At 43.8% G+C, this 57,671-nt stretch carries 56 protein-coding genes (2 of these 56 cut by a window edge); 52 read left to right on the top strand and 4 right to left on the bottom strand.

All coding sequences use genetic code 11. The annotated features are described in order from the left end of the window. The 4 genes from ruvX to mltG form a co-directional block, all read left to right on the top strand. Window positions 1-86, top strand: the final stretch of a protein-coding gene (ruvX, locus tag BUB11_RS14040) for a Holliday junction resolvase RuvX (RefSeq protein ID WP_073030388.1). Its footprint begins 331 nt before the window's first position; only the last 86 of its 417 coding nucleotides appear in the window; its start codon lies beyond the left edge, outside the window; the stop codon is at window positions 84-86. A gap of 68 nt (window positions 87-154) precedes the next feature. Then, window positions 155-460 carry a DUF1292 domain-containing protein gene (locus tag BUB11_RS14035; RefSeq protein WP_073030387.1) on the top strand — a complete coding sequence of 102 codons (306 nt, stop codon included), beginning with the start codon at window positions 155-157 and terminating at the stop codon, window positions 458-460. A gap of 306 nt (window positions 461-766) precedes the next feature. Further along, a complete protein-coding gene (locus tag BUB11_RS14030; RefSeq protein ID WP_242947552.1) occupies window positions 767-2,044 on the top strand; it encodes a VanW family protein in 1,278 nt (425 codons plus the stop codon). Between the two features lie 40 nt (window positions 2,045-2,084). Further along, window positions 2,085-3,104, top strand: a complete 1,020-nt coding sequence (gene mltG / locus BUB11_RS14025) for an endolytic transglycosylase MltG (protein WP_073030385.1) — start codon at window positions 2,085-2,087, stop codon at window positions 3,102-3,104. Here mltG and trpB read toward each other — a convergent pair. Further along, window positions 3,098-4,267, bottom strand: coding sequence for a tryptophan synthase subunit beta (gene trpB / locus BUB11_RS14020; RefSeq protein ID WP_143187619.1), 1,170 nt, complete (start codon window positions 4,265-4,267; stop codon window positions 3,098-3,100). The genes mltG and trpB overlap by 7 nt on opposite strands. Window positions 4,268-4,720: 453 nt before the next feature. On the opposite strand from trpB, the gene BUB11_RS14015 reads away from it, so the two are divergent. From BUB11_RS14015 to BUB11_RS14005, 3 genes are read left to right on the top strand one after another with little or no spacing between them, the layout of a single operon-like run. After that, window positions 4,721-5,992, top strand: coding sequence for a peptidase U32 family protein (locus BUB11_RS14015; RefSeq protein ID WP_073030383.1), 1,272 nt, complete (start codon window positions 4,721-4,723; stop codon window positions 5,990-5,992). 20 nt (window positions 5,993-6,012) lie between these two features. Beyond that, complete coding sequence (locus tag BUB11_RS14010) at window positions 6,013-6,258, top strand: DUF4911 domain-containing protein (protein ID WP_073030382.1); 246 nt, start codon at window positions 6,013-6,015, stop codon at window positions 6,256-6,258. 47 nt (window positions 6,259-6,305) lie between these two features. Further along, window positions 6,306-6,545 (top strand): DUF4911 domain-containing protein, encoded by a 240-nt coding sequence (locus BUB11_RS14005; RefSeq protein WP_073030381.1) that lies wholly within the window; start codon window positions 6,306-6,308, stop codon window positions 6,543-6,545. A gap of 49 nt (window positions 6,546-6,594) precedes the next feature. Here BUB11_RS14005 and BUB11_RS14000 read toward each other — a convergent pair whose 3' ends face one another. Both BUB11_RS14000 and BUB11_RS13995 read right to left on the bottom strand, forming a co-directional pair. Beyond that, a complete protein-coding gene (locus BUB11_RS14000) occupies window positions 6,595-7,803 on the bottom strand; it encodes a vWA domain-containing protein (protein ID WP_073030380.1) in 1,209 nt (402 codons plus the stop codon). Between the two features lie 8 nt (window positions 7,804-7,811). Next, entirely contained in the window at window positions 7,812-8,675 is an 864-nt protein-coding gene (locus BUB11_RS13995) for an AAA family ATPase (protein ID WP_073030379.1), read from the bottom strand. A gap of 161 nt (window positions 8,676-8,836) precedes the next feature. Between BUB11_RS13995 and BUB11_RS13990 the strand changes: the two genes are divergently transcribed. The 28 genes from BUB11_RS13990 to BUB11_RS13860 all read left to right on the top strand — a co-directional run bounded on the left by BUB11_RS13990 (window position 8,837) and on the right by BUB11_RS13860 (window position 35,854). Continuing rightward, on the top strand, window positions 8,837-9,316 hold the full coding sequence (locus tag BUB11_RS13990; protein ID WP_073030378.1) for a type II secretion system protein: 480 nt from the start codon (window positions 8,837-8,839) through the stop codon (window positions 9,314-9,316). Between the two features lie 226 nt (window positions 9,317-9,542). After that, window positions 9,543-10,004, top strand: coding sequence for a type II secretion system protein (locus BUB11_RS13985; protein WP_073030377.1), 462 nt, complete (start codon window positions 9,543-9,545; stop codon window positions 10,002-10,004). A 159-nt stretch (window positions 10,005-10,163) separates the two neighbouring features. Next, a complete protein-coding gene (locus BUB11_RS13980) occupies window positions 10,164-10,703 on the top strand; it encodes a type II secretion system protein (RefSeq protein WP_073030376.1) in 540 nt (179 codons plus the stop codon). A 93-nt stretch (window positions 10,704-10,796) separates the two neighbouring features. Then, complete coding sequence (locus tag BUB11_RS13975) at window positions 10,797-12,509, top strand: GspE/PulE family protein (RefSeq protein WP_073030375.1); 1,713 nt, start codon at window positions 10,797-10,799, stop codon at window positions 12,507-12,509. Window positions 12,510-12,528: 19 nt separating this feature from the next. Then, window positions 12,529-13,746, top strand: coding sequence for a type II secretion system F family protein (locus BUB11_RS13970; RefSeq protein WP_073030374.1), 1,218 nt, complete (start codon window positions 12,529-12,531; stop codon window positions 13,744-13,746). Window positions 13,747-13,795: 49 nt separating this feature from the next. Further along, on the top strand, window positions 13,796-14,317 hold the full coding sequence (locus BUB11_RS13965) for a pilus assembly FimT family protein (protein ID WP_073030373.1): 522 nt from the start codon (window positions 13,796-13,798) through the stop codon (window positions 14,315-14,317). Between the two features lie 4 nt (window positions 14,318-14,321). After that, on the top strand, window positions 14,322-14,735 hold the full coding sequence (locus tag BUB11_RS13960; protein ID WP_084110292.1) for a type IV pilus modification PilV family protein: 414 nt from the start codon (window positions 14,322-14,324) through the stop codon (window positions 14,733-14,735). Continuing rightward, the gene (locus tag BUB11_RS13955) at window positions 14,732-15,286 is read left to right on the top strand and encodes a PulJ/GspJ family protein (RefSeq protein ID WP_073030372.1); all 555 of its coding nucleotides are present in this window, start codon (window positions 14,732-14,734) and stop codon (window positions 15,284-15,286) included. The genes BUB11_RS13960 and BUB11_RS13955 overlap by 4 nt, the downstream gene beginning before the upstream one ends. A gap of 16 nt (window positions 15,287-15,302) precedes the next feature. Further along, window positions 15,303-16,871: an Ig-like domain-containing protein gene (locus tag BUB11_RS13950; protein WP_073030371.1), complete on the top strand. Its 1,569-nt coding sequence runs from the start codon at window positions 15,303-15,305 to the stop codon at window positions 16,869-16,871. Between the two features lie 62 nt (window positions 16,872-16,933). Next, window positions 16,934-18,067: a pilus assembly protein PilM gene (gene pilM / locus BUB11_RS13945; RefSeq protein WP_073030370.1), complete on the top strand. Its 1,134-nt coding sequence runs from the start codon at window positions 16,934-16,936 to the stop codon at window positions 18,065-18,067. After that, window positions 18,068-18,610 carry a PilN domain-containing protein gene (locus BUB11_RS13940; protein WP_073030369.1) on the top strand — a complete coding sequence of 181 codons (543 nt, stop codon included), beginning with the start codon at window positions 18,068-18,070 and terminating at the stop codon, window positions 18,608-18,610. Window positions 18,611-18,658: 48 nt separating this feature from the next. Further along, entirely contained in the window at window positions 18,659-19,270 is a 612-nt protein-coding gene (gene pilO, locus BUB11_RS13935) for a type 4a pilus biogenesis protein PilO (RefSeq protein WP_073030368.1), read from the top strand. A gap of 110 nt (window positions 19,271-19,380) precedes the next feature. Then, window positions 19,381-20,124 (top strand): RNA polymerase sporulation sigma factor SigK, encoded by a 744-nt coding sequence (gene sigK, locus BUB11_RS13930; protein WP_073030367.1) that lies wholly within the window; start codon window positions 19,381-19,383, stop codon window positions 20,122-20,124. A gap of 68 nt (window positions 20,125-20,192) precedes the next feature. Further along, window positions 20,193-20,723 (top strand): YqeG family HAD IIIA-type phosphatase, encoded by a 531-nt coding sequence (locus BUB11_RS13925; protein ID WP_073030366.1) that lies wholly within the window; start codon window positions 20,193-20,195, stop codon window positions 20,721-20,723. 158 nt (window positions 20,724-20,881) lie between these two features. Beyond that, on the top strand, window positions 20,882-21,721 hold the full coding sequence (gene aroE, locus BUB11_RS13920) for a shikimate dehydrogenase (protein WP_073030365.1): 840 nt from the start codon (window positions 20,882-20,884) through the stop codon (window positions 21,719-21,721). An 18-nt stretch (window positions 21,722-21,739) separates the two neighbouring features. Next, complete coding sequence (locus BUB11_RS13915; protein WP_242947551.1) at window positions 21,740-22,291, top strand: prepilin-type cleavage/methylation domain-containing protein; 552 nt, start codon at window positions 21,740-21,742, stop codon at window positions 22,289-22,291. Next, window positions 22,206-23,354: a chorismate synthase gene (gene aroC, locus BUB11_RS13910; protein WP_073030364.1), complete on the top strand. Its 1,149-nt coding sequence runs from the start codon at window positions 22,206-22,208 to the stop codon at window positions 23,352-23,354. The genes BUB11_RS13915 and aroC overlap by 86 nt, the downstream gene beginning before the upstream one ends. A 104-nt stretch (window positions 23,355-23,458) precedes the next feature. After that, window positions 23,459-23,992: a shikimate kinase gene (locus BUB11_RS13905; protein WP_073030363.1), complete on the top strand. Its 534-nt coding sequence runs from the start codon at window positions 23,459-23,461 to the stop codon at window positions 23,990-23,992. Continuing rightward, window positions 23,964-25,055, top strand: coding sequence for a 3-dehydroquinate synthase (gene aroB / locus BUB11_RS13900; RefSeq protein WP_073030362.1), 1,092 nt, complete (start codon window positions 23,964-23,966; stop codon window positions 25,053-25,055). Before BUB11_RS13905 ends, aroB begins: the two co-directional genes overlap by 29 nt. A 572-nt stretch (window positions 25,056-25,627) precedes the next feature. Further along, window positions 25,628-28,003, top strand: coding sequence for a XylR N-terminal domain-containing protein (locus tag BUB11_RS13895; RefSeq protein ID WP_073030361.1), 2,376 nt, complete (start codon window positions 25,628-25,630; stop codon window positions 28,001-28,003). A gap of 108 nt (window positions 28,004-28,111) precedes the next feature. After that, entirely contained in the window at window positions 28,112-28,672 is a 561-nt protein-coding gene (locus BUB11_RS13890; RefSeq protein ID WP_242947550.1) for an HD domain-containing protein, read from the top strand. A 388-nt stretch (window positions 28,673-29,060) separates the two neighbouring features. Then, on the top strand, window positions 29,061-30,119 hold the full coding sequence (fni, locus tag BUB11_RS13885) for a type 2 isopentenyl-diphosphate Delta-isomerase (protein ID WP_073030359.1): 1,059 nt from the start codon (window positions 29,061-29,063) through the stop codon (window positions 30,117-30,119). A gap of 262 nt (window positions 30,120-30,381) precedes the next feature. Beyond that, window positions 30,382-30,897: a pyridoxamine 5'-phosphate oxidase family protein gene (locus BUB11_RS13880; protein ID WP_073030358.1), complete on the top strand. Its 516-nt coding sequence runs from the start codon at window positions 30,382-30,384 to the stop codon at window positions 30,895-30,897. A 391-nt stretch (window positions 30,898-31,288) separates the two neighbouring features. Continuing rightward, window positions 31,289-31,423 (top strand): hypothetical protein, encoded by a 135-nt coding sequence (locus BUB11_RS28795; RefSeq protein ID WP_282434002.1) that lies wholly within the window; start codon window positions 31,289-31,291, stop codon window positions 31,421-31,423. Window positions 31,424-31,531: 108 nt separating this feature from the next. Then, a complete protein-coding gene (locus tag BUB11_RS13875; protein WP_073030357.1) occupies window positions 31,532-32,644 on the top strand; it encodes a hypothetical protein in 1,113 nt (370 codons plus the stop codon). A gap of 415 nt (window positions 32,645-33,059) precedes the next feature. Continuing rightward, the gene (locus BUB11_RS13870) at window positions 33,060-34,826 is read left to right on the top strand and encodes a PEP-utilizing enzyme (protein ID WP_143187618.1); all 1,767 of its coding nucleotides are present in this window, start codon (window positions 33,060-33,062) and stop codon (window positions 34,824-34,826) included. 36 nt (window positions 34,827-34,862) lie between these two features. Next, entirely contained in the window at window positions 34,863-35,267 is a 405-nt protein-coding gene (locus BUB11_RS13865) for a DUF120 domain-containing protein (RefSeq protein ID WP_073030355.1), read from the top strand. A gap of 2 nt (window positions 35,268-35,269) precedes the next feature. Then, entirely contained in the window at window positions 35,270-35,854 is a 585-nt protein-coding gene (locus BUB11_RS13860) for a UbiX family flavin prenyltransferase (protein ID WP_073030354.1), read from the top strand. Between the two features lie 350 nt (window positions 35,855-36,204). Here the strand turns inward: BUB11_RS13860 and BUB11_RS13855 are convergent, their stop codons facing one another. After that, the gene (locus BUB11_RS13855; RefSeq protein ID WP_073030353.1) at window positions 36,205-37,449 is read right to left on the bottom strand and encodes a Tm-1-like ATP-binding domain-containing protein; all 1,245 of its coding nucleotides are present in this window, start codon (window positions 37,447-37,449) and stop codon (window positions 36,205-36,207) included. 366 nt (window positions 37,450-37,815) lie between these two features. On the opposite strand from BUB11_RS13855, the gene BUB11_RS13850 reads away from it, so the two are divergent. The 17 genes from BUB11_RS13850 to BUB11_RS13770 form a co-directional block, all read left to right on the top strand. After that, window positions 37,816-40,164: a XylR N-terminal domain-containing protein gene (locus BUB11_RS13850; RefSeq protein ID WP_073030352.1), complete on the top strand. Its 2,349-nt coding sequence runs from the start codon at window positions 37,816-37,818 to the stop codon at window positions 40,162-40,164. 234 nt (window positions 40,165-40,398) lie between these two features. Beyond that, complete coding sequence (locus BUB11_RS13845; protein WP_073030351.1) at window positions 40,399-41,667, top strand: Tm-1-like ATP-binding domain-containing protein; 1,269 nt, start codon at window positions 40,399-40,401, stop codon at window positions 41,665-41,667. After that, window positions 41,664-43,316 carry an AMP-binding protein gene (locus BUB11_RS13840; RefSeq protein ID WP_073030350.1) on the top strand — a complete coding sequence of 551 codons (1,653 nt, stop codon included), beginning with the start codon at window positions 41,664-41,666 and terminating at the stop codon, window positions 43,314-43,316. Before BUB11_RS13845 ends, BUB11_RS13840 begins: the two co-directional genes overlap by 4 nt. Window positions 43,317-43,451: 135 nt before the next feature. After that, on the top strand, window positions 43,452-44,888 hold the full coding sequence (gene ppcB, locus BUB11_RS13835) for a phenylphosphate carboxylase subunit beta (RefSeq protein WP_073030349.1): 1,437 nt from the start codon (window positions 43,452-43,454) through the stop codon (window positions 44,886-44,888). A gap of 337 nt (window positions 44,889-45,225) precedes the next feature. Further along, complete coding sequence (locus BUB11_RS13830; RefSeq protein ID WP_073030348.1) at window positions 45,226-45,579, top strand: competence type IV pilus major pilin ComGC; 354 nt, start codon at window positions 45,226-45,228, stop codon at window positions 45,577-45,579. A 65-nt stretch (window positions 45,580-45,644) separates the two neighbouring features. Then, on the top strand, window positions 45,645-46,067 hold the full coding sequence (locus BUB11_RS13825; RefSeq protein WP_242947549.1) for a hypothetical protein: 423 nt from the start codon (window positions 45,645-45,647) through the stop codon (window positions 46,065-46,067). After that, complete coding sequence (locus BUB11_RS13820; protein WP_073030347.1) at window positions 46,054-46,581, top strand: prepilin-type N-terminal cleavage/methylation domain-containing protein; 528 nt, start codon at window positions 46,054-46,056, stop codon at window positions 46,579-46,581. The genes BUB11_RS13825 and BUB11_RS13820 overlap by 14 nt, the downstream gene beginning before the upstream one ends. Continuing rightward, entirely contained in the window at window positions 46,578-46,988 is a 411-nt protein-coding gene (locus BUB11_RS13815; protein WP_242947548.1) for a hypothetical protein, read from the top strand. The genes BUB11_RS13820 and BUB11_RS13815 overlap by 4 nt, the downstream gene beginning before the upstream one ends. A 4-nt stretch (window positions 46,989-46,992) precedes the next feature. Continuing rightward, window positions 46,993-48,690: a GspE/PulE family protein gene (locus tag BUB11_RS13810; protein WP_084110295.1), complete on the top strand. Its 1,698-nt coding sequence runs from the start codon at window positions 46,993-46,995 to the stop codon at window positions 48,688-48,690. Window positions 48,691-48,705: 15 nt separating this feature from the next. Continuing rightward, on the top strand, window positions 48,706-49,752 hold the full coding sequence (locus BUB11_RS13805; protein ID WP_073030344.1) for a type IV pilus twitching motility protein PilT: 1,047 nt from the start codon (window positions 48,706-48,708) through the stop codon (window positions 49,750-49,752). Continuing rightward, window positions 49,749-50,954, top strand: a complete 1,206-nt coding sequence (locus tag BUB11_RS13800; protein WP_073030343.1) for a type II secretion system F family protein — start codon at window positions 49,749-49,751, stop codon at window positions 50,952-50,954. Before BUB11_RS13805 ends, BUB11_RS13800 begins: the two co-directional genes overlap by 4 nt. Before the next feature lie 236 nt (window positions 50,955-51,190). Beyond that, window positions 51,191-51,706 (top strand): type II secretion system protein, encoded by a 516-nt coding sequence (locus BUB11_RS13795; RefSeq protein WP_073030342.1) that lies wholly within the window; start codon window positions 51,191-51,193, stop codon window positions 51,704-51,706. Window positions 51,707-51,808: 102 nt separating this feature from the next. Then, complete coding sequence (locus BUB11_RS13790; protein WP_084110290.1) at window positions 51,809-52,597, top strand: prepilin peptidase; 789 nt, start codon at window positions 51,809-51,811, stop codon at window positions 52,595-52,597. A gap of 44 nt (window positions 52,598-52,641) precedes the next feature. After that, window positions 52,642-54,081 carry a type IV pilus biogenesis protein PilM gene (locus BUB11_RS13785; RefSeq protein ID WP_073030341.1) on the top strand — a complete coding sequence of 480 codons (1,440 nt, stop codon included), beginning with the start codon at window positions 52,642-52,644 and terminating at the stop codon, window positions 54,079-54,081. Next, window positions 54,074-54,592, top strand: coding sequence for a hypothetical protein (locus tag BUB11_RS13780; protein ID WP_073030340.1), 519 nt, complete (start codon window positions 54,074-54,076; stop codon window positions 54,590-54,592). Before BUB11_RS13785 ends, BUB11_RS13780 begins: the two co-directional genes overlap by 8 nt. A 93-nt stretch (window positions 54,593-54,685) precedes the next feature. Then, window positions 54,686-55,270, top strand: a complete 585-nt coding sequence (locus tag BUB11_RS13775; RefSeq protein ID WP_073030339.1) for a LysM peptidoglycan-binding domain-containing protein — start codon at window positions 54,686-54,688, stop codon at window positions 55,268-55,270. Window positions 55,271-55,574: 304 nt separating this feature from the next. Then, a protein-coding gene (locus BUB11_RS13770; RefSeq protein ID WP_073030338.1) for an RHS repeat-associated core domain-containing protein crosses the window boundary here: on the top strand, window positions 55,575-57,671 show its 5' end (the start). The gene runs 2,616 nt beyond the window's last position; only the first 2,097 of its 4,713 coding nucleotides appear in the window; the start codon lies at window positions 55,575-55,577; its stop codon lies off the right edge, out of view.

The following is a 57,671-nucleotide window of genomic DNA, read 5'->3' as shown; positions in this document are numbered from 1 at the left end:
CGAAGAGAAAACACGTTATAGACAAAATGGCGGCGGTATTTATCCTTCAGGGTTATCTGGACAGTCGGCAAAATAGAAATACTTAAGTGCAATATTTGACAATCATTACCTACAATAGTACAATGACAATATTCTTTGATAAGAGGTGAATCATATGACTGACCATGAACATAACCATGATGAGCATGACGCGGAAGAGTTTGATACTGTCATTCTCACAGATGATGAGGGAAAAGACCATGAGTTTCTTCATCTAGACACTTTGGAACTAGAAGGTTCTACATACTTTGTCTTGATGCCTATCTCTGAGGACGAATCAGAAGAGGATGAGGCTATTATCCTTAAACTCGGTAAAGATGCTGAAGGCGGCGAAATGTTGCTTGACATCGAAGACGATGAAGAATGGGAAAAAGTGGCTGATGCTTGGGAAAACCTGGTAGAATCCGAAGACGAAGAATAAGTTGGACTAATTTTATCCCGTGTATATTTGGGAATACTAAGAACTCGCTGAAATAAATTCGGCGAGTTCTTTTATTTTGCAGTCAGAAATGATTGCCTTCTATTCTGAGTTGGATATTGTGGCGGAAAATAGTGAGATTTTTCAACATCTTCATTCAAGGTGGATTTTGATGATGAATAAAATTAATGATTGAGATAAACAGCAACCTCTGCGGAAATACTAAAGTTGAGAAAAGAGGAGGTGTTGAAGATAAAGTATATAGAAAAAGTAAGAATACGGGGTCCTTTTTTTGCTGGAGTTCTTTTTTTGCTCATTTTAATAAACGGATGTAATTCTTCAAACCTTGTCCCTGATAAACTTTCTGAGGATGCACAAGATAGTAATCGAGTTGAAATAACTAATAGAATTATTTCCGATGGGACCAAAATTGACGATTTGGATTTAAGTGGCACTCCATTGCCTGAGGCATCCGTAAAGATAGAAAATTGGGCAAAGGACAAGCTGGAAGAAACCCGTGTACTGTTGTACAATGATACAGAGATTCCTGTAACTCTAAGTGACATAGGGATTGAGGTGGATACTCAGAAGATTATTGAGAAGACACAGATTAGTCCCGGAACTGCTCTGTCCAGTGTCTTAAAAGTGGATTCACTAATAGCAAGTCAAGAGCTTCGGGAGAAGCTTAAAAAGTTTAATAGACCAGCCAAAGATGCTTCTTATAAGATTGAAAAAGATGCAGTCGTCATTCAGCCGGGGGAAAGTGGGCGGACGGTCGATGTCGAAAGCTTGATTAATCAAATTCAAGAAGCTCCTCTAAGTGATGTGCCGGCACGGATCGTCATTCCCATGGTAGAAGTTCCGCCAGCTGTTACTACTGAGTCGGTTAAAGCCTTAGCATTCGATGCTGTCATCGGGGAGTTTTCCACTAATTTTTCAGTCAAAGAAAAGAATCGTTCTGCTAATTTGACGGCTGCCGCTAAAGCGCTGGATGGCAAAGCGCTTCTTCCCGGAGAAACTCTTTCTTTTAACGAGAAAGTAGGTCCGCGTGAGCCTGAGACAGGGTATAAAGAAGCTTATATAATTGTAAACGGGGAGTATGTGCAGGGAACCGGAGGGGGCGTGTGCCAGGTGTCTTCGACTCTGTACAATGCCGTATTATTAAGTGATTTAGAGATAGTGGAACGGAAGCCTCATGCTGTTGTCGTTAGTTATGTGCCATCCGGTCAAGATGCGACGGTTAATTATCCCAACATTGATTTCAAGTTTAAAAATAATACCGGCAGTTTAGTCTACTTGCGCACAGAAGTTAAACCAGGCGTTCTGACGGTTAGGATTATGGGTAAGAAAACGGATAAAACCGTCCGAATTGAACGGCAAGTGGAGAGAGAAATTCCCTATAAGACAGAAAGACGACTAGATTCCAAGTTGCGCAAAGGACAAGTCATTCGGGAACAAGCCGGTTCTAAAGGGATTATTGTCAATACGTGGCAAATTATTCGGGATGGGACCGGCAGTGAGACTAAGAAGTTTCTGGGTCGTGATTGGTATGCTCCGACAAATCGCATATTACGCGTAGGGACTTAAAAGAGGATCTCACTGGAATAACAGAAAGAGAGAGTGAGAAATGGCCAGAAAAAAGAAGACCATTGGCATATTTACGTGGATTGTTCTTCTTTCCTTGGTCGGGGGTTTCGGATTATTGTCTTGGTGGAATTGGGCTAACATGCCCTACTCCACGTCGGGAAACACAGAAAAGATCACGATTATTTCTGGAACAACCGCAGGGCAATTAGCCGAAGAGTTACAAGAGCGCCATCTAATACGCAGTGCGTGGGTGTTTAAGTTTTTAGCTCGTGAACGTCAAGAAGATTTCAAGTTGTATGTTGGGGATTATCAATTAGCCCCTGGAATGTCCCCGAGGGAAATGATAGATCGCTTAATTGGTCGCTCAGTTGCCTCAGATACTAACCTGGTGACCATCCCGGAAGGGTATACTACCAAACAAATTGTCGAACTCCTCGTCCAAAAAGGAATAGGCAGTAAAGAAGAGTATATGAAAGTTGTTACGGAAGATGAGTTTTCCTATTCATTCTTAAAGGATGCCCCTAAAGGGGTTCACCGCTTGGAAGGTTATTTATTTCCTAATACCTACGATATTCCTGTAACCACAACTCCTCATGCCGTCATTGATTTGCTTCTTCGACAATTTGAGAAAGAGCTGACGTCGGAAGTACAGAATCAACTCACTGCTATGAAGCTTACCGTTGCTCAGTGGGTTACCTTAGCCTCTCTCATTGAAAAAGAGGCAGTGAAAGAAGCTGATCGCCCATTGATCTCTTCAGTGTTAATGAATCGATTAAAGATTAATCAGCCCCTTCAAATAGATGCTACTATTCAATTCTTACTCGAAACTCCAAAAGCGAATCTTTCTTACGATGATCTGCAGATTCCCTCTCCCTATAATACTTACCTCCATTCCGGATTTCCACCGGGTCCGATTGCCAGTCCGGGACATGCTTCCTTGCAGGCGGTATTAAACCCGGCCCAAACGGAGTTCAGATACTATGTGGCCAAAAAGGACGGCTATCATGTATTCGCTAAAACCTATGCAGAGCATCTCAAAAATGTTAAAGAGTATCAGTGAGTTAATTGGTAGATTTGTTCCACGTCTTTGTCACCGCGGCCGGAAATATTGACGATGAGAATTTGCTCAGGACTCATTGTTGGGGCAAGCTTAAGTGCATAAGCTACGGCATGTGCGCTCTCCAGAGCCGGGATGATGCCTTCAGTTCGGGAAAGGCGATGGAAGGCATCCAGAGACTCATCATCTGTAATACTGACATATTCTGCACGGCCGATGTCCTTAAGATAGCTGTGCTCGGGTCCAACACCGGGATAGTCCAGACCGGCTGAAATGGAGTGGGTGGCAAGAGGCTCTCCGTTTTCGTCTGCCATGACGTAACATTTAAATCCGTGTACGATTCCGGGAGCTCCGGCGGTGAGGGGAGCAGCGTGTTTGCCAGTTTCCAGACCCAGACCCGCCGGCTCAACTCCTATGAGTTTAACAGAGGAATCATTGATAAAGTTCGCAAACATGCCGATGGCGTTGCTGCCGCCGCCAACACAGGCCATGACAGCATCAGGAAGTTTACCTTCAGCTTCGAGTATTTGCTGACGTGCCTCCCGGGAGATAATCGCTTGGAAGTGTTTTACAAGGGAGGGGAAGGGATGGGGACCGACAGCAGATCCCAGCATATAAAAAGTATTCTCATAGTTCACGGCGAAGTCCCCTAAGGCTGCATCCACAGCATCCTTCAGAGTACGCGTTCCAGATGTGACGGGGACTACTTTGGCTCCTAAGAGTTCCATGCGGAAGACATTAAGAGATTGGCGCTTTGTATCTTCTTCTCCCATATATATCACGCATTCCATGTCAAAGAGGGCACAGGCTGTTGCTGTGGCCACGCCGTGTTGTCCCGCTCCGGTTTCTGCTATGACCCGTCTGGCGCCCATGCGTTTAGCAAGTAATGCTTGGCCAAGGACGTTATTGATTTTGTGCGCACCGGTATGGTTGAGATCCTCACGTTTGAGGTAGACTTTAGCCCCTCCTAATTGATGGGAAAGTTTTTTTGCATAGTAGAGGGGATTGGGGCGGCCTACATATTGACGGAGATAATAGTCGAGTTCTTGATTGAAGTCAGGGTCATCTTTATACCTTTCGAAGGCGTCGTCTAGCTGATTCAAGGCATTTTCTAATTGAGGAGGGACAAAACTTCCGCCATATTCACCAAAATAACCTTTTTCCATAATAAATTCCTCCATCTCATAATTTTAATATTGGAAAACTAAAAAACTTTCCGCCCTTCAAAGGACAGAAAGTTAATTTCTATATGCCACCTTTTTGTATGGGATCTACATAGTAAAATACCCATATTCCAAGCTTAGATACGGAGCAGGATGCATTTCTCGGCAACAAATAAGCAGATGCGGAGAGTAGACCTCTCGATATCCGTGTCTCTGTAACGGGAAACCCCCGGTATCACCTACTGATGCAAAAGCATGTTCGGATTACGACTCTGAGATCCATTCGGTCTGCGGGAAGTGTATCAGACTCTCACCTTCTCTGACTCGCTAAAACATTCCTCAAAGACTTACTAATTCTCTTCATTGTCTTGCATGTTAATTTTCTGTATTGTAATATGGCAGAAGGCACTTCGTCAAGAGGTGCTATGGAAAAGATTTATAGTTAGGGGAATCTTCATGAGAAAACCGGAATTGTTAGCTCCTGCTGGAGATTGGGAAAAGTTAAGATACGCTCTGGCCTACGGAGCGGATGCTGTTTATATGGGAGGGCAGGCTTTTGGGCTGCGGGCTTACGCCGGGAATTTCGGTTTCCAGGAAATGGAGCAAGGGGTTCGCTGGACCCATGATTTAGGGAAGAAACTTTATATAACGGTAAATATCTTCGCCCATGAGCCCGATTTTGAAGAACTCCCGGCTTACCTCAAGCAGTTGGAAACCTTAGGTGTGGACGGAGCGATTGTCTCAGATCCGGGGGTTATTGCGCTAGCCCAGGAGGTGGCTCCTCGACTGCCTCTTCATTTAAGCACACAGGCCAATAACACAAATTCATATTCCGTTCGATTTTGGCTGAAGCAAGGGATTGAGCGGGTGGTTCTCGCTCGAGAACTGACGCTGGAAGAGATAAGAACGGTACGTACCAAAGTGGATGGGGGACTGGAAATCTTTATCCATGGAGCCATGTGCATGTCTTATTCCGGGAGATGCTTGCTGAGTAATTATTTAACAGGAAGAGATGCTAATCGGGGAGAGTGCACTCAGCCCTGTCGGTGGGGATACGCACTTGTGGAAGAAAAACGGCCGGGGGTAGTCTTTCCTATTGAGGAGGATGAACGCGGGACTTATGTGTTTAACTCACATGATTTATGCCTCTTGCCCCATCTGCCCCTGTTAAAGTCAATTGATATAGACAGCTATAAGATCGAAGGACGGATGAAAAGCGTTCAATATGTTGCCAGTACAGTTAAGGTTTACCGGGAAGCCATAGACACACTTTGGGATGAGGGGGAAGAAGCCTTTCAGGCCAAGCTCCCTCAGTGGTTAGAAGAGATGGACAAAGTCAGTCACCGGGATTATTCGGCAGGATTTCTCTTTGGTAAGCCGGGGGCGAGCTCGCATAATTTAGTTTCTTCTCATTATGTTCGGGATTATGACTTCGTAGGAGTTCGGTTGGATGAAGGGATCATAGATAACGAAGCCGCAGATGCCACAGAACCCACAGAGGAGAACACAGCCTGGATCGAGCAACGGAACAACTTTAAGCTGGGAGAGGTTTTAGAGGTTTTAACCCCCCAGGGCGACTGTTGGTCGTTTGAAGTTAAGGAAATGTGGGACGCTGAGGGAGAACCGTTAGAAGTGGCTCGTCATGCTCAGCAGAAGATTAGGATGACCGTCCCGAGAAAGATTCTTCCCTATAGTATTTTGAGGCGGGCGAAAAGCGAGAGAAAGTGAGCAGATAAGGAGACGAGCGGATGACTTATGATGGTTCAGAGCAATCAAGCCCTCTTTTTTGGGATGTTGATGTTATCGTTAAAGCGCGCTTAGCACGGGTAGAAATGCAAATGTTAGATAAACTTGTGGAGGGGTTAGGGCATTTAGGCATTGTAACAACAACGAACAAAGCTTTAGGAGAGGTTATGATTCAAACAACCAAGCATTGTTGGCCAGATTTAAAAAAGGCCATAGAACAGATGCCTTTTGAGATAGAGTTCATTTAAGAGACAAATATATTTAAGACAAATATGGAGAATTAGGGGATTAGCTGATGAATTTTTCAGACCAACCAGGGGCACACCCTTCGGATATTGACCTTATCATAAAAGCGCGCATAGATCGGTCACAGATCCAAATGCTTTGCAAACTTGTGGAGGGCTTAGGGCACCTTGGCATCGTAACAACTACGAACAAAGAATCAGGGGATGTCATGATCCAAACGACAAAGTATTGTTGGCCTGAGTTGAAAGAATTGGTATTAAAGATGCCGTTGGAGATCGAATTTATGTAAATAGCAGAAGTAACGCAAATAGCAGAAGGAACCCAAAGGGTTCCTTCTGCTATTTACGGACCATCAATTTTTTAATGGCTTGATCGAGCCCCTCTAGGGTTAGTTCATACATTGGAAAGACACTCTGTACCATTTTAATAGTGTGATACCCGTGAACTCGTTCCCAATATTTCTCGGGTATGGGATTAAGCCAAACATTATACGGAAAGGTCTTAGCTAAACGTTCCAACCAGGTGTATCCCGGCTCCTCATTGCCTAAATCCCAAAAGATGTTGCCATCGATCATCGTGAGTTCACTTGGGGCCATGGCTGCATCCCCTATGATAATGACTTTATAATCTTTGCTGAGTAAATGCATAGTATCAACAGTTTTGACTGCCCTGCGAGGACTGCAAGTAGCGTCTAAATACAGCTGATCATAAAAGCAGTTGTGAAAGTAAAAGAACTTTAGATCCTTGAAATGAGAAGACTTATGCACTGCAGAAAACAACTGACTGCAGATTTTGGCATAGGGAGCCATGGATCCCCCCGTATCCATGAGGACAACAAGCTTAACAGTGTTTTTGCGCGGCCTTGTCCATACAAGTTTCAATTTCCCGGCATTTTTACAGGTTTTATCAATAGTATCATCTAAATCAAGTTGGTCTTTAGCTCCGTCAAGACGTGTGCTGAACTGACGCAATTTACGCAAGGCGACTTCGAACTGACGCACTCCTAAGGTTTTGTCACTGCGGTACTCCCGGTAATTTCGCTCTGCGGCTACTTTCACCGCGGATTGCCCGTATGACTCGCCCCCTATGCGCACTCCCCCGGGATGAAAACCTGAGTGCCCGAAGGGGGAGGTCCCACCCGTTCCGACCCATTTATCTCCGCCGTGATGAGGACCATCCTGTGTACGCAGACGTTCATCTAAAGCCGATTTTAAACTCTCCCAATCGGGTAAACCTAGTTTATTCAAAAGTTCATTGCGTTCTTCTTCGGAAAACATCTTAGGTGGTAAAGGATTTTCCATCCATTTGGAAACCTGATCTAATAATTGTGCAGGGGTCTCTATCCCTCGAAAATAGTTCTGAAAAGCAAGGTCATATTGGTCAAAGTGACTTTCGCTTTTGACTAAGACAGCTCTGGCGAGATAGTAAAATCCTGATAGGCTTGATCCGGCCAAACCTCCGTTAAGTGCCTCCATCAAGGTCATCCATTCGGTGATAGAAACGGGAACCCCTTCGCGTCGTAATTGATAAAAAAAGTTAGTATACATAGTCTGCTCTACCAGCCGCGACTGTTGGCGCGTGACGAGCTGTCTGTCCCGCGCGAATGAAGTTGCCTTAAGGCCAAATCAAAATCTTGATTCTTCTTTAACAACGCACCTAAGAAAGGGATTTCCTTTGAAATTCTATCCGGTTCAATACCGCCAATGGTTAAGGCCTGCACCCAATCGAGAAGTTCGCTGGTACTGGGCTTTTTCTGTAAGCCTGCGACACTTCGCAACCAATAGAAAGATTTTAGTGCTTCCGCCAGCAGTTTAGATTCTAGCTCAGGAAAATGGACGTGAACAATCTCTTCCATCATTGCATGATCAGGAAAGTCAATATAATGGAAGATACATCTCCGCAAAAAAGCATCCGGCAGTTCTTTTTCCGCATTGCTGGTGATGATCACGATGGGTCGATGTTTGGTGGTGATGGTTTCCCCAGTTTCCGGGATGTAAAAGTTCATTACGTCTAATTCCCAGAGCAGATCATTGGGGAATTCTAAGTCCGCCTTATCGATTTCATCGATTAAAAGGACAACCCGCTCAGTAGATTCAAAGGCTTCCCCGAGTTTACCCAACTTAATATATCGTTTTATGTCCGAAACATTCTGTTCCCCGAATTGACTGTCATAGAGGCGTTGGACCGTGTCATAGACATAAAGACCATCCTGTGCTTTGGTGGTAGATTTAATATTCCAGATCAGTAATCGGAGTCCAAGAGAACGGGCAATGCTTTCCGCTAAGACGGTTTTGCCGGTACCGGGCTCCCCCTTGATTAGGAGCGGTCTCTTTAGGGCGACTGAGATATTAACACTGTTGCGAAGATCGTTCGAAACTATGTAATCGTCAGTTCCTTGATAGGATACATGATCGGTCATTTCTATAATCCTCCTTGTAGTAACTAAAACTATTTAATATAATAATACCACTATTCAGTTAATTTTGTATATTATTATTGTTATGTTTTGAAAACTGACCTTTATTATAGGTTATAACTCCTGCAAAATGGCAACATTTTATGTGGGAGGGATAGATTAGCATGATTAAATCCAGCAAAGAAGGCGGGTACACACTAACTGAGCTTATGATTGTCATTGCGATCGTGGGGGTTCTGGCATTTCCAGAGGTTGAGCAGGTTAGAACCGCTGCGAAACTTACAGGGGTGCAGGGTAATTTTAGATCAGTCATAACAACTATTTACGGATTGCAGAACTCGGATGATGTCGCCACAAAATTAACGTCGTATTTTGGCAATTCACTATATCCTGAAGTTGAGGATATGACAAATCCAATTACCAATAAGATGGGTGTGGCAACGGCGCTGGCGCCTGCCAAAGAATCGACCCCGGCAGTCTATGTATTAGACGGGACTCTGACTGCTGTACCCTCAGAAGTAAAGCAACCAGAATATAAAGGAGCAGTCGTAGCAATTATACACGCTGATAATATTATTACAGTCTATGGCTGTGACGAAACGGGGAGGCTAATGACAGGATTACAAAAGACTATACAATTATAATATTGAAACGGCTATATAAATATTTTTGTACAAATTTTTAAATGTTTCAGTATTATTAATGAGAGAAAGAGCTGAATCGACAAATTAAAATTAATACCGATCCTTCTTAGAGGTTTCTCCTCATTGACGATTGTTCAAATAGCAGATAGAATAAGACTATTAGGGCAAAAGTCCTAATAGTCTAGGACTAAAGGGAAGAATTCTCAAAAAGGAGAGATGAGTCGAGATGCCGGAACGAAGAAGGGATGATGGGTTTAGTCTAATTGAACTCATGATGGTTATTGCGATCATTGGGATTTTGGCGACTGCCTTGATACCACAGTTTGGCGAGATCAAGACATCGGCAAAGATTACCGGTGTTGAAACCAATATTAGATCTGTAGTTATTACCATTTCAGGAATGCCTTCTTCAGAAGATATTGAGGAGGCTTTAGATGATATAATGGATAATATGAGTAATCCTATTACAAATAAAACAGGAGTGGGGACAAGTCGACCTGACTCTAGAACGCTGACTCAAGCAGTTTATGTTTTTGATACTGAAGATGAAGCTTCATACTACGACACAGACATTAGATATAATGGGGCAGTTATTGTTTATGAGCATAATGATTTTAGTGCGGATGTTTTTGCTTGTAATGAGCATGGGGAAATAATTGATAGCCTTACTTCAGTAGTGGAACGATAAAATAATTTTTTCTGTATTTCTCGCAAATAATCTTAAATATTATATTTTTGGATATTTTAGCCTATTGACGATTCGTTCTAAAACAGATAACATAAATGTGTATAGGACAAAAGTCCTGAAGGACTAGGTAATTAGGGAAAAAGTACACAAAGGAGAGGGATGAATAAGTTGCATGAAATGATCAAGCGGAGAAAAGATCAGGGTTTTACGCTAATTGAACTTATGATTGTTATTGCGGTGATTGGGATTTTAGCGATTGTGTTGGTACCGAAGGTGGGGACGATTAAGACTCAGAGTAAGGGTACAGGTGTAGAAACTAATATGAGAGTAGTCCAAGGTTTTGTTGAAAGCAAAATAAACACTTGGGTGAATCAAAAAACCACTGCAACCACCGCAGCTGGAATTATCGACGCGGCTTTTACTGGAGAGAGTAATCAACTTACTAATCCATATACTTCACTTGCAGTCGATGCTGATTCAGGCGTGGATGCTGATCCTGTAAATGTTCCATTGTATATATTGACTACGACAACAGGGAATGATATAACGTCTGGTAATTCAGGCGTTGGAAAGACTACTGGAACTGTAGTTATTTCAATAGAAGGTGGTGAAAGTACCACGGAACCAATAACTGAAATAAATATTTACGCACATGATGACAAAGGTGCACTTTTAAAAACTGTAAAAGTTACTCCGTAGTTTTAAAAGAATTTGATTTTCAGATCCCAAAAGGGTGTTTACCAAAACACCCTTTTCCTATATCCTTAAGTAAACTGAGAGGAGGACACCCCATTGGCTCTACGTCAAGAACGTAAACGTCTCGGAGAAATTCTCATCGCTGGCGGGGTTATTTCTCTGACTCAATTGGAAGAGGCCTTGGCCTTACAAAAATCCCTGGGTCTTCGTCTCGGGGAAGTTTTAATTAAGCAAGGGATTGCCACAGAAGAGGACATTCTGCGGACAGTGCAAAGTCAGCTGGGACTGCCTTCCATCGATTTAAACCGGCTGGTTATTCCTGAACAAGTGCTTAAGTTGCTTCCGGAAGGCGTTGTGCGGAAATATACGGTTCTGCCCGTGGAAATGAGCAATGCTCAGCTTTTGGTGGCTATGAGTGATCCGACGGATTATTTTGCCATTGATGACTTGCGCCTGGCGGCAGGAATGATGGTTAAGCCTTGTTTGGCTAAAAAAGGAGATATTCTGCTAGCTATTGATCGCTTCTATGGCAGAAGCGGTGCGGAAAAGGCTGCTCGTGAATATGCCAAAAAAATGGGCGTGAACGCGGTTGCTATGACGTCCCAAATGACGACTCTTAACTCTGAAGGGGAAGTCGTCGATGAGGAGTCAACCCCGATCATTAAATTCTTAAACACGATTATCGAGAATGCCGTTAATAACCGGGCCAGTGATATTCACATTGAGCCCGTTGAAGAAGAGCTTCGGGTGCGCTTTAGGATTGATGGCGTGTTGCGAGAGATTATGCTTACTCCTATCAGTATGGCCAATCCGGTTGTGAGCCGGGTTAAAATTATGGCTGACCTAAATATTACGGAACGGCGTTTGCCCCAAGATGGTCGTATTTCTTATCTTGTCGGGGGGAAGATGATCGACCTGCGGGTGTCGACGACACCCACAATGTACGGGGAAAAAGTAGTCTTGCGTATTTTGGATAAATCCAGTGTTATACTAGAGAAGGAAGCTTTGGGGCTGGTTGGAAAAGATTTGCAACTATTTCAGGAATTAATCACTAAGCAGTATGGAATCGTTCTGGTTACCGGTCCAACGGGAAGCGGGAAGACGACCACCCTTTATACCGCACTCCAACAATTAAATGTTCCCGAAAAAAACATTGTGACCCTTGAAGACCCTGTTGAGTTTAACTTTAAAGGGGTCAATCAAATGCAGGTCAACCCTAAAGCAGGACTTACTTTTGCCACAGGACTGCGTTCTATCTTAAGGCAAGATCCGGACATTATCATGGTAGGTGAGATGCGGGATAATGAGACAGCTCAAATTGCTGTGCGCTCAGCCTTAACGGGGCATTTAGTGTTATCCACCATTCATACCAATGACGCAGCCAGTTCTATTATCCGGCTCATGGATATGGAGATTGAGCCTTTTTTGATTTCTGCTTCAATTTTAGGGATTATCTCCCAACGGCTTGTTCGGCGCATCTGTCCCCAATGCGCGCTCCAGTACGAGGCAGGTCCGATAGAGCATAAACTGCTTGAACTTCCCGAAGAAACTAACATTGTCCTAAAGAAGGGGCGCGGGTGCCCTTACTGTAATAAAAGCGGCTATAAAGGACGGATCGGCGTCTTTGAGATTATGCCTATAACGACGGGACACAGACAACTTATTGACCGAAGGGCAACGGCGGACGAATTAAGAAACTATGCGATTGCCCAAGGGATGTCAACCCTTAAGCAAGGGGCCATACGCTTGGTTTTAGAAGGGGTCACAACCGTAGATGAACTCCTGCGGATTACTTATGTAAATGAATAGGTTGAGGTGAACGGCAGGAATGCAATTTCGCTATAAAGTAATCAATGAAGAAATGCACGTGACAAGCGGGGTATTAGAAGCTGTTGATTTAGAGGCCGCGAGACGTCAAGCTGTCGAAAATAAATGGCAGATTATTTCCCTGGAGAAAGTATCGGGGCTCAGCAGTTTGCTTACTATGACCTTTAAAAACAAGGTTAAGTATGAATCGATTGCCGCTTTTTGCTCTCAAATGGCGATGATGATCCGATCCGGAGCTAATTTAGTGCGGGGACTGGAGATTCTTCAATCTCAAATGGAGGACAAGCGGCTGCAAGAAGTTGTTGGTATAATTCATCGCGGTGTAAGCCGTGGAGATTCTTTGTCCGTGGCTATGAGAGAATGCCAAGGGGCTTTGCCGGAGCTTTTAATTAACTTAGTGACTGTCGGGGAAGAAAGCGGAAATTTGGACTCTGTTTTGGTAAGTATGGCAGAGTATTATCAACGAGAGACTTTTATTCGCAAAAAAATCTCCAGTGCCGCCATATATCCCGTGGTTCTTACAGTTGTCATGATCGGACTTGTGGTTTTGTTTTTGAACTTTATTCTGCCGGAAATCACCGATCTGATGAAAGGGAACGGTCAGAATTTACCCGCTCCTACGCAGATGATCATTGATTCTGTTGATTATCTGCAGAGAAACGGACTTTATCTTATACTTAGTATCACCGCTCTAGTTAGTCTAATGGTGAGAATTTTTAAAATCCCCAAGTACCGCTATCACCTAGATGCGTTCCTGCTCCATATCCCCTTATTGGGAAAGAATATGAAAGATGTGGTTATTGCTCGTTTCGCCAGAACTTTGGCCTTGTTCTTACATTCCTCTTTACCCATCGTGCCGATCTTAAATTCCTTAGAGAACATTGTGGGTAACGAAGTTCCTCGTCTGGCGGTTGTCCGTGCAAAGGATCAGATTATCCGCGGGGAGACGATGGCCTTGGCTTTTGGAGGGGAACCTTTCTTTGATCCACTCGTCATCCAAATGATGTCCATTGGAGAAGAAACAGGTCGTATGGAGGAATTAATGGTGGAAGTCGCGAATCACTACGATAAACGAGTAGAGATTGGACTTGGACGGTTAGTGGCCTTGGTGGAACCCATCTTCACAGTCATTATCGGGGTTTTTGCCGGGGGGTTAATTATTGCAATAGCCTTGCCCATCTTCAACATGGCGAGTGGGGTTAGCGGCGGGGTAAAATGATTATAGGGTGCAGAGCATTACTTAATAAATCCAGATAGAGTGAGGTAGTATGAAACAAGCTCTTGCTAAAGAGTGCAACGATGGAAAACAGGGGTTTACCCTTATTGAACTAATGATAGTGATCGCAGTGATTAGTATCCTGGCTATAGTAAGCGTACCCAAATATCAAGCGATCACAGAGCATTATAAATTGGAGTCAACTGCCCAAATAGTTGTGGGGCAGTTGAGATATGCTAAACAACTGGCTATGGATCAACGAAAAGGAATTTATCTGGTCCTGGATACGAATACTGTTGAAGTGCTCGATGCTGGCAATAAGGAGTATGGAGGGTTACAAGCCTTTGAAAGCGGGATTATCTTTGATACTTCAAGCGCGGAGAACAACGGACTAATGATTGAATCGGGCAAAGCGAAAGGTTTGCCTCATGTGGTGTATGATCCCCGGGGGTTTATTGACAACTCTCCAGTCAACGGAGAGGCTGTAAATATTGTATTATCCGGTGTGAGATCAGGCAGTTCTGTTGTTATTGTTGTCGAACTGGAAACAGGAAACATAAGGTTAGAGTGGTGATGAGGTGTTTAAAGATGATAACAAGAATGAGGGACAAATTGGGCTGAGGCCTAAGCGCGATAGGGGGATGACCCTGCTCGAGGTTGTTTTTGCCATAAGCATTTTACTGATAGGAGTCACCTTTGTGGTTAAAAGCGATTCTTCGATGTACCATTATCGCTATCAAGGCGAGATCAGGCAACAGATGCTCTTTTACGCTGCAGGTCAACTTGAACGTGCTCTCCATAATCAACCTGTCATTCAAGGAAGTGCATCAGGAAACCCCCAATTTTCTAACTTTAATGTTGAGTTCACTGAATCTGATCTTGTCCCCAGTCGCAACCATTTGAAAGTACTTAGGGTTAATGTATCCGTTGTTCCTCTAACAACTAATTCACCGGATCCAGTAACTTTGTACACCTATAGGGTGAACCAATGATAGAAAACAAGCGATGTACTAAAAATAGCACCCAAGGATTTACCCTTATAGAAGTTATGATTGCCATATCAATTTTTGGGTTACTTTTGTTGTATGCTTCTCAATTTATGCGTTCAGAAATACGCGTTTATGAATCTGCTTCAGAGCAGAATGAAGTAGAGCAAAAAGCACGTGTTGCCATGATGCATATTTTAGATGAGGTCCGTTTAAATAATTTTACATTTTATAAATCGACTTCGAATGATCAGGGGATTTATCGTTATGCCAATGCGGCTGCGGCTGCCTTAAAGGACGAAACTAATTCGACATGTTTGATTTTTGTCAGTTTGGGATCAACTCCAGTTATACCGCCAGCCTCAGCACAGGTTTTCTTTGATAATAGGAAGGGCGAACTTTGGCACCTGAAAAATGGGTCTCGATATCTGATTGCAGATGAAATATCTCAGCTCAGTATCGATGAAGATTCGACCCTGGTGAAAATAGAAATTAGCATGGGAGAAAATGACGGGTCAAAACTCTTTGAGCTTCTGACTTGGGTACGCTTAAACTAGCAGGAGGAGAGCCGCTTTGAAAGAAAGAGGTTCAGCACTACTTACAGCTGTTATTATTGTTATGGTTTTACTTTCAATATCAGGGATCTTTTTTACAATGGTAATTTATCAGTCGAAAAATGAATCGTCTGAAGAAAAAGGGCTTAGGGCATATTATCTGGCTGAAGCAGGTGTTCAGTATGGAATAGCTGCAGGTATCGAGGCAATAATGGATGGGACTTTGGAAGAGGGAGATACTCTTTCCCCATCTCGAGTAAATGATCCTTTTGGGCAAGGTGGTTGGTTTAAGGTTACTGTGGCTAGGGAAGTTGGGGCAACTTCATTTACAGTGAAAAGTACGGGTGATTATTATGATGCCAGAAGGATCATAAAGGCTGAGTATGAGTTTGGTGAAGAAGATGATGGCAATGGAAATGGAGGTGGTGGCGACAATTGTGATGATGACCTTGTTCTTCCAAATTATCCGCCGTGGATTCATCAGGATTACCAAGCACATTCCTACGTCAGTTATGACGGGAGAGGGTTTTACTCTAGATATTATGCGAGTGCTAACCAGGTTCCAGGAATACCCGGTAACTATTGGCAAGAAATAACGAAGAAATGGACAAATTTTAATTCATATAATCAAAATGATATTGTATGTTACAACGGCAAAAAGTATAAAGCCAGGTACAATATGACGGATCAATTTGGTAAGGTTCCCGGAGAAGGAGGAAGCAACAACTTTTGGCAGGAGCTGACAAATCAGTGGAAGCATTACAATTCCTATAATCAAGGGGATTTTGTCTTCCATGAGGGCAAACTATTTCGAGCCAGATATAATATGACAGATCAAGTTGGCAAGGTTCCTGGAGAAGGGGGAAGCGGTAACTTTTGGCAAGAGTTGACGGATCAATGGACATATTACAATTCCTATAATCAAGGGGATATTGTGTACTATGATGACAAACTATTTCTGGCCAGATACAACATGACGGATCAAGTTGGCAAGGTTCCGGGAGAAGTTGACCATGGTAACTCTTGGCAGGAACTAACGAACGAATGGAGACCCTTCAATTATTATAATCAAGGGGATACCGTCTTGTATAATGGACAATGGTATAAAGCTACGAAAAACCTTAACCAAGTCCCCCAAGATCCTGAGAATAATTCCAAAGGTTGGGATCGAATTACTTCTCCAACAGCCCCGGTGCTAGTGGGAATCTTAGTGACACCAAAAAATCCTCCTCCTGCTAAATTAGTCGGACAAACTCAAACTTTCACAGCTACAGCAATTTATTCTAACGGTTCTACAGCGGATGTCAGTAATACAGCAAACTGGACTAGCTCAAATACAAGCATAGCGACCATGGCTGCTCGTGTTGCTACGGCTCGTGCTACAGGCATTGTCACTGGCTTCAACCCTATTCCTATTTCAACCCCCGTCTCCATCCCTGTCCCCATCACTATCCCGATCACTGCTACTTTCGAGGGTAAAGCAGGAACTGGATACTTAACGGTCACTGTCCCGACAAATTCTAATCCCGATCCCGATCCGGGGACTAATACTGGAGGGATTTTGTGGGAAAAAGAAGTTATAGAATAAGTATTTGACTATAAGTATAATTGACTTAGGATTAATGATTTGCATCAAGAAGGGGATAAACCGTGTTCAAACAAAAACAATGGCTAGCTGTAGTGCGGGGAAACCACTGGGTTGTTGCTAAAGTGGCCCGCCGTAAACTCAAACTGGATATTCTTCACTTGTCGGAATTTCGTATTGAACCAGAATCTGAAGTTGAATTAAACAGTCAAGAGCAACTGGGTGAGAAGGAACTCTCGACCAAAGAAAGCGGACAAGAAGAGCAGGGATTGAATAGTGGGAAAAAGTCCGACTCACTTAAAGCATGGTTACACAAGAACCACGTTCCTCTCAAAAACCTTCGGCTGGCAGTTTCTTGCCCGGGAGTGATCACTCGAATGATTACTCTTCCGCTTATGGCTTATCAAGATTTAAATAAACTTTTAACCGCACAGGTTGAACAATATTTTACCTTGAATATTTCGGATTATGTAGTGGATTACAGAGTATTGGATCGCTTCGTAGAAGGCGGGGACATACGTCAACGGGTTCTGCTGGCTGCTCTGCCAAAATATCAGTGGGAAAGGTTATGGTCGGAGTGGGAAGAGATCGGATTTAAACCTAAAGTGGTAGATTTAGCTGCCGATGGATTAGCTCGTTTATATTCCCAATTGACTTTAAAGGGTAAGAGTCATAAGAACACAGCTGACTTAGAGGCTCCTCTTGATATTGCGATTGTTGAATTGAGTGCAGACCGGGCGGAATTTATTCTTCTGGAGCAAGGTGTGTTTTTTTTGTATTCGGATTTAGAGGTTTCTTTGGAGTCATTGGACCAAGTTAGAGTAACCGTCAATGGCAAAGGACTTGGGAATGAACAATCGGAAGAATATGGGGATGCAGATCTGCAGACTGCAAAATTGCATGCTTGGGCTAAAACGGAGGTTGCAGCGACTTTGGAAAATGTCCTGCAGGCGCTTTCTGAATTCTTCGGTTTTTTTGCAGCCCGTCATTTTGGTAAATCCATTGATCGAATTTATATTACCGGGGACTATTCAGATCTTCCCTTTATACAAGAAATTTTCCAATCTAACTTAGAAGTATTTACCCAAGTGGGCTTTCCCAATGCCTGGCGTCCTCGTTTTAGCAAAAGTATCAGTATACTTCAGAAAAACGGAATGAAATATGGCAGCCTATATGGTTTAGCCTTGCGGGAGGGCTAAATGAGAGAAAAGAAGGAGTTTAATTTTGCCCAACGCTGGATTGACGAACTTTCCAGAGAGAATCAGAGCCCTTCAGTATTGAAAAGCCAAGTCTTCACTTGGATAATAGGAAGTCTATTATTGTTAGGAGTTGTTGGCAGCACTCCTTGGCTTTGGGAATATAAAGTGAGAAGAGACATCCGCTTGGTTGAAGATAAAATCTCCAATCTCAGAGAAATTGCCAATCAGGTTAACGAATTGAAGGCGCTGAAAACCAAAGCAGAGGGACAAGAACAGTTACAATCTCTCATGCAAAACAGCACCCATGATCCGGCGCCTATTTTAGATAAACTGAAAAGCATCCTGCCGGTGGGGTCGATTGTTAATTCCTTTTCTTTGCAGGAAAATACTGTGACCCTAAGTATAAGTGTGCCAACACCAGTGGATGTGGCGCGTTTATGGACTAGCTTGCGTGATTCCGGGATGTTTCAAATGGTTGATATGCCAACTGTTTTGTTACAAGATCAGGCACAGACTTTGAATTTTAATTTAACGTTAAAATAGATTTTCTTCTGCTAAATGCTTAAGCAGAAGAGCTAAGGAGCAGGAAGGATGAAAAAGGAAAAACGTCAAATGATCATACTTATCTTCACAATAATGTTTGGAATTAGTTTTGCTTATCTTAAATTCCTCTTTCTTCCTCAGCGAACGGTTATTCAAGCTGCTGCCAATCAACGGCTTTCTTTGGAAAGTCATTATCAGGAATTACTCTCCTACCAAAATAATCAAAGTGGGCTTCAAGAGGAAATTAAAACCTTAGAGGCTAAGGTCCTCCAATTGAATGCCCAGCTCCCGAACCGGATTGATAACCCCCAACTCATGGTCGGACTCTATACTTTGGCTAAACAACACTCGGTTATTCCTCAAACCTTAGCCTTTGAGCAGGCTCAAACTAAAGGTACCTATCAAGAGATGGGCATGAGCTTTAGCTGTTTAGGTAAAACGACGGACATACTCACCATGATTCATGATTTGCAATTCGGAGGGGGTCAACGACTGGCGATTAAATCCATAAGCCTTACTGGTACGCAACAGAACATGCGGGCGGACTTAAAGCTGACGGCTTATGCCAGTCTCGGAAGTTCCGGCGATTCAACTCAGAGACCAGCCTTTATGAATTCCTCCTTTGGCGTAGATTCTCCCGAGCAACTATTTCAGCCCTAAAAAATTCGCCTTCCGAGAAATCGGAAGGCGAATTTTATATTCAGTGGATAAGCAAAATCTCCGGCTTCTAAGCATAGGTATTAGAATACCATGCGAAAGGAGTGGAGAAGATGATCGCGGAACTCTTCTTTGTCAGTATTGCGCTCTCTGTTTTAAAGGGAGTCACTTTACTGGTCTCGTATATTAACAATAATGCCTTTCCTCAGCCTTTAAATGAACAGGAGGAAGCGCGTTATTTAAAAATCCTCAGCCAAAGTAAAACAGAACCTTTTACCTTAACCCGTGAAGTTGAGAATGCGCGCAATACCTTAGTGGAGCATAATTTGCGCTTAGTGGCCCATCTTGTCAAAAAGTTTGATGGTACCGGGGAAGATGGGGATGATCTGATCTCCATCGGGACGATCGGTTTAATCAAAGGGATTAATACCTTTGATCCGAACAAAGGGACTAAGCTTGCCACCTATGCAGCCCGTTGTATTGAAAACGAAATTTTAATGCATTTGCGGTCACTGAAAAAGTCCCGTGGTGAAGTCTCAATCTATGATCCGATTGGTATGGATAAAGAGGGTAATGAAATTTCGCTTATTGATGTGCTGGGTTCCAACGAAGAGGACATTTCCTTAAAGGTGGAAAATGAATCAGAGCAAAAGGCTTTGCTTGAACTTGTTAAAAAGCTTACCAAAAGGGAAAAACTAGTTCTTCAATTGCGCTATGGCTTAATGAACAGCCCCAAACGGACCCAACGTGAGATTGCCAAAGCCTTAGAAATTTCCCGATCCTATGTTTCGCGCATTGAGAAAAAAGCCATTCAAAAATTAATGGAAGAGATGGCAAAGATTGATTCAAATAGGTAGTCCATTACTTGCTCTCGTGGCATCCTCTAAGGTATAATGATATAAACTTATGCTTTTTGGAGGATTCTATGTTAGAGTATTTTCGACCTACACGTCAAGCTAATTCTCTCGATCTTATTTCGGTAGAACAGCTTCGTAAGGATGGGATTCGAGGGCTGATTATTGACTTAGATAATACTATGACCCCCTGGAATAATGTAGAAGTGGGCCCTAAAGTGGAAGCGTGGTTTAAAAAAGTTAAATCAGCTGAAATCCGGGCGTGTGTGGTGTCTAACAATAGTAAGCGTCAACGCGTAGCCGTGGTTGCCGACCGATTAGGGATTCCCTTTGTTTTTGGGGCCACAAAACCACGCCGCAGAGCGTTCCGGGCGGGTATGAACCTTTTGGAAACCGGACAAGAGGATACAGCTGTCATTGGAGATCAGTTGTTTACAGATATTTTAGGCGGAAACCGTCTGGGTCTATATACAATTTTGGTCACTCCCATCAATGATCATGAGTTTATCGGAACTCGGATTATGCGACGGATAGAGAAACTGCTCGTTTGGGTTATGAAGCATTTCGCTTCGGCCAAACCTTACAGTCCGAAAATTCATTAAGCATTCAGGAATGGCTTAGCCATTCCTTTTTCGCTATTTACCGATGACTATGCCCAGACAGGTTCAACTGTATTCAGTGGAGTTGATACTCCCTGAAGCAGTTTCTTATATTTTCTGTTCTGGTCTTACAAAAGGAATTATGTAAAGGAATGTTATAAGTGGAAAAACACTTTGCAGTCATAGGTGACCCAATTCAGCATTCACTCTCTCCTTGGATGCACAAGGCAGGGTATGAGGCACTGGGGCTTGACGCGGAATATCAACGCTTTCGAGTTGAAGCCAGCCATTTAGCGGAGGCGGTAAAAGGGCTTCGTGCCTTGGGGTTTTCCGGATGGAATGTAACACTCCCTCATAAGGAGGAGATTGTTTCTCTCCTCGATACTCTTACTCCCCAAGCTCAGCGCGCGGGGGCGGTTAATACCGTGAAAATTCATGAGGGACAACTTATTGGTCATAATACGGACGGGGATGGATTTGTTCGTTCTGTTGAAGAAGAACTCCATGGATTTGAAGGAAAAAAGGCAGTTCTACTGGGTGCAGGCGGTGCCAGTAAAGGGATAGCTCTGGCCTTAGCTGAGCAAGGGATGTGTTTACATATTCTCAATCGAACGCCTGAAAAGGCGAAGGGATTGGCTCAAGCCATAGAACGGGAGGGAGGCACAGCTTCTTCAGGGGAGTTTGCTCCGGGGGACTGGCTCAAAGATGCAGACCTATTAGTGCAAACGACTTCTGTAGGGCTGCATAGAGAGAACTTTCCATTCTCATTAGAAGGGATTTCTAAGCAGGCCCTTGTTGTAGATATAATTTTCAACCCTATGGAAACTGCTTTTTTGAAAGAAGCAAAGAAACTGGGGTGCCGAACACATAATGGTTTAGAAATGCTTCTATATCAAGGGGCTTTGGCCTGGGAGTTTTGGCTTGGTGGTCAAGCTCCTGTCAAGGAAATGCGCCAAGCCCTAAAGAATCAACTCTTCAAGGGAATGTTTAATAAAGGATAGAGGTAAAGGAAGAGTGAAATGAGCAAAGCAGGGGCCAACGATCTTGAGCGAGGATTTACGCTCTTAGAAATGTTACTTGTTTTCATTCTTTTAGCGGGCTCAGGTTTTTATCTGCTCATTAAGCTTCCTGTTAACTTTGAAAAGCAACGCTTAGCCTTTGAGTCCACTCAATTATTGGAAGACATTCGGGATGCTCGTCAGGCTGCCATGGCGGAAAATAATTGGTATGCGGTTAAATTTTATTATCAGACTGGGGATCACCATTACCAGATTTTTAGGCAAGGCAAAATGATAAAAAATGTGTATCTTAAAGACGGAATTAGGTTTTTTGGAAGCTCGGAAGATTTAACCTTTAACGCTTCAGGACGAAGTGGGGGGACGACGATTACTTTGACCAATTCATTGGGAGAGCGGAGAAGTGTTATTGTCGCTCCGGTAGGTATGCGCATTCGAGAAAAGCTGGATATAGAGGGGAAGACGGAAAGTGCGGTTTTTAACAGCGGGAGAATCACACGGTCAGAAATTGGTGGGAATTATCGAGGGACTTCCCTCGGGAATGAAGATTTCTAAGGATCAAGTCGATAAGGCGCTTAGAAAACGTCAAAAAGGCCCCGGACGAGGCGGAAGGATGGCCATTGAACAAGATGAGGTTCTGCTCGTTTCCGGAGTGCGAGGCGGATTAAGCACGGGGGCTCCAATCGCTTTGGAAATTCCTAACCGTGATTGGGAAAACTGGGAGAAAATCATGACTTGGAGAGAAGATGCTGATTTAGAGAGCCGAAAAGTGTTGACTCCTCGGCCAGGGCATGCGGATTTGACGGGAGCTCTTAAATATCGCACGGAAGTCCGGAATATCCTCGAGCGGGCGAGCGCCCGCGAAACTGCCATGAGGGTTGCAATTGGGAGTGTTGCCAGGCAAGTTCTGACCGCCTTAGGGGTAGAAATAAGGGGGCATGTCCTTGCGGTTGGCGGTGTTCACGCAGAGGGTGCTGATAATGAAGAGTATTGGCAACGTGTAGAACAATCAGAGTGGTCTGTAGGAGACCCGATTGCCGAACAACAGATGGGGGAACGGCTCATCTCAGCACGAGAACAAGGGGAATCCTTGGGTGGGATCGTAGAAGTGCAAGTGCATCATGTCCCCGCAGGATTGGGGTCCCATGTGCAGTGGGATCGGAAGTTAGATGGTAAATTAGCCCAGGCTGTCCTTTCAGTGCAAGCAATCAAAGGGGTCTCCTTTGGCTTAGGATTTGAGGCGGGGGACCGAATGGGGTCCAAGGTTCATGATCCGATTTGTTATGAAAAGGGCCAGGGCTTCGGCAGGGTTTCTAATCATGCCGGAGGAATCGAGGGGGGGATGAGTAACGGAGAACCAATCATTCTTCAAGCGGTTATGAAACCGATTCCGACCCTTTATCAACCTTTAGACACGGTGCATCTGGAGACTAAAGCAGTGGTTAAAGCTAGTGTAGAGCGGTCAGACATCTGTGCTGTACCGGCAGCTTTGGTAGTTTTGGAACATGTGGCAGCTTGGGTAATTGCCGAAGCGGTGCTTGAGAAATTTCCGGCGGATACTTTTATAGAATTACAAAATGCTTGGGAAGATTATAAAAGATACTTACTTCAGATATAGTTTTTATCTAAAGTAGCTGAGCGTGCGGTGACGATATTTCGAATAACAAATTTCGAACCTCGAACATCGAACCTCGAATATCGAATAGGAGAGGGAGGAGCTCCATGCGAAACATTGTTCTCATTGGATTTATGGGAACCGGCAAAAGCACAGTTGGAAAGCGCTTAGCTCAGTCGCTCGCTTGGGATTTTGTTGATACAGACTATGAAATTGGGGAAGTAACCAGCTTGAGTGTCAGTGAAATTTTCCGTCGGCATGGGGAGACCCGTTTCCGTTCAGAAGAAAGCATCGTGGTTGCAAGGCTTAGTCAGCAGGAGCGGCTCGTTATTGCAACCGGCGGAGGTACAGTGCTAAACCCTCTTAATTGGAATGCATTGGCTCAGAACGGGACGGTTATCGCTCTTCATGCCTCCCTGGAAACGATTCTCGCTCGGATAGGAAATAAAAATGACCGCCCACTTCTAAAGGCTCCAAGAGAAGCTATTGAGAAGTTGTGGTCTGAACGCCAGGAATGTTACTCTCAGGCTGATTTTATAGTCGATACGTCGCAAAAAAGCGTCGACGAAGTGGTAAAAGAGATTCTGATACAGCTAGAGAGGATGACGAAAAATGAGTTTAGCGAAGTGGCCAAAGATTGATGTAACAGCGGACCGTACCTACCCCGTGTTTTTGGGGTCGTCTCTCGAAGAGTTAGGAGAATACTTACATCTTCAATTTGAGGATGTGGAGCACATTCTTGTTATTTCCCATCAGATAGTAGCCGAATTGTACTCGGAACGTCTCAAGAAGGGACTTCTTAATTACCGAGTGAATTTGCTGACAGTCCCGGCCGGAGAAACGGAAAAATCCTTGGAACGTTTAGCCCAGCTAACGACAGCGGCGTTGCGTTGTGATGCGGACCGAAAAACTCTCGTAATTGCCCTCGGAGGAGGGGTTATCGGAGATTTGGCGGGCTTTTTTGCCAGTGTCTTCATGCGGGGAATTCGTTTGATTCAAGTCCCTACCACCTTATTGGCGCAAGTGGACAGCAGCATTGGTGGAAAAACAGCCGTGAATCATCCGGCGGGCAAGAATATCTTAGGCACCTTTTATCCGCCCTTGGCGGTTTGGACGGACTTTTCAACCCTCGAGAGTTTGCCTTGGGAAGAAGTTGAAAACGGCTTAGCTGAAAGTATTAAGCATGCCATAATTGCTGACCGATCCCTTTTTGAGTTTTTTGAGAATGAAGAAAAAAGTATCAAGCTCCGGGAAAAATCGATCTGGGGCGAAATGGTGACACGGTCTTCTGCTGTCAAAGTGAAAATCGTTTCCCAAGATGAACGAGAACAAGGAGTACGCGGCTTGCTGAATCTGGGTCATAGTTTCGGACATGCCCTCGAGACTGAGATGAATTATCGCGGAGTTACTCATGGGCAAGGGGTCAGCATTGGGATCATAGCCGCGACCCATCTCGCCTACGCAAAAGGGCTGATGACCAGCTCAGAGATAGATCGAGTTAAGCGGTTGCTAGATACCTATGGCTTGCCGACTGTGATCAAAGGACAAGACCCTGAGGCTTTGTTGCAACGCATGCAATCGGATAAGAAAAATCAAGGGGGACGAAAGATTCTAATCCTGCCCAAAGGAATTGGGCAAGCGATTGTTTCCAAGGAATGTACCGACCTCGAAATCTTAGCAGCTTGGAAACAAGTTATTTCTTAATATGAAGGATAAAATGAAAATCTGGCAGGGATCATGGAATCTTTGTCAGATTTTTACTATTGATAGACTGAAAAGTGCATATCGGAGTACTATTCTCAAATTTATAAGGAAGAGTGGCAAGTGAGCGTACATCTGAGAAAGATATGTCGAGGCAGAAGGATTTTTCAAGGGGATAGAGAAGCCAATAATATTTAGAATATTCAGTAATATATCTAAAAACTATTAACTTGTTGTCTCTGCCCTTGGAGTCGCCCAACCTCCGTAAAGCATATTTCGGCTCGCGAATTAAACGATTCGCACTAGATTGGGAATCACCTGTACTGCGACATGCATAAGGTAGGAATAGTCTTCCGAAATTAACCTATGTATACAAAATGGATCTTAAAAGGGTTGATTCACAGCTGGTTTATCTAAGTATTAAGGTATTATGAAAAGGGATTTTACCTAAAGTAGTTAATAGTTTTCAATAAACTTTAACGAAATCAGTAGTAGAAGCTAAATACTTATTATGATATTTTGGTTTTAAAGAGTTAGAATATTCTGATGATTGGTAATTAAGGGGGATAAGTGGGATGAGTATTGAAGGTCTGACTATGCCCGGCATTATCATGGATTCTGAAGAAGGCTTGATTTCTTTTTGTGGAGAAAGGATGTTGATGTTTCCTGCCGATGCCTTGAGACAGCTAAAGGTTGAATTGATCAAGACTTTGGGGTTCGACTTGGCAAGGGGAATATTGACCCGGTTGGGTTATCACTGTGGTTATAATGATGCCCAAAGCATTAAACCCCTTTTCAATTTGGATTTAGAAGCCGAGTGGATGTTAGCAGGACCGAAAATTCATACCTTAGAAGGCTTAATTAATGTTGACAATGAGATTCTGGATTATAATCGTGAGGCCGGACTTTTTTATATGCGGGGCAGATGGAAGAACTCCTACGAAGCGCAAGAGTACTTGATGTCCTTTGACTCTTCAAATGAGACAGTTTGTTGGACGCTTGCAGGTTATGCCAGCGGGTATTGCAGCAGATTTTTTGGCAGTGAAGTTGTATGTGTCGAAACAAAATGTGTCGCCAAAGGGGATCCTTATTGTCAATATGAAATCAAGGCAAAGGACAAGTGTGACGGGAAAGGGGATGGTCATTTACAGGATTTAGAACCCAATGAGATTGTCAAAGGTCTGCAACATATGTTGAACCAAGAAAAAGAGAGGCTTAGCCAATGGAAGGTTCTAAGTGAGATTGCTCTCTATTTGTCAAAGGATTTGGATTTTGATGAAAGGGCCAAGAATTTTTACCAGTATGTTTCTCAATTGGTTTCTGCAAAGAAGGTTTTTTTAATTATTAAGGAACCTGGCTCGAAATTGAATGATATTTATGGTTATGTCTTGGGTGCTGCTCAGGTAGTTAACAAACAGTTGGACACTGCCACGGGTATCTTAGCAAACCTTCTGGATAACGGGGCAACGTTAATTGCCCACGGGGAAAAATTGCCTAGGGATTTTATGTTTGTCAGCAGGATAAATGAATTTATTGGAGTTCCTCTGGTTTCGAAAGGTTCCCAGTTAGGATCTCTTATAGTTGCCAATAAATTAACAGATCATGGTTTTTCTGAGTATGACAGAAATATCTTGACCTTATTGGGAATCCAAATAGCCAAGGTTATAGAAAATAAAAGGCTGTTTATGGTGATATCCCAGGAATTAGAAAGAAAAAATGCAGAGTTGAATCGTGTTAATGAATTTTTGCGAGTGCAACAAAAATCCTCACAGAAATCGTTTAATCTTCATGACCATTTAGCTGGGCTGGTAATAGAAAACTCTGGATTGCAAAAAATTGTTACCATGATCGGGCAAGCTATAGGCTTACCTGTTTGGATTGAAGACGAGGGATTTGGCGTTTTGGCGAAAACGAGAGTCAGCGAAAAGATTCAGCAAATCTCCTCCAGAGAATTGTTTGCAGATTTCTTCGAAAATAGGTCGTTGGAAGGTTTTTATTCTAAAAAAGAAGTAACCGTATTTCAGACTGTCGATAAAAATGGGAATACGATTAAACGCGGAATTATGCCTATAATAGCCAGCAAGGAAATCTTGGGTTTTTTAACCGTTGATCTTACCTTGAATCAATTGTCCGAAGAGCAGAATCTCATTTTAAGGGACGCCAGTATTGTAATTGCCTTAGAGATATTAAAGCAAAAGGTCTTGATTGATAATAAAAAGCGCCTTAAGAAAAATCTTTTAGATGAATGGTTATTTAGTAAAACCATGAATGAAGAACAAGTGCAAGATTGGGTCTTTAAATTAGAATTGACGTTAGACTTTCCTTTAAATATATTGGTGCTTGAATTTGAGGGTACAGGAATTGGACAGATCAGTAAATGTGTTAACGAAATCATGAACGTTTTACCACCCAACGGAGTGCTGGGGTCACATGAAAATAAGCTGGTTGTTATTCTAGGCAAGGGAAGCGACAATTTGATTACCAGTATAAAAAATAAACTTATCTCCAGTTTGCACCAATATACTTACCTGAAGTGGTGGTTGACAATCGGAGCCAAAAGTAATTCTATCATGGAAACCAGACAAAAATATAACAATGCCTGTTCTGTCAACCAAATGATGAAGAACTTAAATAAAGATAATACGTGTTTTGATTATCGTGATCTTGGTATTTACGGAATGCTCGGAATTGAACCGGAGAGATTTACTTGGTTTGCCAGAAAGGTTTTGGGTCAAGTCATGGATTATGATAAAAAACACAATTCCGAACTTATTTCTACCCTGAGACTGTATTTTGAAAGCAACCAAAATATACAGGCTGCTTCGCGGCGGGGTTATGTAAATGATGGAACGATTAAATACAGATTAAAACGAATTCAGGAGATTTCAAATATGGATTTAACTAATCCGGAAATCACATTGCAGGTACAGTTAGCCTTGAAATTCATTTAAATGAAGGAGGCATAATTGGGATATTAAAGAATTATTTATCAACATTGGAGAGGCGAAGCAATTTTGTAAAGCGCCTGAATCGATTAAATAGCAGTAGGGGGTTTGATTTTGAATATTTATGACCATATTTACAGACTGGCTTTGCCATATCTACTTACAAGAAGTAATGAAATCCATATTCCTATTTCCAAAGGATTTGCGAAAACTATACTTTTGACTGAACAAGGTGATCCCGAGGTGGTTATACCAGCTATCATACTTCATGACGTAGGATGGAGTGCGTTAACTGATGAGATGCAACTTCAAGCATTTGGCGCAGGGGTTGTTGATAAGGATTTAAACAGGATGCATGAAGTTGAGGGGGTTAAAATAGCCGAACGTTTATTGGAAGAAGTCAACTACAATTCTCAAAAGGCACTGGAAATAATCAATATTATTGACAAACATGATTCAAGACTTAGCGCAATATCGGATAATGATCGGATTGTAAAAGATGCAGATAAACTATATCGCTTTACCTCAGAAGGATTAATCTTTTATCTGGACTGGTTTGAAGACGTTAGTTTTGAGGAGCGGATGGCTTGGTTGACTTCCAAGGTGGATAGCTGGTTTTTCACAGAAACTGCTAAAACCTTGGCCCTCAAAGAGTTGGAGGAAAGGCAGGCTTAAGAATCCTCAGCCTGGAAGCACTTCTGACTAAAGAGCAGTTACCACTAAAGCAGCTAATATCTGCAAAGGATTTTTAACTAATATAAGAATAGTTAAAGAATAACTTGTTTGCTATCATAATATTTAGGAATATTAAAATCACTTTATCAGAATCAGTGCGGAAGTGGTCAATGAAAAATGGAATGAGTATGGTTTTAAAAGGCCTTAATCAAAGATCTACAAGAAAAAAGTTATATTTTATGGTAAATTTAAAGGTAAATAGGTTAGAGTAAAGTTGGAGACTTGGTACAAGCCAAGCCTTCCTTATTAAAAAGACCGGAATCCAAGGTGGTACAGAGCTTTATTGAATAACGAGAATAACAAATTAAGGGCTTTGGGGGTATGAAAGATATCTAGGCAACATCGCAAGAAGGAACATATAGAATTTGCTCTAAATACCACGGACTACTCGGTAAAAAATGGTTTCTCTGATATTTATTTAGTTTATGAAGCACTGCCGGATTTAAACCTTGAGCAGATTGATACTTCTCTGGAGTTTTTGGGAAAGAGGTTGAAAGCTCCGCTTCTGATAAATGCAATGACCGGCGGCCATCCTGAGGTTGAGTATATTAACAAGAGTCTGGCAAGGGTAGCAGCACGGGCCGGCATTGGCATGGCAGTCGGCTCACAGACAGCCGGCTTGGAAGATCCCGGGGTGAGAAATACTTACAAGATAGCACGAGAAGAGAATCCTGAGGGGATTATACTGGCTAATGTTAATGCCTTAACCCCGCCGGCCCTGGTAAAAGAAGCAATCAACATGATTGGAGCGGATGGCGTTCAGTTGCATTTGAATGTTGCTCAGGAACTTGCGATGACTGAGGGGGATAGAAATTTTCGAGGGGTTTTGACCAACATCGAAAAAGTGGTAACCTTATCCAAGGTACCTGTTATTGTTAAAGAGGTTGGCTTTGGTCTGTCCCGAGAGACAGCTAAGAGAATTTATGATGTTGGAGTGCGTTATATTGACGTTAGTGGTAAAGGTGGAACGGATTTTATAAAAATAGAATTTGCTCGTTCTAGTCAGGACTGCTTAGGGAAATTCCAGAACATCGGTATTTCTACTGCTGCCAGTCTGATAGAAACTTTAAGTTTGGATTTGCCCTTTTCTGTTTTAGCTTCCGGCGGTTTTACGGGGGAAAGTGATGTAACTTGTGCTCTCGTTTTAGGATCTAAATTGGTGGGTATGGCGGGTCACTTCTTACGGGTTCTTCATAATAGCTCTGAAAAAGGCCTTAATGATCGAGTTGATAGAATCATAGAAGATTTGCGCCGGTCGATGTTAATGGTTGGGGCTGCTTCTTTGGAAGAATTGTCAAAAAAGCCAGTAGTTATAACGGGTATTACGGCAGAATGGCTTTTGCGAAGGGGCGTTGATATCAACAAATACTCACAGTTTAGAGAGTGAACTTGTTCAGCTAAAGCTGAACATCGAGACTTTGGTGAAGTCTACCTCCTTCGCGCCAAGTGTTCCTATTGGGAAAGGCGCTCGGTGATACTCTATCCTACGCCGGTAGGCATTTCTATTGGGACCACGGCTTCGGCGATACTCTCCACAGCAGACTATCGTCACCGAAGTAGAATAAGGAACACCCACTTGAGGAAGTGGGAGTCTCGGAATTGATGAAATTTGAAGTAAGGTTGCTTTATAAAATATTGAGGAGTTTATTATGACAGAGAAAGCTCAAAGAATGCTTAACTACTTAGCCAACCACAATACCATGATCCTTTCTACTTATGGGGAAGACGGACCTTGGGCTACCCCTGTTTTCTTTGTCAATCGTGGATTCTACATTTATTTTTTGTCAGAACTTACGTCGAAACACAGCAGTAACTTGCGAGAAAATCCCCTGACAGCGGCGGCAATTACTGAAGACCATCAGGATCCGAAGAGGATTCAAGGCCTTCAACTGAAAGGGAAGGCATACCTTGTGAAAAACCTCAAAGAGACAGCGGTCGTTTTGGCTTCTTATTACAAGAAGTATCCCTTTGCTCTGCAGATTTTACAAAATCCGAGTGCCTTTAAGGGAGTTTCCAAGGCCCGTTGGCATTGCATAATACCCCAGTTTCTGAAATTTACGGATAATACTATAAAATTTGGCGAACATATTGAGTTAGATTTAAAGGTTGATGAAACTAAAGATGGTTATGAGCTGTCCGAAGTCCAAGTGACTTTGGATACATAATGCTTAGTTTGAAACCATCAACACCATTTTTGTCAATAAAATATAGTGACATTCAATAATTTCTTTAGAGTGTCAAAATACATAATAGTGGGGCGACTGATTAGCCAGGTCAGCCCCACTATTATATTTTATGTCTCAATGTTTAAGTTTTATCTACTTAAAAGGAAGGCTTTGAGCGGGGATATCACAAAGTTGATAGTCCTAAATAACTAAATTAAAAAAAGCGAGGGCAGTTTGGTTAAATTTATATAAAGTTAAGTGCAATATTTCATCTTTTGTATAACCAAATGGTACTAAAGAAGGCTGTGATTTTTCAGCCAGTATGGGGAGTGTTGATTATAGGGTTGTGTGATAAAATTCAGATAATTCGGAATAATTATTACCCTTTGGTATGTTTGAATCTCGGAGGTTTGGGATAAGCTTGCTTGCTTTAGATTATAAGACGGGATTGTTGCTTCAGGAAAAGGACCCGCAAAGCAGAGGAGGTGATGGTAAAGGTACCCGTAAGGATGGAGGTGATGAATGAAATAAGAATATGTCTTGTATTGTCCTGTCTTGATTTAAACATACTTTGAGGAAAGCCATTATTTATTTAGAAATAATCCATTTATTATGAAATGGGGGCTAATTAATCATGAATAAGGCCTTTCGTGATAATCTGATCCTGTTTGTTTTAACCATGATTATCGGGTGGTTAATCATGTATCTCGTTCCTGCAAAAATGTTTTTCCTAACCTACGCTCCGGCTTCTTTTGTTTTACTGTTCTGGTTGCTTATTTTAGGAGTAAATGGCAGAGGCTGGCCGGTGACACCTCCGGAAGGATTCTGGAAGCCTGGAATGAATAAAGCAGGCACGGGATTGCTCATGACTGTTGTTTGGGTGGTTCTAGCGATTTTCCTGACCTTATTCTTCACCAATATCTGGCCGGCTTTTCCGTTATTTCCAGTAGGTATCTATTTTGGAGCCATGCTCTTTATGACCACGCTCTGGTACACGTTTATTTGGGGGGCCTATCCGGTTGCCCAAAAATCAGGGGCTGTCAACGTAGTGTTCGGTTTTATAATAGTCCTGGTTATCACTTCGATTCTCTGGTTAACGATGATTAATTTCCACGGAATGCCCTTTGACCAACCGTCTTTTCCTAAGGGTTTATTGGGGGCTGACTACCTCTTAGGGATGATGATATGGACTATCGCCTGGATTATGATCTTTGGCAACGGTCTCTCGATGCAGAGCTATCCTTTTTATAAGCTGGGCCAGCCATTGGGTCAAATCCTATTGACAGTGGCAGTTGTTATTTTAGGCTACCTCTCTTGGACAGTTACTCTTAATTTCCTAAGTCCAAGTTTTTCTTTTGGCGCGGTAGCAGGATCAATTATCGGCTGGGTATTGTTTCATTCGTTTATCTTTGGCTATCACCCCAATGCCAAATATATTCAACCCAAACGGGGTATTTACAATCTGATAATTGTCTTTATTGCGGTAGTTATCTGGATTCCTCTCCTTAAAGTTATCTTAGCGCCTATGGTAGCCAAGGTTATTGTTGCCGGGGTTCCCGTACCACCCTTTGACATCTCGGTTCTTTCTATGCTCTACACATTACATGTAGTCGCTATTTTAGCAGTAGGGCACAGCTTATTCTGGTTCAAGATGCCTTGTAGTCCACTTGGACCGCCTATCGGACCCGAAGAAATTCCTCCAATGGAAGAGACGATACTGGAGCCGGAGGTCAGGATTCAAGGTTAACTAGTAAAGAGGATAGCTTAACAATGAATTATATGCTCCTCCCCTGGCTGAATTTTAAAACCTACTGCCAGGGGGGAGCATTTTCAACGTAATTTAAGGATACTTCTTTTGTTTAACCGAATTGTATAAAAATGGGCAGCTCCTTTCAACTATCTTGGGAATAGTATTTTTTTCGGAGTCTATGGTAATATTTAAATAGTTCCGAATATTCAAATAACATTAAAGCAAACAATCTTGAGGGAGGGGATGTTAACGTTTAAGGTTAACGGCATAATTGTTGATGCAGTTGCCCGTCCCCGTTTAAGGGAAGTTAATCAAGTCCTAGGTGATCTGAGTGAATGAAATACCGTTTAAAGCGTAGCAAAGGAAGAATAGTATCACCTTGAAATAATCCTAAAAGAGAGTGGATTTAGAAATGACAAGTGAAAACCAAGTACATGCGGTCGAATGGCTGGTTAAGAAGGCTTACAGGAAGGATGATGAAGCCAGACTTTGGTTTCATGACGATGTACACAACAATCCTCCAAGTACCCCTATGGGTGCCTCGGTTCTTCACTGGCCCCGTGGCACTCAGGCAGCAGCAGAATGGATTGCTTATCCCTACTCTCGCGGATTTGACTATGTTTTATATGATGGGAGGATTTATCCTGGAGTCTTGCCTATATTAGACCCTGAAGAAATTAAGCCCAAGAAACCAATGTTTGAGCAGAAATTAAGGAAGGCCTTGGACACTTGGCCGGAGTTTTATGCAGAGGGAGTTAAAGAATGGACCAACATGTTAAGTTATCTCAGAGGCATCAATAAACGCTCCCTTCCTCTTGATAGATTGCTGTTGATACTTAGGGATGCCATAAAAATTTCTAAACGCAGTTGGGAACTTCATTTTATTTATTTGTACCCCTCGATTTTTGCCTATACGACTTTTGAAGGAATTTGCAAGGAATTTAATATCGAAGAGAAGGATATGCGCATTTTCCTGCAGGGCTTCGAGACAAAAATGTTTGAAATAGACCGCGCCATGTGGCGGCTGGCAGCCATAGCCCAGGAAATGAATCTAACGGATGTTTTCGATCAAGCGGAAAAAGTAAGTGGAGATCTCAAACGCTCTATAGATGAAGTTGAGCGTACAGAAAAATCCAATACAGTTAAACGGTTAATGACTGAGTTCGAATTAGGTAAAGTTTGGTGGGAACAGTTTGAGCATTTTTTAGAACAGTACGGAGGTCGTACCTCAGTTGCTATTTTTGATGTTTACTATCCTACTTGGAAGGAGGATCCTTATCCGGCTATTTCGACGATTAAAACCTATATTCAAAAAGGTGGCTTTGACTTCGAAGAGCATAACGCGAAAATCGTTGCCGAAAGGGACAAGTTTATTGAAGCTGCAGTTGCCAGAATTCCCGAAAATGATAAGGCACGTTTCTTAGGGGCTTTAAAACATGCTCAGTACACCTACCCTTTTAAGGAGGATCATCACTTTTATTTCGAACAGTGGACGTACTCAGAACTTCGTTATGTTATACAAGAATGCGGTTACCGGCTAATGAAGTTTGGGATGATAGACACGCCTGAAGACGTCTGTTTCCTAACTGTCACTGAGTTAGATGATGTGTTAGCTGATATTATTTTAAATAAATTTCTTGGCGTTCAGGAACATGGATTAAGGATTCCTGCTATGGTTCAGAATCGAAAACAGGTCTGGCAGGATCTTCATGAAGTGAAAAATCCAGCTTTTATAGGTACTATTCCGGTGGGGCGAGTAGATGACCCGCTATTAATCAAGATTTGGGGGTTAACCGATGAAGTAATTCGTGGTAATGCCAATACTAAAGACAGAGTAGCGGGGCGGTTTGAGGGATTCCCTGGTGCTACAGGGGTTGTCGAGGGCATTGCCAGAGTTATTATGGGTTATGAGGATTTCTCGGATGTACTGCAACCGGATGATGTGCTGGTGGCTCCTTTTACGACACCGGCCTGGACTCCACTCTTCTCCAAGATTAAGGGCGTTGTTACAGACAGTGGAGGTATGCTTGCTCATGCGGCTATTTGTGCAAGGGAGTATAATATTCCGGCGGTGGTAGGTACCATTACTCGGGGGGTTAGGGTTACTGAACACATTAGGACAGGTCAACGCATTCGAATTGATGGCACTAATGGGGTTGTCGAGGTAATTGAGGAATGAAGAGGGATACAACTCTAAATAGGCAGGTGTTCGGGAATGGAAATAAAGTTGCAGGGTACAGTTTCAAGTGGTTTTAAGGAAGGTAAATATTTTACCCAGCTTGATTGGGTGGTTGAGCAATTCTTAAATAAGCTGGGGTTTGTACCCTACCCCGGCACTTTAAATGTAGATATGATTGAACTTGATTGGGATAGTTTAGTGAGCTTTGGTCAGACTGGCGGGGTGTTCATCGAGCCGAGAAATAAAACGTCTTGCTCGGCCATCTGTTACGAGACCTTGATCAATGATCAACTTGTAGGTGCGGTTGTGATGCCAGGAAAAACCAAACACCCGATTGGAAGAATCGAAATAGTGGCGCCGGTATGCATTAAAGACACCTTAAACATTGTAGACGGGGATGTAGTTACTTTAACATTCAAGAAAAGTGAAGTGGAGGGATAAGAATGAAGTTGATTGTGGGTATATCCGGTGCCACCGGCGCCATCTACGGCATTCGAATGTTGCAGACTTTAGGGGCTTGCCAAATAGAATCCCATCTTGTTTTGACGGATAGCGCCAAAAGAACTATTGAAACGGAGACAAATTTTAGTGTGAAGGAAGTGGAGAACTTAGCGGACTATGTCTACGATAACAGGGACATAGGAGCTTCCATCTCCAGTGGTTCGTTTAAAACGGACGGAATGCTCATAGCACCCTGTGCCATTAAGAGCCTTTCAGCTTTAGCCAATTCCTATAACGACTCGCTTTTGGTACGAGCGGCTGATGTAGTGCTGAAGGAAAGAAGGAAACTGGTAGTTATCCCTCGTGAGACCCCTCTTCATATTGGACATCTTAAGTTACTGACGGCTGTGGCGGAAATGGGTGCAGTCATTCTCCCGCCTATGCCCGCCTATTACCACATGCCTAAGACAATCGATGATATCATCAATCAGACTGTGGGCAAGGCCCTGGACCAATTTGACGTCAGTCACCAATTGTTTAAACGCTGGGAGGGCGGAGGAACTCGGCAGAAACTGCGGACAATGTAAGAAGAACAACCCTTGAGAAAGGTTGTTCAGTTATATGGCAAGAGCCGCCCTGCGTTTCAATTGAACGTAAAGGCGGCTCTTGCCATATAAATTCACTCTCGAATAAATTTTAGCCAAATTGTACAAATTCTCGAATAGGTTTTTTAACTATTATGGGGATAGTAACCTTCTTTCAATATATGGTAAGGTTTTAGAAAGTTCTAAATATTCAAAAATAATAGCCCGGATTCTGAAAGGAGTGTCAAGGATGAATTACAAATTCCTGCCCAGACTGTCACAGAGCTTAAGCTTTGTAAAGCAGGAAAAGAGGAGGAAACCCTCCTCTTAGGAACCCTTGCTGTGGGATAACACTATCCGGCTGATCTAACGTCAATCGCAGCCATAGTGTCAACAATTTTAGCGTTTTCCAGGAATGAGTCCAAAGCTTCCTGAATGAATCTTTCTTCGAGAACATGAGCATCCACTCTCTTGACTTTGAGCATGGTATTGGCCTTACTCTCAATGCCCTTAGCAAACTCCAAAAGTGCCTCGGGTTCCCAGAGTGGACCGCCTTCTCGGTCGTGGACACTAAAGCCTCGCATTGGAATTACAACCGTAACCGGAGATTTGCTCCTACTCAGCTTCTGACCGATTTCCTCTCCCAACTGTTTCATTTCAACCGGGCTGGTTCGGTACAACATGATGGCCTGATTATGCATATGAGTTTTACGACCCTGGTACTTCTCCTTACCATGCCCCTCAACAATAAAATCAGTAGAACCGGGAACATATACCTGAGGTAGAGACATAAGGCCGGCGTTTTCGTATCGATCATCAGAAGCCTGGTATAGCCCCCCTGCTATCCGATCGATATATTCATGTAGAGAATACTCTATTACCCCTCCGTCAACCAATCCATCTATTATCGAGTGCTCCAGGCTTCGACCGCCAACACCTGTTGTGTGGAAAGTCACGGATTCATAACCGGCCAGCTCAAGCAGTGCCCTTGTTCTTTCGGCAGCATGTTCCGTAGTGCCAAGGGTTGAAACGGCAACCAGCCTTCTATTTTCAAGTTTATCAACACCGGCATTTGCCATGCCCACAACCGCTCCCGCTGCATTGGAGAAAATAGTTCGGGTCAACCGGTTCAGTCCGGCTACATCCGCCACCGAGTGAAACATGTTAATGTCCTTAGTTCCGACGAAGACTCCTACTAAATTACCGACCCCAGCCACAGTAGAAATCATAACTTTCGGAATTCCGATAGGAAAAGAGCTCATTACCGCTGTTCCCAGGCCGGTACCCATGGCCCCTCCTATACCCAGGATTCCATGTACCTTACCTTCACTGTGCAGTTTCTGTGCTATGCCAATAGCGCCTTTGATTTGAATATCCATGGCCTGGCCTTCGGAGGGGATTTTTCTGACCTTTTCCAGGGTCGTACCAGCCATTTCCGCTACATCCGCTCGTGTAAAATCCGGCGGAAAAAGGGGCTCTCCCAAGATTCCGGCATCGATGATAATTGTTTTGGCTCCGAAGGTTTCAATTCTTTCTTTTAAAAAAAGAACCTCTGTACTCTTGGTGTCCAGACAAGCTACGATCAAAATATTTTTCATGATAATTACTCCTTTTCTCAAGTTTTTTAATCTTTGCCCTCTATAAAAAGTGGCTTTTGACCTGAAGAGTGGTACATTTTAACTTAACAAGCCTGTATATTCTGAACTTTCAGACTATAATTAAATGTTAGCATGATTGGTTTTGCCTTACTATTCCTAAAGTGAGGAAAAACTCTTTGACAATTTTGTCAATTTCCCAAGGGGTGCCTTAGTATCCCTAAATTGGGGAAAATTTTAAAACAAATTCATTAATTTGTACAAACCCGCTTGAGGGGAACTGAGTCCAGAGTCCCACTCCACTCTCATTTGCGTTGGTTTATACGAATGGATGAGTTAAAAAAAGTAATTAATATTGGGGGGCCGCAAATGAAACCAGTGTTTGATTTTGAGAATTTTCTCACCCTCGACAGAGAGAGGGGAACAATGACCTTTCGGGGCAACCGAATGCTGTTGTTCAATGCAGACGCCCTTGGACAACTGCGACAGGAATTGATTGAGTCACTGGGGGAGGACAATGCCCGGGGGGTTCTTACCCGCTTTGGGTACCGTTGTGGTTATGCTGATGTCATGAGCGTAAAGAATATGTTCAATTTTGAGACTGATGCCGAGTGGATGTTGGCAGGGCCAATGATCCATACCATCGAGGGTTCGGCCCATGTCAAATGTGATCATTTAGAATTTAACCGCGCTGAGGGGACTTTCCTCATGCGAGGGGAATGGCATAATTCGAATGAAGTAGAGCAACATCTTAAACTTTATGGTCAAGCCACGGAAGCAGTCTGTTGGACGGTATCCGGATATGCCAGCGGTTATGCCAGTGGGTTTATGGGACGGGAAATTGTATCTGTGGAGACCATGTGCGGTGCCAAAGGAGACCAACACTGTAAATGGGAATTACGTCCGCTGGAAGCCTGGGGCAGAGAGGCGGCAAGGTATATTGAAGACTTGCGGCCTAGTTCAGTGCTTAAAAGCCTGCAAAAAATGGTGACCGAGGAAAGGGAGCGAGTTGTGCAGTGGAGAGGCTTAAACGAGGCTGCAGTAGAAATCACCACTAATTACGATTCGGATAAACTGCCAAGGAGGTTTATCCAGTACGCCGCGAAAATGTTCTTTGCACAGGCCTCTTGCATGGCCCTTGTTATGGAAGATGGCCAATTTCTCGTGTACAGGACCGAGGAAGCGGAAGTGTGGTCGGAGATTACAAATGATCCCGGCGAGCTTCTTACTCCTGTGCTCAAGACAGGACGGGCCATTGTGGTACAGGAAGATTCCCTCGGAGTACCTCTTTATTTCAAAGGGTCTATGATTGGTGCCATGGTAGTGGTTAAAAAACCGGGCAACCGGGTTTTCAACCATGAAGATCAGGAACTGTTGCAAATTCTTGGAGCACAAGCGGCGATAGCGATCCAAAATGCCCGTGTATATGAAAGAACAGACGAAGAACTACAGGAAAAAGTGCTTCAGCTTAACCAACTTAACAATGTCCTTACTGCTCAGCACGCTAAGCTCAAGAAGTCCAGCGATATTCACACCCAGTTAACCCAATTGGTCCTGGAGTGTCAGGGACTGGAGGCGATCGCCCGGACACTGGCAGAGTTAATCAACTGCCATGTGTGGGTGGAGGATGAAAATTTCAGACTGATTTCAGCATCCGGAGGGAATACCGAGCTGGAAAATGGATTTCTCTCAATTGGGCATCTGATGAAAGTCCCGCGGTATCGACAGGAAATGCAGGCCCTCGTGAATGATAAGCGTCTGGTTACTCTTGAGACAGACTCTGGGGGAAGGCGGCAGATAATCGTGCCCATTGTTGCCGGTAAGGAAGTTTTTGGGTATGTGTCAGCGCTGGAAAAGGAAAAAAGGCTGTTTGAGTTGGACTATATTGCCATGGAGCAGGCGGGAAGGGTCTTTGCTCTTGAATTACTGAAGCAAAAAGCAGCCTTGGCAGTGGAAATGCGCCAAAGAGAAGATTTCATTGAAGATTTGATAGCAGGCAACTACGAATCTGAAGAGGCAGCCTATCACCGCTCAGCCCAGTTGGGGTTTGTATTTGCAGATACCTATCAAGTGTTTATTATCGATGTGGAAAGCAGAGAAGCTTCATACCCAGGGTCGTCTGCCAAACGGCGCATTTATGAATTGGTGAAAGAGGCAGTCCAGCGGGAATCCCCCGGGAGTATTGTCATCAGCAACCGCTATATCCTTGTGTTAGCCGCTTTAAATGTGTGTGAGAAGAACAATCCCTTGGCCAAAGCAATTGAGAAAGAATTAAGCGAACAACCTGGTGAGACTGTCTGGTGGTTGGCCCTAGGTGGGAACTGCCATCGTTTTGACGAATTTAAGGAATCATACTGGCAAGCCACCAGTACTTTGGAGATCATGAAAAGCCTGAACCAGGAAAACCGGATGATGTCCTATGAGCGTCTGGGGGTGTTTGCGCTGTTGGAAATCAATAAGGAAAGGTTCGCAAGATTTGCAAACCGGGTACTCCGCCCCTTAATTGATTACGACCGGAAACATAATGCTCAGTTAGTAAGCATGTTGGAACTTTATTATCGAAATAATGGCAATATCTTAAAGGCCGCAAGAGAAGGTTTTCTCAATCACAGCACCATGAAATACCGTTTGAAGAGGATAGAGGAGATAGCGGGAATTGATATGGATGATCCCGATGTGGGGTTGCAGATACAGTTAGCCCTAAAACTTATCAATTGAGTGCAGCGCTGAATTTTGAACAATACAAACAGGGGTACAGAGCAGTACCCCTAAGAATAGACGCTAATTATTAAGAGGCGACCGCAGGATGAAAGGTACCAAGGGGTGAGCACGTACGACTAAAGTAGCTAAGATATTCGCAAGATTTTTACCCAATATGAGAATAGTTATAGAATTATTTGTCTGATAACATAAGATTTAGAATATTACAAAAACTGTTCAAAGGAGGATTTAATGAGCAAGACAATCGCTATCCTTTGTACCTTGGATACTAAGGCCGCCGAAACTAATTATCTAAAAAAGCAAATCGAAGCAAGAAATTGCCGAACAATTATTTTTGATTTAGGAACCAGAGGACAGCCGGGGATGCCGGCAGACGTTACACGTGAAGAAATTTTTGCCCTTGGCAATCCGGCTGAAACAGTCTTTTCCACAGAGAACCGCGTTCGACTTGCCGAAATCATTACTGCCGGTGCTTCTGCCAAGCTTAAAAGACTCTATGCTGAGGGGAAGATTCAGGGCGTCATTGGGATCGGCGGTGCCACGAACAGTCTCTTAGTCACGAACATAATGAGAACGTTACCTTTCGGTGTTCCTAAATCTATGGTTAGCAGTGTTGCCGCTTCACAGGGGTTAGCAAGCCGTTACTTTGGAACCTCTGATATTACTATCTTTCACTCGGTTATTGATTTTACAGGCTTAAACGACTTAATAAGAGATATCTTAGATCAGGCGGCAGGCGCAATTGTGGGTATGACCCAAAAATCGGAGAAGAAAGTACCGGGAAAAGAGGAAAGACCTAAGGATTATATAGCTATGACCCAACTGAGCTTATGTGAAGAAACTGCCAATTTTGTACGCAACCGTTTGGAGGTGGAAGGGTATCAGATTATCGGCTTTTCTGCAACCGGGGTAGCCGATAAGGCTATGGAGGAGATGATGAGTGGAGAGGGCATGTTCAAAGCTGTTATTGATTTGGCACCTGGCGGAGTAGGGGAGGAAATTTTTGGCGGAACCAGATCGGCAGGGAAAAAACGACTTGAAGCTGCCGGCAAAATCGGTATTCCCCAGATTATCGCGCCCTGTGCTGTAAATTTAATGACTCCTCCACGGAGTAAATATAAGCCTGATTATTACGAACGAAAAAAGTATGATCTCGATGCCTTGCGCACTTTCTTGCGTCTTAACTCGGATGAATTAAGAGTAGTAGCGCGGGCAATGGCCGAAAAACTAAATGCAGCCTGCGGTCCCGTAAAGTTCTTGATTCCGTTGAAAGGCTGGGCCTCTTTCGATAAAGCAGGTACTGCTATCTTTGAACCGGAAAGTGATTTGATTTTTGTAAAAGTTTTCAAAGAGCTGGCTGCTGAGCATATCGAAGTGATTGAGGTTGACGCTAATATTGATGAACCGGAGTTTGGGGAGGCCGTTATTAAGGCGTTTAAGGACTTGGTAAAACCTGTTTTTGAAGCAGAACCTATTTATGAAGGAGGAATTAATCAATGATTCCTGTTAGGTACAGCAAAGCAGAAGTAGAGGAATTTACTGCCAAAGGGTATTGGACGAATGAAGTTTTTTCGGATTTCTGGGATAGAAACGCTAAGGAGTTTCCCAATAAAGAGGCTTTGGTTGATTCCAAAGGAACTCGTTTAACCTGGCTTCAAGCAAAAAAGCAAAGCGATCGGCTTGCTTTAGCTTTTATCGAATTAGGTATTCCTCAAGATGCCAGGGTAGTGGTTCATTTGCCCAATTGTGTAGAAGGGTTTATCGCCAGGGTTGCTTGTGAAAAAGCGGGAATTGTTTCAATGACCTTAATGCACACCTTGCGTCACAAAGAATGTCAAGAAATAATTTCCTTGATTGAAGCAACGACTGTCATTATCTCCCGCTCGTATAGAAACTTTGACTATTATGAAATGTATCAAGAACTAAAGGAACAACTGCCACTACTTAAAAATATCATCGTAATCGGTGAGGATGTTCCTAAAGGGGTAATTTCCTTTGAAGATATTGTAAATGATCCTTTAGAAGAAAAATATCCTGTGGACTACCTGACTAAGAGACGATTTGATCCGACCCATGTGGGCTTCTTAAGCACTACTACCGGAACGACCGGGGTGCCTAAAGTTGTTGAATATTCCATAGCTGCACGCCTTTGGAGTTCTAAAACTCATGTAAGGAACTGGAAACTGAGCCCTAAGGATGTGCTCTGTGCCGTTGCCCCGGCGGCTGGCGCTGCCGGTGGTACTCCAACTTACTTCTGTGCTCCCCAAGCAGCTGCCAAGATAGTATTGCTCTATGACTACAGTGCCCAAAATGCCCTGGAGTTTTTTGAGAAGGAAAAAGTAACAATTCCCTGCGTAGTACCTGCTCAGTTGGCCATGATTATGCAAGAATCATTAGAGAAATATGACTTAAGCTCAATTCGGGCTATACGCAGCGCGGGAGGTTATCTTTCCCCTACACTTGCGGAAGAAGTAGAACAGCGATTCAATGGCCCAATAATAAGTACCTATGGTTCTCAAGATACGGGTTCTGTTACGGGGATTAATATCAATGATTCTGCTGAAAAGCGCCGCACCACCGTCGGGAAACCCTTGCCGGGCAATCAAATAAGAATCGTCGATGATGATGGCAATGTATTACCACAGGGTGAAGTTGGACAATTGTATTTCCGTGGTGCCCAGAATTCGGGCGGTTACTACCGTGACCCGGTAAAAACCTTTGCCGAGGCTTATGACAGCGAGGGTTGGGCCTCTCCCGGAGATTTAGCTAAAATAGACGACGACGGATTTATTATGATCGTTGGCCGAAAGAAAGATATCATTATCCGCGGGGGGCAAAATATTTATCCCGGCGAAATAGAAAACATTTTGATGGCCCATTCAAAGGTATCTAATGTAGCGATCGTTGCTATGCCCGATAAGATTATGGGTGAAAAGGCTTGCGCCTTTGTTATCCCTAATAATAAGGAGGGGGTATTGACTTTTGAGGAAATGGTCAATTTCCTCAATGAAAAGAAACTTGCTAAATACAAACTTCCTGAGCACTTAGAGATCGTGGATACTTTCCCACTTGCTTCCGATTCTAAAGTCAACAAAAGCAGGTTGCGGGAAATTATTACAGCAAAGATGGAAGAAGAAAAGATAAGTTAGAAAGGGAGGTGAAGTGAATCAAAGGAGATTTAAGGGGAACCCGTCCAAAGAGAGGTTTTAAAGGGAAAGGGTAAAGCAGGGTCAAATTGCGGTAACGAAGAGTCTTCTTATTAAGAATTAAAAGGGGGATATAGTATGCCAAATGAGAACTTGCGGGATTTTATCAGTGAACTAGAAAAAAACGGGGAACTGTTGCGGATTAAAAATGAGGTCGATTGGAATCTCGAACTATCCCATATTGCCAAAGTTAATGAAGAGAAAACAGGTCCGGCCTTACTTTTTGAAAATGTTAAAGACTATAAAGGCGGCAAAGTATTTGTCGGTGCCTTATCCAGCACTAAACGTTTAGCAATTGCTATGAATATGCCTATAGAGACGACCCAAACTCAAATGGCCAGAGCATGGGTAGACAGATGCAAGACCCTGATTCCCCCGGTGTATGTTGCAACCGGAGCAGTTAAGGAAAATATCGATATAGGGGACGACGTTGATTTATTTAAATTCCCGGTTCCTAAATTTTATGAAAGGGACGGCGGCAGATATATTGGGACCTTTGCCACTTGTATCACTAAAGACCCTGAGACAGGATGGATCAACCTGGGTACTTACCGGATGCAAATGCTTGATAAAAATACCGTTGGAGTCATGTTCATCAAAGGAAAACATGGCGACTTACACCGGAAGAAATATATCGGACTCAATAAACCTATGCAAGTAGCTGTCGTTATAGGGTATGATCCCTTAATGTTCCTGGCTTCCAGTACGACAATTAGTGCGGGAGAAGATGAGTATAATTACATTGGAGCTCTGCGTGGTTCTGCTGTAGAAGTGGTAAAAGGAGAATATGTCGATTTACCCATCCCAGCGAATGCAGAAATGGTTCTTGAGGGTGAGTTATGGCCGGAAGAATTACGAGCAGAAGGACCCTTCGGAGAATATACGGGCTACTATTCGGGCGTAGGGACTACTCCCAGACACTATATTAATGTCAAAGCCGTCACTTATCGTAATGATATGATCTTCCATTCTACAACGGTAGGAAGACCTGTGACAGATACCCACATGATTCAGGCGATGAACCGCACTGCGACATTGTGGTCTGACTTAGAACAAATGAAAGTTCCCGGTATCCAATCAGTCTATGTACCGCCAGAGTCATCCGGAAGATATATGGCCGTCGTCTCGGTAAAATGTATGTATCCCGGTCATTCAGATCACGTTGGCAATGCGGTTATTGCTACGACGACAGGATCCTACGGATTTAAAGTAATTGTCGTAGTCGATGAGGATATTCCAGCTGATGATATGGGTCGTGTCCTTTGGGCAATGACGACTAGAATGAATCCTTTGCGTGGCTGCCAAATTATCTCAAGGGCTCGTTCAACCCCCTTGGATCCCTCTTTGCCCATCGGAGCCAGGGACATTACCTCCAGGATTATCATGGATTGCACTATTCCCTATGAATGGAAAGAAAAACCCACCAATATCACTTTATCAGAACCAGTGCTGGAAGTGGTCAAAGAAAAATGGAATGAGTATGGGTTTAAGGATGCATTTAGTTATAAGGCCTAAAATAAGATCAATAGTTTGCTGAGTTCTTATAGACAGACTTGGGTGAGAATCAGGTTATTGCTTAAAACCAAGAAGTATACAAAATCTGACAAGGATTAAAGAATCTTTGTCAGATTTTCCTTATTGCAATTGCAAAAGTACATATCGATGTAATGCTATGGAATTAATAGGGGAAAATGGTAACTAAAAGTATTTTCGAGAAAGATATGTCGAGTCAGGAAGGGATTTCTTAATGGACAGAGAAAGAAGAAGAATTGTGTGTTAGGAATCTTGTATTGAGTTGAAAGTTGTGAGTTTAGAATTGAGAAGCGTGAATTATCCGAGAAGAATTTCCTTGATGAGAAATAACAAGTCACGACTATCAGGTTTCACCTTATGGGAAGTTCTGGTTGTCCTTTTCCTTATGGGAGTTCTACTAACCTCATTTACCCCTTATTACGGTTCAGCCTCCAAACATGTTCGCTTGCAAATGAATCGGGCCAACATCCAAAGAATCGAAGGAGCCGCCCAGCTTTACAAGATTGATGTCGGTACTTATCCGCACAGTGTAACTGATTTGGTATATTCTCAGAAGGGCATGAGTGATTGGCAAGGTCCCTACCTTAATGAAATTCCAAGCAATCCTTTTAACTCTGAGCAGAGTTACCAGCTTGATTCGTCGGGGCGAGTCAACAACTCCTCGGCTAATTAATGGTCTAACCTTCGTTCACTTAAAGAGATGACATGGTTTTTTATTGGGAAATGGATATAACGTGAGTGAAACCATGGAGGGGGGAAGGGAGCATCCCAAAAAGCAATAACTTCGACACTGCGAAGGGATATGTTTTATTTGATGTATTATTTGCCCTGTTTCTTTTCTCTTTAGGATTTGGTGTTCTTTTCGAATTGACAGTTGAGGCGCTTTCAGAATCTCGCCGGGCCACAACTCTTATGGAGGGTGCTAATCTGGCTCAAGCAACAATGGATCATTTGGCAGCTCATAAGTGGAGAGATAATATCGCTGACCGAAATTGTATCCCAGGTGGAGCGATAGAAGGAACAGATGGGAAATTCCGTTGGATAATATGTTCAGAATGGCATGACACCCCCCAACTATTAAAAGTAAGTGTAGAAGTCATTTGGACGGAACGGGGAAACCCTTATCAATATAAGTTGGAGAGCCTTTATGCGGTTGAATAGGAGGACGGATCATTCAGAACGAGGCTTAACCCTTTTAGAAGTGTTGGTTGCTTTATTGATTTCCGGCATTTTCTTGCTGATGGCGATGCGGCTGTTTACGGATCAATGGCGTGGAGCACGTGCTCTCAAGAATCACTTGGAAGCACATTATGCCGTCATGACGGCTGGAAAGACGGTCTCTGATGCAATTCGCATGTCCGAAACTGCAAGCTGGACAGATCCCGGTGTATTGAAGGTGTTACCCTTAGCAGATGATTCTAACCCTCTGCCAAGGCTTGATTCCTATTTTATCGATGATTTAGATCATGATGGACAGAAAGATCTTTATTGGAGACATGCAGAAGTGCCCCAACCGGTGGCGAGCTGTATGATTGGATGGAAATGTGCGGAGGTGGAGCCGGGATTGTGGGAAATCTTCTTACAGGCAAACGTGGATGGGCAAATTGTCACTTGGCAAACGCTTATCAGACCACGGGTATATTCACTTGCACCACAAATGCCCTCCGTACTTTGATTAATAGAAGGGTTCCCAAAACAATGGTGCAAAATCAATCGGGTTATTTGAGCCTTCTCCTTCTCTTGCTTTTAACCTTGTTTTCGGGACTGGGGATGGAGGTCTATCTAAAGGCCAATGCAGAGAACCGCATGGTAAAACGTGAAACTCAAAGCAGACAAGCCCTCTACATTGCTGAGGGAGGGATTGAGTGGGCTAAAGCCCATTTGCTGGTTAATCCGGAACTGCGGCAAGGGAGTTTGTCATTTGATACTGGGCAGGTCGATATCCTAATTGAGTTTAGTGGAGGGGAGTATAAAGTGACGTCTAAAGGACTTTCCGGATTAGCTGTTCGAAGAATTGAGGAGCGGTTAGAGTTAGTTAATGGAACTTGGGTCATTAAGGGTTATCAGGAATTGCATTGGTGAGGGCATGAAAAACAATCATGAATTTGGTCAGTTTCTACTAGCTAATGGCTTTCTTGATAAAGTTGGATTATCTGCCGGGTTAGAATTAGCCTTGCAGGCCGGAGAACCAATTGGGGATACGCTTGTGCGTATGGGTGCGTTGAACCAAGCTGGCTTATCGGAGGCTGTAAGACAATATCTGGGGATCCCGGAAGTAAAATTGACCAGGGTCGCAATTGACCCTGCTGTAGCAGGTCTAATTTCTGAAGAAATGGCTCGCCGTTACACCCTTATCCCCTTTGAACGGTATTCCGGGGTTTTGAGAGTCGCCATGTTAGATCCCACCCATGAACGGGCCCTCCGGGATGTCAGAATGTTTACAGGGCTGGAAATTGAGCCTGTATTTGCTATGAAGGAAGAAATTGAGGCTGCAATTCGACAGTGTTTAACGGTAGAACAATCCGTCGCCCGTCTGGCAAACCTTGCAGAGGATGTTTTGCAAAATCAAGGCGTTTGGTCGGTCGAGTTTTCCGAGACTGCTGAGTTAGATTCCCAAGAGGATGAGGCACCAACCCTTAAATTCGTTCATTCCGTGTTACACGAGGCTGTCGTGCAGGGAGTCAGCGACATTCATTGGGAACCCCGGAAAAGTGCTTTTGTGGTGCGCTACCGAATTGACGGTAAACTTATTAGAAAACATGATCTCTCGGCCAAGGCCGCTCGGAGTATTGTCTCCAGCCTGAAAGTGATGGCTCAAATGGATGTGGCTGAACGGCGATTTCCTCAAGATGGCCGAATGACGTTTAACGCAGGTCCTCGGCGCGTTGACCTGCGAATGTCCTCGATGCCTACTGTGTATGGGGAAAAAATAGTTGTGCGAATTTTAGACCCGGAGATGGCTCAGCGTCCGCTTAATGATCTGGGAATGCGCTTAGAGGTTGAGGCAGGAGTACAAGCCTTATTGAAACGTCCCAATGGTTTGATACTGGTCGTGGGTCCAACGGGAAGCGGCAAGACCACTACCCTCTATGCCCTGCTCAGAGAATTAAACGCTGAGGAGCAAAATATTATTTCAATTGAAGAACCTGTCGAATATCAATTGTCTGGGGTGAATCAGGTACAAGTTAACCTTCCCGCAGGGCTCAGCTTTCCGGTGGGGTTAAAACATATCTTGCGTCAAGATCCGGATGTGATCATGATTGGAGAAATCCGTGATGAAGAAACAGCGAGAATCGCCATCACCGCTTCCCTTACCGGACATTTAGTGTTATCAACGTTACATACTAATACGGCAGCAGAGGCCTTAGCTCGGCTCATCGATATGGGGGTAGAACCCTATCTCTTAGCCTCAGCGGTCAGTGGGGTATTATCTCAACGCCTGGTGCGCCGGTTGTGTGAAGATTGTAAGATTAAGTATAAGGTTTCTGAGGCGGAGAAAAGGGTACTCCGTTTACCGGGGTCAGTCGACCAACTGCATCGTGCCGCAGGATGCCCGGATTGTCTGGGAACTGGATTTCGTGGCAGGATTGGGGTACATGAATTTTTGCTGTATAATCAGGAGATTAAAGAACTCGTCCTATCTATGCAAAATGCCAGAGACATTGAACAACAAGCGATGGTTTCCGGGATGCTTACGGTTTTTGAAGATGGGATGTTTAAAGTGATCCAAGGACTTACGACCGTGGAGGAAGTATTACGTGTCACATCCGGAATACAAGGATAAGAGGAGACGGAAGAAATGTTTTCATTAAAAGAGCTTTTGCTTTTGGCTGGAGAGAATAAGGCGTCAGACATTCATTTGACAGTGGAGAGCCCGCCGGTTTTACGTATTAATGGTTCACTGGTTCAAAATCAGATGGAAAAACTTTCGCAGGCTGATTTAAATAATTTTGCCCAATCTCTGATGGATGAAAAGCAAGCCAAACGGTTTGCTGAATATGGAGAATTAGACCTATCCTATAGTTTGGCAGGGGTTGGACGTTATCGGGTTAATATATTTCGTCAGAGAGGATCTATCGGAATAGTTATTCGCTTGATTCCTTTTGTCATTCCCAGTCCGGAAGAGTTAGGACTTCCGCCAGTAAGTATTGAACTGGCTAAACTGCATAAAGGATTAGTCCTGGTGACCGGCCCAACCGGAAGTGGTAAATCAACTACTTTAGCATCCCTCGTTGACTATATCAATCGAACACGGGCTTGCCACATCGTGACTATTGAAGATCCGATCGAATATTTGCACAGACATAAACTGAGTTTAGTCAATCAACGGGAGGTTGGTAACGATACCCATTCATTTACGAATGCCCTGCGAGCTGTTTTGCGTCAAGATCCGGATGTGATTTTGGTTGGAGAAATGCGGGATTTAGAAACTATCGCTACCGCTGTTACAGCCGCAGAAACTGGGCACTTGGTTTTTAGCACCCTTCATACAAATGACGCCACCCAGTCGGTGGACCGGATGATTGATGTTTTTCCCCCTCACCAACAGCAGCAAATTCGGGTGCAACTGGCGGCAGTATTACAGGGGATTATGTCTCAACAATTGTTTCCTAGAGCAGATCAGCAAGGAAGAGTGGCCGCTATCGAGGTTATGATGGCTACGCCAGCGGTTCGCAGCCTTATAAGGGAAGGCAAAACTCATCAGCTTCCAACGGTTATCCAAACGAATGCCAAGTTAGGAATGCAAACTATGGATAAGGCAATTATGGATTTAGTGCAAAGGGGTCTGGTGTCTTACGAGGTGGCTCAGGAAAAGATGCAGAGCCCTGACTGCATGAGGAGATGAGCAGGCAGTATTTTCTATGGAAAGCTGTCGACTTAAATGGAAAAATACGGCACGGAGCATGGGCAGGTGATGAGAGTACTGAGGTTCAAACCCGCTTAAGGAAGGCAGGATACTTCCCCGTATGGGTTCGAGCAACCCTGAATTGGAAGAACGTATTATTACCGGCCAGAGCTGATTTAAAGTGGAGCAGTTTCGCTCGTCGGTTAGCTACCTTATTGGAAGCGGGAATTCCCATACTTCAGGCTTTGGAAATGATGATCTCCCCTGAAGAGAAAAGATCTTTTGAGCAGGAACAATGGAAAAGCGTTAAGGAGCGAGTGGAATCAGGCAGTGACTTATCAGAAGCTTTAGCCCTTGTGAATCCTTCCCCTAACGCATTTGTACTCTCCATGATTAAAGCGGGGGAATACACGGGAACTGTCGGAAAGGTTCTCAGTGAAGTGGCAGATGAGTTAGATCAGGAACAGGTTTATCAGCAAAAGGTTAAGGCTGCTCTGGCCTATCCAATGCTATTGTTTACTGCTGTTATCCTGGTACTTTATGTTCTTTCCGTGTGGGTTCTTCCTATGTATGAAAAACTGTTTTTAAGTGTAGGTGCCACTGAATTACCCTTTTTGACGAGAGTCATTTTTGCCGGCAGTCAAAAACTTCCCCTTTTCTTAGGGGGGGTTGTTGGATTAGTAGGCGGTAGTCTGCTGGTTCTGAAATTTACGAGCCCGGATCACTGGAAAATTCGTTTAGACGATTTGCTGGGTCGCGCTCCACTCATCGGAAAGGTCTATCGTCTTAGGGATTTAGTTCAGTTCAGCAGAATGTTGGCTCGCTTATTAGGTGCTGGAATTCCCTTGTTGGAAGCTCTGCGTCTCACAGCAGGATCGTTGCGCAGTCCGGAGATGCTGGCGTTGACAAACCATCTCGTACTAAATGTTCGTCAGGGAAAGAGAATGGCACCTTTGCTGCGTTCGAGTGGAATCTTTCCCAAGGAAGGGGCTGAAATGATAGGAATTGCCGAGGAAGCGGGTCAACTGGATCAGATGCTGCATTATGTCACACGGATTTTTCGCCGTGAACTCGAGGAACACCTAGATCGTTTAATGCGTATGCTTGGACCTGTTTTGATTCTTGCTTTAGCTGGGCTGATCAGCCTTGTTGCAGGCGGGGTCATGCTTCCTGTCTTTGATCTCAGTTCACATCTTGAATAACAGACCGGAAATCAGAAGGCAGAAGGCGGAAGTCAGAGGCCTGAGGTCAGAAAAATATCCTGGAGTTTAGTATGTTTGGGCAATCCCGACAAGGGTGGGAGCCTTCTCCTCGACTTGCCCCAGAATCGCGCGTTTGATTCTGGGGCAAGAACGGTCGGGTCTGATGTTACCTATTTGGTTTACGCCAAATTGCAAACCCTGCTTAAGATTATCTGATGAAGAGGGGGTTATTTAAGATGAAGGAGGAGAAAAGTGTGAATTATCTCAAACGGGACAAAGGATTTACCCTAATCGAAGTGTTAGCCGTGATCATTATCATTGCCGGGCTGGCAGCTATAGCGATCCCAAAATTAGTGTCAAGTACAACAAACGCACGGCAAAAAGCAGATGTGGCAACAGCACATCAAGTTAAAGCTGCCTTAGATCGGTATCAAGTTGAAAATGGAACATATCCCGAAAACATGAAGGACGATGATGGTGTGGTAACTGCTGCTGGATTTATTCCTAATTACATAAGTAAGTTGGACACAACCACAACACAACAGGTAGCAGAGGGTAAAGAAGGTTTTGGAGTTGAAACCCTTAAAGCGGATGATACAGATAAAACTGATGAAACGGTGCTTGTCATTCCAGAGACTTTACAGCCCACCAATATAATCATGATCTATCTGGCCAGCAACGGTTTGGCCGCAGAAGTTCGAGCGTATGATGCGGAGTTAAAAGAAATCCTATGGACCTCTTCTGTTGATTAGTAATTTAATTAATAGGCAAGTAAATTCCCATATTTAGCACGAGTGCGTTTGATATTTATAGCTGGATGGAAGCAGAAGTGCAACCAGAAAGGATGATACTTCATGATGAGTATGACGACAGGGCTTGCAGAACTCTCAATACTCTCAATGTTGCTGGGACTCATAATCGGAAGTTTTCTGAATGTAGTCATTTATCGTGTCCCCCGTGGGGAATCTATCGTATCCCCAGGCTCTCATTGTCCTGCTTGCGGACATGCATTACGGGCTTGGGAACTCATTCCTGTGCTTAGCTTTCTAATTCAAAAAGGGCAATGTCGTGAATGTCAGGCAAGTATTTCTTGGCGTTATCCGGCCATTGAACTCCTAACAGGAATTCTTTTCTTTTTGACCGCCTACATTAGTATTGATTCAGGGGTCCACCCAGCCCGAATGGTCTTAAACCTTGCTTTCGTAGCGGTGCTGATTGCTTTATCCTTTATTGATTTAGATACCTTTCGTCTGCCGGATGTTCTTACCCTTCCCCTCTTAGGGTTTGGAATATTAGGAGCTTTTCTTATACCGGGAAGCCCTGGCGGCTGGGAGAGTGTGCTTAGTTCTTTGGGCGCAGGGGGGGTGTTCCTGTTGATTGCGCTGGCCTATCCGCAAGGAATGGGTCTGGGAGATGTCAAGTTGGTGGCGGCCTTGGGCGCCTTCTTAGGGTTTCCTGCAATTTTTCTGTCAGTCTTTAGCGGAAGTTTTATTGGAGCATTAGCAGGAATTTTCCTCCTGATCACAGGTCAAAAGCGCTTTCGGCAGCAGATTCCCTTTGGGCCCTATCTGGCCTTAGGGGCAATATTTACATTATTATGGGGAACCCAAATCTTTGACTGGTACTGGACTTGGATAAGATAATATTTATGCACCATAATCGAACCTCATTTTAAGGGGGTGCTTAAATGCGAAAAAGTTCCATGGTCTTTGAAGTAACTGATGGAGAGATTCGAGGGTTTTGTTTTTCCATCCCTCCGTTTAGAAAACTGGTTCATAATTCTTCAGCGGTCAAATTTGACCGCATTCCAATTCCGACCGGAATTATTGAGCAGGGAATTGTACGGGACGAAAACTCCCTAATAGGTATTTTGTCGACTTATCGGTTACAACATCCAGGCAACTGCCAGAAGGTATACTTGGCTGTTTCTCTGCAACAAGGATTCATAGGGTCTTATACCCTGCCTTGGCTTTCTAAATACGATCGAAAATCAGCAATACCTCTCTTAGTTGATGAAGAAATATCAATTCCAAGATCAGATTTACTCTATGATTTCCTTGTTATTTCTGATGAAAAGCATAAGGGCCTACAGGTTTTATTAGGCGCAACACGTCGAAGCATACTGGAACAGTATGCCTTTATTTTTGGACAAGCGGGCTTTAGCGTTAGTGGAGCAGATTTTGCGTATTCTGTCTTAGGTCAAGCCTTGGGATTTGAAGCAGACAAAGATGTGCTATACCTGCAGGGAGATTCAGGGAGTCTACACATGGCCTTATTTCGAGGAGTGGTCCCAAAAAGTGTACGGTCGTTACCTTCTCTTCTATCTAAAGATGCAAGTGCGAATGAGGGTCGCGAGCAAGGGCGGATAGATGAATGGAAAAACGAAGTTGGGCGCTTTCTTTTATACCACCGGACCCAGCAACCAGACTATAATTTAAAACGTTTGGTCTGGAGTGGAGGACCCGAAATTGCCCAACTCGCTCAGGCGTTAGCCGCTTCAAACCATAACTTAATGGTTGAAGAAGCAATGCTAAAGGATATTCCTGATTCTTGGCAGAAGTTGCTTGAGGACAACAAAGGATTTGCTGAGGTGACGATGGGGTATGGCCAGCGAATCTTATCAGATCGTCCAGGGCTTAACTTATGGTGTCAGCCTGTTGCCAAGCAGAAGGTTAAGAAGACCTATCTTGGTTTAGTCTTTTTGGCTTCGGTATTTTTAATAGCAGGAACTTTGAGTTGGTTATCCCTCTGTCAAAGGGCATCGACTTTGCAAGAGGAAATAACACAGCTATCGACTGAGGGTGCTGGGATTGAGGAGCAGAATCGACAACAAGAAGCTCTCGCGTCGGCTTGGAATAAGGTGAGTATACACTCGGAAAAAATCGGAGAGAGATTGGCCCAGGTTCAGGACTTGTCGGGCGCAGAACTGAAGATTGAGCAGATCGTCTTTAAGCAAGGGAGTTTGTCTGTTCGCGGAAGTGCAAATGACTCCAAAAGTGTTCAAGGGATCATTAACAGTTTGCGGGCCTTAGGATGGGAAGACCCCTCTTTGTCCGGTTATAAGTTGACAGCCCTAAAAAATGTCGAGTTTATTTTAAATGCAAAACAGGGAGGCGACTATGATTAAATCCCCCCCCACCCATTCGATATATCCCTTTTGCCAGCGTCTATCCCCCCGAACTTTAAAGGTTATCATCGCAGGGGTTTTGATCTGTATTGCGGGTGCCTTTCTGGCTCTTTGGCAACCAGCTTATATGCGACTGGGCTCCTTACAGGAAGAAAAAGCTTACTGGCAAGATGTACGAAGAAAGGGGATGACACAGCCTAATACCATTATTCCCACAATGGATCAGCTGCCCGATATGATTGAGTTGTGTCGGCACACATTTGCAGATGTGGGCGTGGACGTGGTTTCGTTAAATGTTGAACGGTTTGGGGAGCGGAGAGAGGCCGGTAAAGGTGCAAGGATTGATTATGCTTTAGTCAACTTGCGCTTACTCGGTCAATGGCCAGGAATCGTCACCTCCCTCGCAGCACTTGAGAAAATGCAAGGAATCAGTATTCATGTTCAAGAGGCGGTGTTAAGTGAAGCAGGTGGAGAGGCTATTTTACAAATCTATTACTGCACAGGTGAGTAAGTTCAAGTTAATGGGATAATAAAGAAATAATTTCCAGAATTAGTAACAAGACATTCTTTCCCTTCCATAGTTTAAGGAGAGGAGGAATGTGACGTGGGCAAGGAATACTGCATTCAACCAGGAGATAATTTTCATGCCTTGGCTCAACGCTGGGGTGGAACTTGTGACGATTTTTTAATGGTCAATCCCAGTGTTGATCCACTAAGGCTTCAAATAGGACAGAAAATTGTTCTGCCCGAATTTAAAGGGTCTAAAGGGTTAGAACAGTATGCAAATATTGATGGAGATCAGGGGCAAGAGTTTGTAGGGGAATATCTTGACGAAGTTGAAATGGAAATAGAGGGAGTTCATGTTCGTCTTCGACGTATTGGGGAACCTAAGACTCCCCATGAAATTCATTTTCTTCTGCCGCGAACAGAGATACGCAAAATTCAGCCGGCAGGGGAATGTGGTCCCACAGAAGTGCAAATAATGTTAAGCAACTTAAACGTTATACTCTCTCCGCGCTTGGTGAGTGGGGATGGGGACAGCGCAGAAAAGGGTAAACTAGCGGTTCAGACAAAAGCTCAAGAGCAAACAACTCAGCAACTATCTCAACCCCAACAGCAGGATCAGAGCCAACAAACCCAATTCAATTTTGCCCCTCAATACGGTCAGGGAGCGCAAGCGGCATACTAACAAGTTTGGATTCGCTTGGGATAGTCTTCTATATATAACAAATTATGTGGAAAACTTAGATTTTTTAAAGGAGGATGTAACGAAACCAAAAGGTTTCGTTACATCCTCCTTACCTTATATTAACCTAAGTTATTTATATAATCTGTCAGGGAATACGGCTGATGCTAGAGTATTTCAAAACAGAACACCGCAAAGAACTCATCTATACCAAGAATCTTGTAGTGCACTTACGGATAAGGAGAAAGGTTGATTGATGTGTGACTATAGAAAATGGAATAAATTACATAAATGATAAAAAAAGGGATTGTCGGATAATTACCCGGTTCAGCTCTATAAGAACCCTGACGGAACCTATACCCTTCAGGAGATCAATGAAAGCGGCGGTTATCAGGCCGAGCTCCCCAGTGTCGTCTTTGCCGGGGACGGCAAGGTGATTCGCCTTCTGGACGGCAAAACAAATACCACGAGTGTTACCCGAGTGGGCGATAAAATCCGCTTAACCGATGCTTCCAGCCGGGTGGTGGAATTAACCCTCGTTAATGGTACCGTGGCTTCCTTGCAAGACCATACCGGTCAGGTAAAGGTAACCTACAATTATAATCCAGAAGGTTTCCTGACCCAGGTCACTTATAAAGATGCCGTCTATGGCGATTCCAGCCTTAAGTACAGCTGGGACAAGGGACAACTTCGGTCCATGACGGATAAAAATGGCACACCCTATTATCTGACTTATGATAACCTCAACCGCATTGCCAGTGTCGGTGAAATCAATCTGCTGGGCAACCCCAGCTTTGAAGCAGGCTATGGCAGTAATCTCGACTCTTGGGAAGAAAAGATCGATTACGATTATGGAAGTATCACAGAAGACTCCTCAACCGCCACAACGGGTAAAGGCAGTGTGCACATCCAAAGCAGCCCAACAGTTTACCCAGGTTCTAGCCAGAGCTTTCTCTATGTGCAACAAACAATTCCGATTAAACCCTCTACAGCCTACAACCTAAGCGCTAAGCTGAAAACCGGTGGTCTTAACGGCAGAGCCTTTCTCAACACTGTGCAGACGGATGTTAACGGCACCATTCTGGATTCCACCTGGAAGGACACACGATCCATCGCTCTCACGGGAACAAAGGATTGGACAAAACAGTCTCTAAGTATGACCACCCAAGCCAATGCGGCTTACCTGATTGTCTACTTGGAAGTAGACCATGACAACACCCATTTTGGCGGAGATGCCTATTTCGATGAGGCCCAACTGGTCGAAGGAGCAGCCGCAGCGGAGTTCCATGGTCATACAGAGATCGGCTTCGGCGGGGATGGCTGGGTTACCTCTCCCCTGGGGGATGTCACTCAATATGTGCACAATAATTATGGCAATCCCATAGCCGTGATCAACGATCCAGGCGGTGTTAATTCAGCCACCCGCATGACCTGGAATGCCGCAGACCAGCTGACAAGTCTCACCACACCCTTAGGAAACACCTACAACTATAAGTATGATGCCTTTGGGAATATGACCAAGGCCACTGAGCCTACAACAGATCCTAACGGGAGAGAAACCAGCTATGATTACTATAGAAATCGCCTGAAAACTTTAACTCAAGCAGACGGCAAATACGTTCAGAATGCCTGGGACCCGGTCAGCTTAGACCAGCAAACCCAAACCGACCAGGCCGGCAACTCCAAAGCCTACACCTATGATGCCGGAAACCTGACGATGGAATCTAATCTCTTGGGGATAGCGGATAACCGGATTTATAACAGCGGCTTTAATGAAGTGGACAGCAATAATCAGCCCTTGGAATGGTTAGGATATGCGCCCACGGGCAGTACTAATCTCACCGAGGAGGATCTGGAAGCCCCTTACGGCGGGAGTCGTATCTTAAAGCTCAATCCGGGAACAAACCATAACACCTATCAGTGGACAGGCTTTGTCAGTGTAGCCGACAAAGCGAAGGGCAACTATATCCTCAGTGGGGATATTAAAGCCGCAGGAAGCGGCTCAACTTTAGGGGCAGTCATCAATATCTTCTGGTACGATGCGGATAAAAACCTAATCGAAGATCCTACCCCTTATTTTAAAGTCAAAGACGGAGAGTGGCAACGATATACCGCCACGGACATTAAACCTCCAGCCAATGCTGTCTATGCCCGGATCATGGCCATCACCTACCAAGGGTATATCGGTTACTTCGAAAACCTCCAGTTTGAACAAAGCCCACAGATCCGTGGGTATAACGCTCTGCAGAACTCCTCCTTTGTCAATGGACTTTCCAAATGGGCTCGCTCCAGCAGCTATGCAGACGTCATATCAGAAGTGGGAACTATCAATCTCCCCTCTACCGGGAGCACTTACCTGGAATCTCAAACCCTGATCCCCGTTAAACAAGGGCAAGACTATACC

Origin of the sequence: Desulfosporosinus lacus DSM 15449 (genome assembly GCF_900129935.1) — a bacterium.
Lineage (GTDB): Bacteria > Bacillota > Desulfitobacteriia > Desulfitobacteriales > Desulfitobacteriaceae > Desulfosporosinus > Desulfosporosinus lacus.
This window is presented reverse-complemented; position numbering and strand designations above follow the sequence as displayed.

Coding starts and splice junctions, on each gene's coding strand:
- BUB11_RS13980 (WP_073030376.1), top strand. CDS start 10,164: ATGAATAAGTTGCATGAAATGATCAAGCGGAGAAAAGATCAGGGTTTT.
- BUB11_RS13855 (WP_073030353.1), bottom strand. CDS start 37,449: ATGAAAAATATTTTGATCGTAGCTTGTCTGGACACCAAGAGTACAGAG.
- BUB11_RS13955 (WP_073030372.1), top strand. CDS start 14,732: ATGATAGAAAACAAGCGATGTACTAAAAATAGCACCCAAGGATTTACC.
- ppcB (WP_073030349.1), top strand. CDS start 43,452: ATGCCAAATGAGAACTTGCGGGATTTTATCAGTGAACTAGAAAAAAAC.
- BUB11_RS14005 (WP_073030381.1), top strand. CDS start 6,306: ATGAATTTTTCAGACCAACCAGGGGCACACCCTTCGGATATTGACCTT.
- BUB11_RS13780 (WP_073030340.1), top strand. CDS start 54,074: ATGATTAAATCCCCCCCCACCCATTCGATATATCCCTTTTGCCAGCGT.
- BUB11_RS13785 (WP_073030341.1), top strand. CDS start 52,642: ATGCGAAAAAGTTCCATGGTCTTTGAAGTAACTGATGGAGAGATTCGA.
- BUB11_RS13790 (WP_084110290.1), top strand. CDS start 51,809: ATGATGAGTATGACGACAGGGCTTGCAGAACTCTCAATACTCTCAATG.
- BUB11_RS13795 (WP_073030342.1), top strand. CDS start 51,191: ATGAAGGAGGAGAAAAGTGTGAATTATCTCAAACGGGACAAAGGATTT.
- mltG (WP_073030385.1), top strand. CDS start 2,085: ATGGCCAGAAAAAAGAAGACCATTGGCATATTTACGTGGATTGTTCTT.
- BUB11_RS13800 (WP_073030343.1), top strand. CDS start 49,749: ATGAGCAGGCAGTATTTTCTATGGAAAGCTGTCGACTTAAATGGAAAA.
- BUB11_RS13995 (WP_073030379.1), bottom strand. CDS start 8,675: ATGACCGATCATGTATCCTATCAAGGAACTGACGATTACATAGTTTCG.
- BUB11_RS13810 (WP_084110295.1), top strand. CDS start 46,993: ATGAAAAACAATCATGAATTTGGTCAGTTTCTACTAGCTAATGGCTTT.
- BUB11_RS14035 (WP_073030387.1), top strand. CDS start 155: ATGACTGACCATGAACATAACCATGATGAGCATGACGCGGAAGAGTTT.
- BUB11_RS13820 (WP_073030347.1), top strand. CDS start 46,054: ATGCGGTTGAATAGGAGGACGGATCATTCAGAACGAGGCTTAACCCTT.
- BUB11_RS13845 (WP_073030351.1), top strand. CDS start 40,399: ATGAGCAAGACAATCGCTATCCTTTGTACCTTGGATACTAAGGCCGCC.
- BUB11_RS13915 (WP_242947551.1), top strand. CDS start 21,740: ATGAGCAAAGCAGGGGCCAACGATCTTGAGCGAGGATTTACGCTCTTA.
- BUB11_RS13865 (WP_073030355.1), top strand. CDS start 34,863: ATGGAAATAAAGTTGCAGGGTACAGTTTCAAGTGGTTTTAAGGAAGGT.
- BUB11_RS13850 (WP_073030352.1), top strand. CDS start 37,816: ATGAAACCAGTGTTTGATTTTGAGAATTTTCTCACCCTCGACAGAGAG.
- aroB (WP_073030362.1), top strand. CDS start 23,964: ATGAGTTTAGCGAAGTGGCCAAAGATTGATGTAACAGCGGACCGTACC.
- BUB11_RS13965 (WP_073030373.1), top strand. CDS start 13,796: ATGAAACAAGCTCTTGCTAAAGAGTGCAACGATGGAAAACAGGGGTTT.
- BUB11_RS13985 (WP_073030377.1), top strand. CDS start 9,543: ATGCCGGAACGAAGAAGGGATGATGGGTTTAGTCTAATTGAACTCATG.
- BUB11_RS13875 (WP_073030357.1), top strand. CDS start 31,532: ATGAATAAGGCCTTTCGTGATAATCTGATCCTGTTTGTTTTAACCATG.
- BUB11_RS13970 (WP_073030374.1), top strand. CDS start 12,529: ATGCAATTTCGCTATAAAGTAATCAATGAAGAAATGCACGTGACAAGC.
- sigK (WP_073030367.1), top strand. CDS start 19,381: ATGATCGCGGAACTCTTCTTTGTCAGTATTGCGCTCTCTGTTTTAAAG.
- BUB11_RS13925 (WP_073030366.1), top strand. CDS start 20,193: ATGTTAGAGTATTTTCGACCTACACGTCAAGCTAATTCTCTCGATCTT.
- BUB11_RS14015 (WP_073030383.1), top strand. CDS start 4,721: ATGAGAAAACCGGAATTGTTAGCTCCTGCTGGAGATTGGGAAAAGTTA.
- BUB11_RS13805 (WP_073030344.1), top strand. CDS start 48,706: ATGTTTTCATTAAAAGAGCTTTTGCTTTTGGCTGGAGAGAATAAGGCG.
- BUB11_RS13880 (WP_073030358.1), top strand. CDS start 30,382: ATGACAGAGAAAGCTCAAAGAATGCTTAACTACTTAGCCAACCACAAT.
- BUB11_RS13870 (WP_143187618.1), top strand. CDS start 33,060: ATGACAAGTGAAAACCAAGTACATGCGGTCGAATGGCTGGTTAAGAAG.
- pilO (WP_073030368.1), top strand. CDS start 18,659: ATGAAAAAGGAAAAACGTCAAATGATCATACTTATCTTCACAATAATG.
- trpB (WP_143187619.1), bottom strand. CDS start 4,267: ATGGAAAAAGGTTATTTTGGTGAATATGGCGGAAGTTTTGTCCCTCCT.
- BUB11_RS14010 (WP_073030382.1), top strand. CDS start 6,013: ATGACTTATGATGGTTCAGAGCAATCAAGCCCTCTTTTTTGGGATGTT.
- BUB11_RS13840 (WP_073030350.1), top strand. CDS start 41,664: ATGATTCCTGTTAGGTACAGCAAAGCAGAAGTAGAGGAATTTACTGCC.
- BUB11_RS13940 (WP_073030369.1), top strand. CDS start 18,068: ATGAGAGAAAAGAAGGAGTTTAATTTTGCCCAACGCTGGATTGACGAA.
- BUB11_RS13895 (WP_073030361.1), top strand. CDS start 25,628: ATGAGTATTGAAGGTCTGACTATGCCCGGCATTATCATGGATTCTGAA.
- BUB11_RS13990 (WP_073030378.1), top strand. CDS start 8,837: ATGATTAAATCCAGCAAAGAAGGCGGGTACACACTAACTGAGCTTATG.
- BUB11_RS13905 (WP_073030363.1), top strand. CDS start 23,459: ATGCGAAACATTGTTCTCATTGGATTTATGGGAACCGGCAAAAGCACA.
- BUB11_RS14000 (WP_073030380.1), bottom strand. CDS start 7,803: ATGTATACTAACTTTTTTTATCAATTACGACGCGAAGGGGTTCCCGTT.
- BUB11_RS13860 (WP_073030354.1), top strand. CDS start 35,270: ATGAAGTTGATTGTGGGTATATCCGGTGCCACCGGCGCCATCTACGGC.
- BUB11_RS13830 (WP_073030348.1), top strand. CDS start 45,226: ATGAGAAATAACAAGTCACGACTATCAGGTTTCACCTTATGGGAAGTT.
- BUB11_RS28795 (WP_282434002.1), top strand. CDS start 31,289: ATGTTTGAATCTCGGAGGTTTGGGATAAGCTTGCTTGCTTTAGATTAT.